This is a genomic window from Shewanella sp. 3_MG-2023, assembly GCF_030548765.1.
In the GTDB taxonomy this organism is placed as follows: Bacteria; Pseudomonadota; Gammaproteobacteria; order Enterobacterales; family Shewanellaceae; genus Shewanella.
In genome coordinates, this window is sequence record NZ_JAUOSH010000026.1 from 1 (window position 1) to 57671 (window position 57671).

The 57671-nt window shown below is 37.6% G+C and carries 53 protein-coding genes and 2 pseudogenes (1 of these 55 running past the window's edge); 12 read left to right on the forward strand and 43 right to left on the reverse strand.

What is annotated here, in order from left to right:
* Positions 1-92: 92 nt before the first annotated feature.
* Positions 93-341 (forward strand): hypothetical protein, encoded by a 249-nt coding sequence (locus tag Q4591_RS14600; protein ID WP_303461643.1) that lies wholly within the window; start codon positions 93-95, stop codon positions 339-341.
* A 106-nt stretch (positions 342-447) separates the two neighbouring features.
* On the opposite strand, the gene galU is transcribed toward Q4591_RS14600, so the two are convergent.
* The 37 genes and pseudogenes from galU to Q4591_RS14770 all read right to left on the reverse strand — a co-directional run bounded on the left by galU (position 448) and on the right by Q4591_RS14770 (position 41881).
* Positions 448-1326: a UTP--glucose-1-phosphate uridylyltransferase GalU gene (gene galU, locus Q4591_RS14605; RefSeq protein ID WP_303461645.1), complete on the reverse strand. Its 879-nt coding sequence runs from the start codon at positions 1324-1326 to the stop codon at positions 448-450.
* Between the two features lie 48 nt (positions 1327-1374).
* On the reverse strand, positions 1375-3306 hold the full coding sequence (locus tag Q4591_RS14610) for a nucleoside-diphosphate sugar epimerase/dehydratase (RefSeq protein WP_303461648.1): 1932 nt from the start codon (positions 3304-3306) through the stop codon (positions 1375-1377).
* Positions 3307-3642: 336 nt separating this feature from the next.
* Positions 3643-4809 carry a nucleotide sugar dehydrogenase gene (locus Q4591_RS14615; RefSeq protein WP_102475740.1) on the reverse strand — a complete coding sequence of 389 codons (1167 nt, stop codon included), beginning with the start codon at positions 4807-4809 and terminating at the stop codon, positions 3643-3645.
* A gap of 34 nt (positions 4810-4843) precedes the next feature.
* On the reverse strand, positions 4844-5398 hold the full coding sequence (locus Q4591_RS14620) for a sugar transferase (RefSeq protein WP_303461651.1): 555 nt from the start codon (positions 5396-5398) through the stop codon (positions 4844-4846).
* A gap of 10 nt (positions 5399-5408) precedes the next feature.
* The gene (locus tag Q4591_RS14625; RefSeq protein ID WP_303461653.1) at positions 5409-6362 is read right to left on the reverse strand and encodes an SDR family oxidoreductase; all 954 of its coding nucleotides are present in this window, start codon (positions 6360-6362) and stop codon (positions 5409-5411) included.
* Entirely contained in the window at positions 6355-7521 is a 1167-nt protein-coding gene (locus tag Q4591_RS14630) for a glycosyltransferase family 4 protein (protein ID WP_303461655.1), read from the reverse strand. The genes Q4591_RS14625 and Q4591_RS14630 overlap by 8 nt, the downstream gene beginning before the upstream one ends.
* Before the next feature lie 2 nt (positions 7522-7523).
* On the reverse strand, positions 7524-9155 hold the full coding sequence (locus tag Q4591_RS14635) for an alginate lyase family protein (protein ID WP_303461657.1): 1632 nt from the start codon (positions 9153-9155) through the stop codon (positions 7524-7526).
* 56 nt (positions 9156-9211) lie between these two features.
* On the reverse strand, positions 9212-10531 hold the full coding sequence (locus Q4591_RS14640; protein WP_303461660.1) for a hypothetical protein: 1320 nt from the start codon (positions 10529-10531) through the stop codon (positions 9212-9214).
* On the reverse strand, positions 10528-11562 hold the full coding sequence (locus Q4591_RS14645; protein WP_303461662.1) for a glycosyltransferase family 4 protein: 1035 nt from the start codon (positions 11560-11562) through the stop codon (positions 10528-10530). The genes Q4591_RS14640 and Q4591_RS14645 overlap by 4 nt, the downstream gene beginning before the upstream one ends.
* A gap of 447 nt (positions 11563-12009) precedes the next feature.
* Positions 12010-12201, reverse strand: coding sequence for a DDE-type integrase/transposase/recombinase (locus Q4591_RS20165; protein ID WP_368501225.1), 192 nt, complete (start codon positions 12199-12201; stop codon positions 12010-12012).
* 751 nt (positions 12202-12952) lie between these two features.
* Positions 12953-14299, reverse strand: a complete 1347-nt coding sequence (locus tag Q4591_RS14650) for a hypothetical protein (protein WP_303461664.1) — start codon at positions 14297-14299, stop codon at positions 12953-12955.
* A 462-nt stretch (positions 14300-14761) separates the two neighbouring features.
* Entirely contained in the window at positions 14762-14965 is a 204-nt protein-coding gene (locus Q4591_RS20170) for a transposase (protein ID WP_368501226.1), read from the reverse strand.
* Positions 14959-15117: a hypothetical protein gene (locus Q4591_RS14655; RefSeq protein WP_303461666.1), complete on the reverse strand. Its 159-nt coding sequence runs from the start codon at positions 15115-15117 to the stop codon at positions 14959-14961. Before Q4591_RS14655 ends, Q4591_RS20170 begins: the two co-directional genes overlap by 7 nt.
* Before the next feature lie 468 nt (positions 15118-15585).
* Positions 15586-16551 (reverse strand): glycosyltransferase family 2 protein, encoded by a 966-nt coding sequence (locus tag Q4591_RS14660; RefSeq protein WP_303461668.1) that lies wholly within the window; start codon positions 16549-16551, stop codon positions 15586-15588.
* A gap of 72 nt (positions 16552-16623) precedes the next feature.
* Positions 16624-17019 (reverse strand): transposase, encoded by a 396-nt coding sequence (locus tag Q4591_RS20175; protein WP_368501227.1) that lies wholly within the window; start codon positions 17017-17019, stop codon positions 16624-16626.
* A 159-nt stretch (positions 17020-17178) separates the two neighbouring features.
* Complete coding sequence (locus Q4591_RS14665) at positions 17179-17313, reverse strand: hypothetical protein (protein WP_303461670.1); 135 nt, start codon at positions 17311-17313, stop codon at positions 17179-17181.
* A gap of 231 nt (positions 17314-17544) precedes the next feature.
* Positions 17545-17862 carry a hypothetical protein gene (locus Q4591_RS14670; protein ID WP_303461672.1) on the reverse strand — a complete coding sequence of 106 codons (318 nt, stop codon included), beginning with the start codon at positions 17860-17862 and terminating at the stop codon, positions 17545-17547.
* Between the two features lie 138 nt (positions 17863-18000).
* Positions 18001-18821: pseudogene (locus Q4591_RS14675) on the reverse strand (ISAs1 family transposase); the annotation flags it as partial.
* 297 nt (positions 18822-19118) lie between these two features.
* A pseudogene (locus tag Q4591_RS14680) lies at positions 19119-19570 on the reverse strand (ISAs1 family transposase).
* 346 nt (positions 19571-19916) lie between these two features.
* Positions 19917-20210: an ISAs1 family transposase gene (locus tag Q4591_RS14685; RefSeq protein ID WP_303461673.1), complete on the reverse strand. Its 294-nt coding sequence runs from the start codon at positions 20208-20210 to the stop codon at positions 19917-19919.
* Between the two features lie 484 nt (positions 20211-20694).
* Complete coding sequence (locus tag Q4591_RS14690; protein WP_303461675.1) at positions 20695-21786, reverse strand: TDP-N-acetylfucosamine:lipid II N-acetylfucosaminyltransferase; 1092 nt, start codon at positions 21784-21786, stop codon at positions 20695-20697.
* Positions 21787-21901: 115 nt separating this feature from the next.
* A complete protein-coding gene (locus Q4591_RS14695; RefSeq protein ID WP_303461677.1) occupies positions 21902-23356 on the reverse strand; it encodes a lipopolysaccharide biosynthesis protein in 1455 nt (484 codons plus the stop codon).
* Positions 23357-23421: 65 nt separating this feature from the next.
* A complete protein-coding gene (locus Q4591_RS14700; RefSeq protein WP_303461679.1) occupies positions 23422-24276 on the reverse strand; it encodes a sulfotransferase in 855 nt (284 codons plus the stop codon).
* 112 nt (positions 24277-24388) lie between these two features.
* On the reverse strand, positions 24389-25468 hold the full coding sequence (locus tag Q4591_RS14705) for a DegT/DnrJ/EryC1/StrS family aminotransferase (RefSeq protein WP_303461680.1): 1080 nt from the start codon (positions 25466-25468) through the stop codon (positions 24389-24391).
* Positions 25469-26881, reverse strand: coding sequence for a sulfate adenylyltransferase subunit CysN (cysN, locus tag Q4591_RS14710; protein ID WP_303461724.1), 1413 nt, complete (start codon positions 26879-26881; stop codon positions 25469-25471). It lies immediately after the preceding gene.
* Between the two features lie 44 nt (positions 26882-26925).
* Entirely contained in the window at positions 26926-27888 is a 963-nt protein-coding gene (locus Q4591_RS14715) for a DHH family phosphoesterase (protein WP_303461682.1), read from the reverse strand.
* A gap of 37 nt (positions 27889-27925) precedes the next feature.
* Positions 27926-28555: an adenylyl-sulfate kinase gene (gene cysC, locus Q4591_RS14720; protein ID WP_303461684.1), complete on the reverse strand. Its 630-nt coding sequence runs from the start codon at positions 28553-28555 to the stop codon at positions 27926-27928.
* Positions 28556-28579: 24 nt separating this feature from the next.
* Complete coding sequence (locus Q4591_RS14725; RefSeq protein ID WP_303461686.1) at positions 28580-30295, reverse strand: SLC13 family permease; 1716 nt, start codon at positions 30293-30295, stop codon at positions 28580-28582.
* A gap of 51 nt (positions 30296-30346) precedes the next feature.
* Positions 30347-31261, reverse strand: coding sequence for a sulfate adenylyltransferase subunit CysD (cysD, locus tag Q4591_RS14730; RefSeq protein ID WP_303461688.1), 915 nt, complete (start codon positions 31259-31261; stop codon positions 30347-30349).
* Between the two features lie 71 nt (positions 31262-31332).
* Positions 31333-32235 (reverse strand): glucose-1-phosphate thymidylyltransferase RfbA, encoded by a 903-nt coding sequence (gene rfbA / locus Q4591_RS14735; RefSeq protein ID WP_303461691.1) that lies wholly within the window; start codon positions 32233-32235, stop codon positions 31333-31335.
* Positions 32236-32286: 51 nt separating this feature from the next.
* Positions 32287-33360, reverse strand: a complete 1074-nt coding sequence (rfbB, locus tag Q4591_RS14740; RefSeq protein ID WP_303461693.1) for a dTDP-glucose 4,6-dehydratase — start codon at positions 33358-33360, stop codon at positions 32287-32289.
* On the reverse strand, positions 33360-34625 hold the full coding sequence (gene wecC, locus Q4591_RS14745) for a UDP-N-acetyl-D-mannosamine dehydrogenase (RefSeq protein WP_303461696.1): 1266 nt from the start codon (positions 34623-34625) through the stop codon (positions 33360-33362). The genes rfbB and wecC overlap by 1 nt, the downstream gene beginning before the upstream one ends.
* 14 nt (positions 34626-34639) lie before the next feature.
* Positions 34640-35764, reverse strand: a complete 1125-nt coding sequence (wecB, locus tag Q4591_RS14750; protein ID WP_303461699.1) for a non-hydrolyzing UDP-N-acetylglucosamine 2-epimerase — start codon at positions 35762-35764, stop codon at positions 34640-34642.
* Positions 35765-35970: 206 nt separating this feature from the next.
* Positions 35971-36945 carry a Wzz/FepE/Etk N-terminal domain-containing protein gene (locus Q4591_RS14755; protein ID WP_303446057.1) on the reverse strand — a complete coding sequence of 325 codons (975 nt, stop codon included), beginning with the start codon at positions 36943-36945 and terminating at the stop codon, positions 35971-35973.
* A gap of 115 nt (positions 36946-37060) precedes the next feature.
* Entirely contained in the window at positions 37061-39820 is a 2760-nt protein-coding gene (locus tag Q4591_RS14760) for an SLBB domain-containing protein (protein WP_303461701.1), read from the reverse strand.
* 752 nt (positions 39821-40572) lie between these two features.
* Positions 40573-41064: a transcription/translation regulatory transformer protein RfaH gene (gene rfaH, locus Q4591_RS14765; RefSeq protein WP_102519267.1), complete on the reverse strand. Its 492-nt coding sequence runs from the start codon at positions 41062-41064 to the stop codon at positions 40573-40575.
* Between the two features lie 256 nt (positions 41065-41320).
* Positions 41321-41881: a DUF4136 domain-containing protein gene (locus Q4591_RS14770; protein WP_102475764.1), complete on the reverse strand. Its 561-nt coding sequence runs from the start codon at positions 41879-41881 to the stop codon at positions 41321-41323.
* Positions 41882-42218: 337 nt separating this feature from the next.
* Here Q4591_RS14770 and yciH point away from each other — a divergent pair, with 337 nt between their 5' ends.
* From yciH to ruvX, 3 genes are all read left to right on the forward strand, one after another.
* Positions 42219-42548, forward strand: a complete 330-nt coding sequence (yciH, locus tag Q4591_RS14775; RefSeq protein WP_102440615.1) for a stress response translation initiation inhibitor YciH — start codon at positions 42219-42221, stop codon at positions 42546-42548.
* Between the two features lie 147 nt (positions 42549-42695).
* Positions 42696-43256, forward strand: a complete 561-nt coding sequence (locus tag Q4591_RS14780; RefSeq protein ID WP_102440616.1) for a YqgE/AlgH family protein — start codon at positions 42696-42698, stop codon at positions 43254-43256.
* A gap of 128 nt (positions 43257-43384) precedes the next feature.
* Positions 43385-43807 (forward strand): Holliday junction resolvase RuvX, encoded by a 423-nt coding sequence (gene ruvX / locus Q4591_RS14785; RefSeq protein ID WP_102440617.1) that lies wholly within the window; start codon positions 43385-43387, stop codon positions 43805-43807.
* Positions 43808-43876: 69 nt separating this feature from the next.
* Here the strand turns inward: ruvX and hemH are convergent, their stop codons facing one another.
* The 5 genes from hemH to Q4591_RS14810 all read right to left on the reverse strand — a co-directional run bounded on the left by hemH (position 43877) and on the right by Q4591_RS14810 (position 49213).
* Positions 43877-44890: a ferrochelatase gene (hemH, locus tag Q4591_RS14790; protein WP_102475765.1), complete on the reverse strand. Its 1014-nt coding sequence runs from the start codon at positions 44888-44890 to the stop codon at positions 43877-43879.
* A 145-nt stretch (positions 44891-45035) separates the two neighbouring features.
* Positions 45036-45581: a glutathione peroxidase gene (locus Q4591_RS14795; protein ID WP_102475766.1), complete on the reverse strand. Its 546-nt coding sequence runs from the start codon at positions 45579-45581 to the stop codon at positions 45036-45038.
* Positions 45582-45740: 159 nt separating this feature from the next.
* A complete protein-coding gene (locus tag Q4591_RS14800) occupies positions 45741-46862 on the reverse strand; it encodes a hypothetical protein (protein ID WP_303461704.1) in 1122 nt (373 codons plus the stop codon).
* A 189-nt stretch (positions 46863-47051) separates the two neighbouring features.
* Positions 47052-48164 carry a PilT/PilU family type 4a pilus ATPase gene (locus Q4591_RS14805; RefSeq protein WP_102440621.1) on the reverse strand — a complete coding sequence of 371 codons (1113 nt, stop codon included), beginning with the start codon at positions 48162-48164 and terminating at the stop codon, positions 47052-47054.
* Between the two features lie 11 nt (positions 48165-48175).
* A complete protein-coding gene (locus Q4591_RS14810) occupies positions 48176-49213 on the reverse strand; it encodes a type IV pilus twitching motility protein PilT (protein ID WP_076542380.1) in 1038 nt (345 codons plus the stop codon).
* A gap of 35 nt (positions 49214-49248) precedes the next feature.
* Here Q4591_RS14810 and Q4591_RS14815 point away from each other — a divergent pair, with 35 nt between their 5' ends.
* The 8 genes from Q4591_RS14815 to Q4591_RS14850 all read left to right on the forward strand — a co-directional run bounded on the left by Q4591_RS14815 (position 49249) and on the right by Q4591_RS14850 (position 56836).
* Positions 49249-49944 (forward strand): YggS family pyridoxal phosphate-dependent enzyme, encoded by a 696-nt coding sequence (locus tag Q4591_RS14815; protein WP_102440640.1) that lies wholly within the window; start codon positions 49249-49251, stop codon positions 49942-49944.
* 138 nt (positions 49945-50082) lie between these two features.
* Positions 50083-50901: a pyrroline-5-carboxylate reductase gene (proC, locus tag Q4591_RS14820; protein WP_102440622.1), complete on the forward strand. Its 819-nt coding sequence runs from the start codon at positions 50083-50085 to the stop codon at positions 50899-50901.
* An 86-nt stretch (positions 50902-50987) separates the two neighbouring features.
* On the forward strand, positions 50988-51539 hold the full coding sequence (locus tag Q4591_RS14825; protein ID WP_303461706.1) for a YggT family protein: 552 nt from the start codon (positions 50988-50990) through the stop codon (positions 51537-51539).
* A gap of 42 nt (positions 51540-51581) precedes the next feature.
* Positions 51582-51881, forward strand: a complete 300-nt coding sequence (gene yggU, locus Q4591_RS14830; RefSeq protein ID WP_102440624.1) for a DUF167 family protein YggU — start codon at positions 51582-51584, stop codon at positions 51879-51881.
* A 213-nt stretch (positions 51882-52094) separates the two neighbouring features.
* A complete protein-coding gene (locus tag Q4591_RS14835; RefSeq protein ID WP_102440625.1) occupies positions 52095-52529 on the forward strand; it encodes a DUF4426 domain-containing protein in 435 nt (144 codons plus the stop codon).
* 308 nt (positions 52530-52837) lie between these two features.
* Positions 52838-53437: an RdgB/HAM1 family non-canonical purine NTP pyrophosphatase gene (rdgB, locus tag Q4591_RS14840; protein WP_303461708.1), complete on the forward strand. Its 600-nt coding sequence runs from the start codon at positions 52838-52840 to the stop codon at positions 53435-53437.
* Between the two features lie 5 nt (positions 53438-53442).
* Positions 53443-54594, forward strand: a complete 1152-nt coding sequence (gene hemW / locus Q4591_RS14845) for a radical SAM family heme chaperone HemW (RefSeq protein ID WP_102475648.1) — start codon at positions 53443-53445, stop codon at positions 54592-54594.
* A gap of 352 nt (positions 54595-54946) precedes the next feature.
* The gene (locus tag Q4591_RS14850; RefSeq protein ID WP_303461711.1) at positions 54947-56836 is read left to right on the forward strand and encodes a DUF885 family protein; all 1890 of its coding nucleotides are present in this window, start codon (positions 54947-54949) and stop codon (positions 56834-56836) included.
* Between the two features lie 661 nt (positions 56837-57497).
* Here the strand turns inward: Q4591_RS14850 and Q4591_RS14855 are convergent.
* Positions 57498-57671: the final stretch of a LysR family transcriptional regulator gene (locus Q4591_RS14855; RefSeq protein WP_102440629.1), read on the reverse strand. The gene runs 768 nt beyond the window's last position; only the last 174 of its 942 coding nucleotides appear in the window; its start codon lies off the right edge, out of view; it ends in the stop codon at positions 57498-57500.

The window sequence follows — 57671 nt, forward strand, 5'->3', positions numbered from 1 at the left end:
TTCATAGTGTCACCTGTTAACTTATGAGGTGATGATATCACCTCTAACTAGGTGGCCAAATTAACTATGCCACTACACTGGATACCCACTATGTGAGTAAAGCATTATGGTACCCAACATTGATTAAAGCTGGACTTAAACGCAGACGCGCTTACGAGACGCGTCACACTGCAGCGGTGCTTCATATAGCAGCCCTTGATAATCCCTTGTACATCTCACAAATGCTTGGTCACAGCGATACTCGCTTATTGTTTGACGTATATGCCCCTTATGTAGCTAATGCATCACGTACTGATGGAAATGCATTTGATACGCTGATGCGCAGTGAAGGCTTTTCTTAAAGGTGTAGACGTTTTAATAAAATCCCCATTTTATAATTTTGTCTCTAAAAGCAAAAAACCAACTCATTGTGAGTTGGTTTTTTGGATAATGCATAAGCCATCTAACCTAAAGCAAAGTTTTAATTACTTTTGCAAAGTCTGTACCGAGATTTTTATCACGTAGGCCGTACTCAACAAAGGCTTTCATATAACCCAGTTTATCACCACAATCGTGAAATTTACCGGTCATGTTGAATGCTTCAACCGTGTCTTGTTCAATCAACATATCAATCGCATCTGTTAACTGAATTTCGTCACCCGCGCCCGCTGGTGTTTTAGCTAATAGATTCCAGATTTTTTCAGATAACACATAACGACCAACAACAGATAAGTTTGATGGAGCAGTCCCAATGGCAGGTTTTTCTACCATAGCTTTGATTTTAGCTGAATCACCTGGGGCGATTTCTTCACCATTACAATCTGCTATACCATATTTATTAACATCACTATCAGGTACTGGCGCAACCATAATCTGGCTAGCAAAGCTTGTATGGTAACGCGCCATCATCGCAGCTAAGTTTTCAGTTGTTTGGTCTGCGGTGTATTCATCTAAAATAACATCAGGCAGTACCACTGCAAAAGGTTCATTACCGATACAAGGTTTAGCACACAACACTGCATGTCCTAAGCCTTTAGCCTCACCTTGACGAACACTGATAACAGAAACGTCTTTAGGACAAATTGATTGTACTTCTTCTAACAGCTGACGTTTAACACGCTTTTCAAGCGTTGATTCAAGCTCGTAAGATTTATCAAAGTGGTTTTCAATGGCATTTTTACTGGCATGGGTAACCAGTACAATTTCTTTAACGCCAGCAGCTACACACTCATTAACGATATACTGAATAAGCGGCTTGTCCACGATAGGTAGCATTTCTTTTGGAATCGCTTTAGTTGCAGGAAGCATACGTGTGCCAAGGCCTGCAACGGGAATAACAACTTTCATGAAAAACCTTATTTAATTAGGTGACTGAAAAACAATGATAAAAATATACTAGACTAAATTAACCACATTTTGAACAGCTGGTTTGTTTTTTTCTGTTTGCTGATAAAGCAAATCACAAATACCATCCGTTGGCGCAAAACCTGTAGGGGTTTTTAGCAAAATATCTCGAATAGTTTCGTGGTCAAAAGCGTGACAAGCGGCATCTAAGCGATCAAGAATTTTCGAATACTCTGCCCATGACAGATGAACCTCATTGGCTGTCATAATTCTTTCGTGTTCAGTACCCGTGACATCATCACCAATTAGTAACTCTTCATAGAGTTTTTCACCTGGGCGTAATCCACTATATTCAATCGCGATTTCACCTTCAGGGTTTAATTCATCACGGACATCAAAACCACTTAATCGGATCATTTTGCTGGCTAAATCGACAATTTTGACTGATTTACCCATATCCAATACAAACACATCACCGCCTTTACCCATTGCGCCAGCCTGAATAACTAATTGCGATGCTTCAGGAATGGTCATAAAGAAACGGGTGATTTCTGGGTGAGTCACAGTGACTGGCCCGCCATTGGCAATTTGCGTTCTAAAAAGCGGCACTACTGAGCCAGATGACCCCAAAACATTACCAAATCGAACCATACAAAAACGAGTTTGATGATCCTCTTTTGAAAAAGCTTGTAACACAAGCTCTGCCATACGCTTGGTTGTGCCCATAACGTTAGTTGGTCGTACCGCTTTATCTGTTGAAACTAAAACAAAGGTTTCAACTTTTGCAGCAATAGCCGCTCTTGCTGTGTATAGGGTGCCAAACACGTTATTTCGTACACCTTCAACAACATTGTGCTCAACCAGTGGCACATGCTTATAAGCTGCGGCGTGGTATACAGTCTGAACGCCAAAAGATTCCATAATCGCTTGAACACGATTTTCACGCTGAACCGACCCCATCATTGGCAAAATGCGCACATTAAGGCCAAGCTCTTTTGCTGTAGCAGATAGCTCTCTTTCAATGGCATAAAGCGAATATTCAGACAGTTCGAATAACACTAATTTTTTTGGTGATTTTTTTAAAATTTGACGACATAATTCTGAGCCGATAGAGCCGCCAGCACCAGTTACCATAACCACTTTATCGGTAATATTCGCGGTTAATAAATCTTGTCTAGGCGCGACCGAATCACGCCCTAATAAATCATCAATTTCAACTTCTTTAATATCACTATAAAGTTTATTACCACTTACCAGATCGGCCATTGCAGGAATGGTTAACACCTGAGTAGATAGCGACTCTAAACGATTAAGAATGTCTTTACGTTTGGCTCTGGTTGCACTGGGTATTGCAAGCAACACTTTGGTTGCTGCTTTTTGAGTGATGAGTTTACGTATGATTGAGGGTGAATGAACGTGAACACCTTGGATTACACTGCCATGTAGCGCTTCATCATCATCGACGAAAGCGTAAGGATAATATTCATGGCTTAGCACCAAAGAGTTCAGTAATTGACGACCACTGACCCCTGCACCATAAATAATCACTGGCTCACCGTGACGTTTAATACCTGAGCCAACTAAAGAACGAACAAGTGCACGCGTTCCCCCTACAAACACCAAAGCGAACATGGCATATATGATAGGAACAGTGCGAGGCAGATGCGCTTCAGTAAAATAAGAGACGAACACTAAAGTGACAGTTGACGCGACAATACCAAGTAAAATAGCCGTTATTGCTTGCAAGCTCATATAACGCAATACCGCGCGGTACAAACCAAGCTTGGCGAACGCTAAAATGCTGAAAGGAATACTTGTAGCAACCAAAGCCCAGTAATGCCCATTAAGCAACACACTGACATCATCAACTCTGACTAATAACGCAGCCCAAAAGGCAAAGCTTAGAAAAACAGTGTCAATTGCGATACTCACTAAACGTTTTTGACTACGCTCTAAACGAAACAACTTTTGCAAAAAATCCATTTTCCGCTCCATAAACTTAAAAATCATAGTGTATTACTTCTTTAAATACGAACGCCTCACCACTATACCATTTACAGGGTAATATGAGTAATGCGTACAACTAGCTTAGGATATTATATGTGAGAGCATGAAAGAACACGAAGAAAAAACTTAACTTGTGCACTACTCTGGAATTGTAGGAATAAATGTGAACAAAAAACCGATGAGACACATTTTTATCGACTTTTTTGATGATGAGACAGACAAAATTAGCGCTAGTTTAAGTAAATCAATACTCTAGCGCTAAAATCATAATAGATAGATAGATAGGTCTATTAATCTAGTTAGCAACGAATACTAATCAGAACCAAATAAATCTCGAGTATACACTTTATCCGCAACATCACGAATTTCATCAACCATTCTGTTTGATACAATCACATCACAACTCGCTTTAAACTCTTCAAGTGATTTAATGACTTTAGAGTGGAAAAACTCATCTTCGTGTAAAACAGGTTCATACACAACCACTTCAATGCCTTTTGCCTTTAAGCGCTTCATGATCCCCTGAACACTCGATGCTCTGAAATTGTCAGAACCCGACTTCATTATCAAACGATAAATACCTACGCGATTAGGCTTACGCTTAAAAATTGATTCTGCAACAAAGTCTTTACGTGTTTTATTAGATTCAACAATCGCACTAATGATGTTGTTTGGTACATCTGCATAGTTAGCTCGCAATTGTTTCGTATCTTTAGGCAAGCAATAACCACCATAACCAAATGAAGGATTATTATAATGGTTACCGATACGAGGATCCAAGCCAACCCCTTCGATTATCTGGCGAGCATTTAGACCGTGCGATTCAGCGTAAGAATCAAGCTCGTTGAAGTAAGCCACACGAAGAGCTAAATAAGTATTTGAAAATAATTTAACTGCTTCAGCTTCTGTTGAGTCAGTAAACAATACTTCTATGTTTTCTTTTACTGCACCTTCCACTAATAAGTTAGCAAAGACTGCAGCTCTCTCTGAACGCTCACCAACGATAATACGTGATGGGTGTAAGTTATCGTATAAAGCACGCCCTTCACGTAAAAACTCAGGTGAAAAAAATATGTTATTACACCCAAGTTCTTTCTTAATACGTGCTGTATAACCAACTGGTACAGTAGACTTAATTACCATAACAGCATTAGGGTTAATTGACATTACATCCTTAATTACTGCTTCTACCGATGATGTATTGAAATAATTAGTTTCAGCATCGTAATCAGTTGGAGTGGCAATAATCACATATTCGGCATCTTTATACGCAAGATGTTTATCAAGCGTAGCTTTAAAGTTAAGCGCTTTGTTTACTAAGAAATCTTCTATCTCTACATCAACAATCGGGGATACTTTGTTACTAAGCATCTCCACTTTTTCTGAAATGATATCCACCGCAACGACTTCATAATTTTGCGCCAAGAGCATTGCATTTGATAAACCTACATAACCCGTACCAGCAACTGCAATTTTCATACTATATTATCCAATTTAATCTTTTAAATATAAGTTATTTAGGTTTTACAGCATCACCACTACCGCTACCAGTTATTGTCATGATGATGTATTTAAAGTAGTTTTTAAGAGTTAAAGTGTCGATCATTTGCTTATCTGTTTCAGCTAAAACCTTAGGTGTAGACATATCAATATTTTGTACTTGAGCTAAACCTGTAACACCTGGCAACACATTGTATACACCTAATGCATCACGCTCTTTTATTAACTCTTCTTGGTTAAATAAGTTTGGACGCGGACCAACTAAACTCATTTCACCTTTAACCACATTAATTAGTTGCGGCAACTCATCAATCTTAGTCTTGCGCAGAAAGTTACCTAACTTTGTAATAGATGCATTACTAGCTAAGTGACTAGCCACAGATTTTGTTTCAACTGACATTGTGCGAAACTTAATTAGTTTAAACGGCTTTTGATTCTTGCCAATACGAATTTGGACAAAAATAGGCGAACCTGTATCAAATATGCCGAAAATGACGACGACTAATAATATTGGCCAAAGGAATAACAAGCCGAAAAAAGCAGCAAGGAAATCGATAATACGGATCATTTTATATACTCTATTTATTTTTACTTTCTAGTAAGGCTACGGCAGTTTCTTTGAAGCCATCCTCTAGTGATTGAGGAGGGACCCAATTTAAGGTTTCTTTAGTATGGGTAATATCAACCTGTAGAGATCCGACTAAACGATCCACAACATCTTTTTTACCAAAAATTTTACCCGCTAAATGATAACACCATAATGGTACAGGTAACATTCTGCTTGGTTTATCTAATGCTTTCCCTATATAACGTATCATATCAGCCGTCGATACATCATGATCGTCTGATACTAGAAACTCTTTATTTGCGGCTTTAGGGTGGTCAATACAAGTCACAATCAAATCAACCAAATTATTTACTGAAACTAAACTGCGTTTATTGTTAGAAATACAAGCAAAAGGAAGAGGTAAGCCCTTAGAAACTAAATTCATTAATGATGCGAAATTGGCTTTAACACCAGGCCCATAGACTAGAGGTGGTCGAATGATGACTACCTCCATACCAGTTTGTTCTGATATTTTACGTAGCCCAACTTCTGCTTCATACTTACTTAATCCGTAAGGGTCTATTGGGATAAACGCATCATTAGATTTAAACGGTAAACCCAACTCGGTTGACTCACCATTTACTTTAATCGAACTGATAAATATAAAGCGCTTCACACCCGCATCGGCAGCCTGTTTAGCTAAATGAAGAGTTCCAAAAGTATTTATTTTTCTAAATTCAGCTAAAGGGTCTTGGGCTTCATCACCCATAACATGTGCTCTAGCAGCACAATGAATGACTACATCGATACTAGCAACTGCCCGTTTAAAATTAGAGAGTTTATCTAACTCTGATTGATAAAATTCTAGAATGTTGTTGTTAGGTTCTTTACGCCCCAATAGTGAAACAATATGATTTATCTGTAAGTCATGTAATAAATATGAACCTACAAAGCCAGAGTACCCTGTGAGTAGTACTTTAAACATTACTTTTACTTCTTAAGTGAATAATAGAATCAGCCATCTTCTGCATTATATTTGTTCGCGTATAACTATCTACGAACTCTCCTCTATCTACTTGTTCTAGTTTAAGTTTACCAAGTGCAGACAATGCACCTTGTGTGTCCCCAGGGTGAAACACCTCTGCATTACTAACTTCATCAGTAATAAACTTCGCGGCATAGCCACTTACCCCCGCCAGTATAGGTTTTCCGGTGGAAGCATACTCGAATACTTTTGAAGGTAATACCTTTTTAAACGCTGGGTAATCATTCAAGTGTAAAAACAACACATCAGCATTCATATATTTATCTGATAACTCTTTTCTCTGCACTGGAGGTAGTAAGTTAACATTTTCAATACCATATAAGTGACTTTCCAAAATAGACTTTCGGCCACCATCACCTATTACATCAATAAAGAATTTACTATCTAAGCCCATAGCTAAACCAGGTAATATTGTGTGCAATCCCTGACCTTCACCAATATTACCAGCATAAAGAATGGTTTTTTGCTCAGAATCATTTACATCTATTGCTTCTAGCCCAAGAAACTCTTCATCTATACCATTGGTAAACCAACTGTATTGAGCTTGCTTAAATCGTTGAACAAAGTAACTTTCAAAACCTCTTGAAACTAAATTGATATGATTTGCAGTGTTAAATGTATAGCTTTCAATTAGCGATAAAATAGGTCTAGCAAACAAACTAATTTTCGGATTTAGTACATCTTTAATCGTATCAACAAAGATATCTCTAATGTCTAGATACAAAGGAACTTTTTTCTTTTTTGCTAAACGAGCACCTAAAAATGCAGTAAAGAGTCTAGAACTAGTGGCAAAGACTAGATCATATTCGTTATTTTTAGTTAATTTGACAGCTTCAAGATAAAATCGAGTGAATGCTTTTATTTGGTCCAACATTCCACTTTTATGTGAAGGTAATTCAATTCGATTTATAGCTACATTTTCAATCTGCTCAAAACGCTCTGCGCTAGCAGAAAAGGAAGCATAACGATTTGGCATAGTCGTTACTATTTCAATTTTAACATTAGCTTGCTGTTTTAGTTGTTCAATTAAAGAGGTTGTTCGGAATGAACCAGCGCAGAGATCTGGCTGATAATAAAAAGATAATACCAAAATACGCAAAATTAATCCTCAATTATACTAATGATGGTATTTAGTTGATTATCAACTAAATCCATTTTTAAATTCTTATTATCAATACACACACCGAACTCGGGATGATAAGTACCATCTAATATTTCAATTTTACTTGTGCTATGTATTGATAACTTAACGTTGCTTTCGGTTACCAGTCTCACAATGTAATCAGTAACAATTTCTACTGCAATAGTTGGATGAAGATGAAAAAAAGCACAAGCTTGATTAACTTGACCAATCAGTTCGTCTTTAATCTGAATTCGCTCCTGACTCGTAGCAAAACTACGAGAATGAGTCACTTTACCTTTTAAGCGATGGTAACCATCATGCGTAGCTTGCAAAAAAACACTATTATCATGTTGGCTAACTTTTAATAAATTAGAGTATGCACGGCGTGCCACCCTAAAGCCAGACCATACTTCTGAAGAGTCCTCTCCATCAACAACAACGGTATTGTGAGCCGCTGTTTGTCGCTGTCTAAGCCGCTCTTTACTTACACCATATAAAGAAGTACCGGAATTAACAAAGACACGTTCACAACCAACTGATAATTCGAAACTTAAAGTATCGGCGTGCGCATGGCCAGGTAAATAATCAGGGCCTACATTCGCATGATCAACAATTAATGTATAAATATATGAAGATACTCGGCTATAACCGCTATGCTCATTTGTAATCAAACTGGGTAAATCATCTGTAATCTTTAATCCAAGAGATATAGCATAATCAAATAGTTGCTGAGGTTTCGCTGCAATTCCAATCGCAGAGTCGTTAAAAAAACTGACTTCACCATCAGGGTGAATCATCGATTTCAGCCAAAATAATGCTTTAGTTGCTACTTTTTCCCAATAAGGTAAACGTTGCAGTAATTTTATATGTTGACTTGTATTAGCTAAATCTATTAACTCAAGCAGATCCCACAATAGTATTTCATGATACATAGGGGATAGTTCAAAGTGGGCACCATCAGGTAAAAACTGTTCAGGAATTTCCCTATCGAGTAGTTTAAGGCCCAAATCTAAATAACACTCGGCATGTTTATCTGCAATATAACAGCCAATAAAAGTAAGTGCCTTTGCGTTAGCAAAAAGGTGGTTACCTAAAATATGAAACTCAAGTTGCTGGGATAATACATCGGCTTGTTGCAACATACTGCCGAGATATTTTTGCTCGACTTCACCTTGCTTACTAAACCATTTAACCCAGTTTACTAACCTCAATGAAAGGGGATAAGGCTCCCAACCGTTACCAATACAAGCAGGGTTTTCTAAAACCCACTTATTAATAAAGTTGATATGTAATTTTTTACGAGAAAGGTAATCGCTTGAATTTAAATCATCAAAGTAATGAAGATTGTATAACCAGAGCTTTTCTTTAGCAGGATCATTCCAACTACCTATAGAGTCAACGCTTCCTGCTAGCGATAAAAACTCAACTCTATTTTTATCGAAAATACTTTGCTTAAATATTGCAGGCCCGTTCCAGTTCCAATTCTCACTTGAAAGCGGAATAGTAAGGAGATGTACTTTAGGCTTTTTAAAGCGATAAAGTAAACGAAAAAAAACTTGCTCAAAACGTAAATATTTAACTGTATTGTATAATTTTATAACCTTTAACACCAAAATTTACCTGATAACATTTAGAATAAGAACAAGCTCAGAAGCCTTCAAGAAAGTCAGTTTAATGTTGACAGAATAAACTGATGTTTTCCACGCTTAGTTAAAGGGATATTTTCAACAATAACGCATTCTATGCGTAGTTCACTACCTACCTTTTCCTGAAACAAATTCTGTACCTTAAATTTATCTTCGAAAGCAAAGTCATCATTCACCTGTAATAATAAATTACACTGCCCAATGATCGTTTGTTTAAATTGGTATTTTTTTACTTTGGAAAGAGCATCACAGTGAGTATTCAAAGCAGTCATCGATATCTTCATTCCGGTCTTTCCTAATAGATACTCTTTCCCCCATCGACCAGTTAACTCTGTTATCTCTGTAACAAAGCCATCTTTCTTAATAACATCTGCTTTATCCCCAGTTTTATAGCGGATCAGTCTGGTAGCTAAATTCATAAAACCAGTGCCGACTAACTCACCGTTTATCTCTTCTGTAGCACCATAAAATTGATTTGGAACGTAGCTATTGCCAATTAAGGGGGCGAAAATAACCCTTTCAGTCATTCCATAAAAACTCAAAATATCTGCATTAAAGGTATTTTTAATGCTTCTGACTTGTTCTGGGTATATTTTTTCTGATACTAGTAATATATGCCTTATTTCATCCAATTCTATATTTAGCTCATTTACAACTTCAGCAAACTCTTTGACTGATGATGGGTACCCATGAATCCATTGAGCAGAAAAGCTTTTTATTTTTCCTATATTATCTAGAACATTTTTTTTATTTAAACGAAATGGAGATAACAACAACTCTTTATACAATGGGTTATGCCCAAGAAACTCATCCGAAGGAATGCCAGAAACCCCCCTCAGACACAATCTTTTCGAGTTTTCATTTACATTATTCTGAGATAGATAGTGATTTACAAATGCCCATTCAGAAGAGTAAGAATCATTACTCAAATAAAGCTTAGTTTGTTTTCCAGTAGTTCCACCTGTTGTAACAGGGTACCTACGAGCATTAAAACGAGAATCTAAAAATAGCTCTAACTCATCCTGTATTTCATCTTTACATAAAACAGGAAATTCAAAAAACTGTTCAATATCTACAACTTTTGATATTTTTAATTTTTTAGCAACTTCCTCATAATATTTTGTATAGCGAATAGAGTCATTTATATAATTAATTAAACGCTTATTTCTCGCATGTTCAATTTCAACAGAAGAAAGTTTTAATTGCTCATCTAATTCTTGATACTGCCTCCTATATGTTTTCCCACAAAAAAAGGAATACGGGATGAAATATAATGGTGACTTAAGCTGTTTTGGTGCTTTATTGTAAAGTGATTTAATTGTAAAAAAATCAATTTTCATATATGTTTAATACCCATTTTATTCAAAAACTTAATTGTATTAGGTACATCTTGAAAGACTATAGATCTTTCAAGAGATTTCTCCTGAAAGCAGGCATGATCTCCTTTAACCTTATCAATAGCCATTATTAATTGATCAATTGACTTTGGCTCAACTAAGACCCCAAAACTTTCGACTAATTCTGGTATTTGCCTCCAGTTCGTTGAAATTACGGGTAACCCAACCATAAAGGCTTCGATTATTGCTCCAGGGTAACCTTCACCTTCATAATATGTAGGAAGGATAAAACAATGGAAATTGGAAATAAAATCATAAACAGCATCATTATCAATCATACCGACATAATTAACGTTTTTAGGGCATAACTTATCAAACCTCGTCAAAGAATCATCAGAGATAGGTCCGGCAATTGTGAGTTCCACATTATCCATGCTCTTCACCGCATCAATTAGGTCAAGAACTCCTTTTTCAGTGCTTACTTGAGAAAAAAACAATAGCTTAAACTTTTCTCCCGTACAATATGCTAATGATCGTCTATTTTGGATTGGCCTAACATTTGGGAACCAAAATGTGTTTGAATTAAATTTTTTAAACTTTTGAACCAAAGATAGTGTTTCAAAAAAGTTTGCAGAACTGTTTTTTAAAAGTGTATTAATAATAAAACGGCTGAGAAAATTCAAGGAGGCATGATATTCATCAAAATTACCTGCAAACTTACGAAGACTATATGATTTCCTAAAAATAAACCTCATAACTAATAATACAGGGGAGAAGTATAAATAATCTTTCGCTGTACCATTTAAGCTAATATGTTTATATGTTCCAATAGTGATTAATTTTCTCACAACATAAAAAAACATTGATAGTTTACTTGAATAATTTGCACTGTTTGAATCTGCTACACTGTATTTAACTTTATTATTATCTAAGTTAATGAGTAAATTTTCAAAAAGAACAACAATCCCGCCGATTTTGCCGTCTGAACTTTGCTTCGGACCAATCAACAATAGTTCATTATTATATTTAGACATAATTAGATTTTAAAATTCCTCATTTAATTATTTTGACCGGTACACCAGGGTGCAATTATAAACTATTTAACTCACAAACTAAATACAAACAGATTGAAATTTCCCAGTATTTGTACAGGGCAGAAGCTAATTACACTTTTTTACCAGTGCCAAAAATAATTCCCCCCCTGAAACCATCACTCCAACCGGACACTTTTCTAAAAGAGATTTCTAATTCTATCGGTGACTGTTCAACATTTTCCGAGTGCTGTCGTTCTACATTTTATTATTTCATATATTTAGCCACATCATCACGCATATGTTGCTGTGGTACTTAGCAACCAATCATGCTTTAAACTACCAAATAAGCGCTCCACAACGGCATTGTCCCAGCACGCTCCCATATCCCCCATACTTTCTCGACAGTCAAAGTTGGTTAATAAACGCCTATTAGCCCTTACTGGTATATTAAGAACCTCTTTCGCTATGAAACACTAAGCCATTTGGTGGTTTTCGCAAGTTGTAAGCCTTCAAAAATACTTTCTCCACTAAGCTTCTCGTCATGCGCTTAGAGGTATGCCTGCCGACGATTCTGCGAGAATACAAATCCATGATAACTGCAAGATATAGCCAACCATCACCTGTTTTAAGATAGCTCACATCACATGCTCAGGCTTGGTTTGGCCCAACAGGATTAATATTCATATTAAGCAAATTATCTGCCTCGCTATCACTGTGTTTACGCCTTGTGGTGACTTTATAAGCCAGACGTTGCGTGACCACCAGTTTCAATCGCGCCATTAGTTTAATAGTGCGATAACGAGTAATATTAAACCCCTTCTTTGCGTAGCTCTTTAGCTAACTCTCTACTACAAAAGCTGTTTCGACTGGCTTTGAATAATGCTTTAGCTCGACGAAATAACTCTAGAATGTCAGTAGTGATAAGTTCGCCAGTTTTTTTAAGCCAAACGTAATACGCTGACGAACTGACCTGCAACACTTTACATGCGATCGAAATAGGATATTTCGACTTAAGAGTATTGATAAATAAATACTTTGCTTCTCTTATTTCGCAAAAAAGGAACTGGCCTCAGTGTGCCCCTTGGGTATTTTTAAGATTTCACGCTCCATCAATAAGCGTTTATTCTCTTTGAGTAACAGCATGAGTTCGGTGCGTTCACCTATAGATAAGGTATCTCCTTGTGTCTGCTTTTTATGTTTAGAAACCCAGCTATAAAGGGTTTTGTCTGTGATACCCCGAACTCAACTCTGAAGTGCGACACTCGGTAATTAAGTGGCTAGTTGTTTAAAATCATATGGATATTGTTAATTTATTCGTTTAGTCATATTTACGTCAATAATGGCATAATTATTTTCCTTTATTGAAGTGTCCGGCTAATCAACCACAACACTATCCGCTGGGTGATTTATGAGGGGATCCTTCAGGGTTTAGTCTTGAATTGTAGCCAAAGTTATCACGAAATAATATCAAACTTGCAAACAAAACAACTGTAACTGTTAAAAAATATCTGGTAAATAAAAATGGCTCTTTAGCATGAGCTAAAATCAAACTTAACGTAAATATAATAATAAACTTTGCGAGTAAGGGGCATGTGGACCTTCTAAAGAAAACCTCCAATATCACATATATATAAAATAATAAGCTAATTATAACCCCTATCACCCCAATCCCAAATAAATCTCTTATAAAACCGATATCTGATGAAGAATTTTCTCGTTCATAGATAGAATTGCCAAATAAAAGCTGATTAGTATCTGAAGGGATTTTTATGTGATCAAATAATATAGTAATAGTACTTCTCCTTCCAGGAGTTACTATATTCTCAAACTCCCTTGATGTGCGTTCCAGAGCAACCTCAGCACTTGTCACCTCTAAAGAAGAAGAAGAAGAAGAAGAAGAAGAAGAGTTTTGAAAATAATACAATGATGCTATTAAAATAAAAAATGATACAAATAAAAATTTTATAAGAAAATCTCTTTTAATTGTTAGTATACTGAGTAAACGAAAATTCCAAAAACATAGCATCGGCAGAAAAATAAGACTAAAGAATAACCCGGTCCTCCCAGATACTAGTATTGCCAAAACATTAATTATTACAGCTCCAATAATAAAAAGTTGTTTAAAAAAACCTTTCTTTAAAACATTAGCAATTAAGGGAGTCATAAGTATTGGAATAAACTGAATTAAAGATGTTCCTGCTGCACCAGAGTTTGTCAACCCAGCCATTCTAAATGACATGTTAGCCTCTAGCATTTCAGGTTCAGTTATACTATAAACGACCTCCCTGAAATCAGCACTCACAAATTGAATTAACATTATCATCCCATGAATTGTCAAAATAGAAAATAAATACAAAACAATCTTTTCTATATATTCCTCTTTAAAATGCCAAACATACAAATAAACTAGTGAGACCCCTCCCAAAATATTAAGAAAAATCCTTATACTTCTCACCAAATACGTTGTATCGATAGCTCCATTTAAAACAATTATTAATAAATTATAAAAATAAAAACACATAAATAGTGACAATAGCATTGCTATTGGAGTTGCTATTTTCACTTCTTTCTTAATCATCAATAGTGCGAATAAAATAAAATTACATAGATTCGCTAAGGAAAGAGTGTCTCCTAAAGATCCGAACCTCATAATAACAGGACCAACAGTACTAAAAAATAGTAAAAAAAATAAAATGATAGATTTAATGCTCGAAGTAATATTCATAGATACAGCCATCTACATAACTTTAATAAAATAAAATGCACACACTAGAGGTAACCTTCGCTTTTGTACACATATTGTAAAAACATGCTTTCGTCCTCAAAACTATTATAGCCAGAATAACTTTTAAGGAGGCAGAAGCCCTGTCTCTTGATCAGATCTCATAGCTATTACCATCAGCCAACTTGTTCCTCGCCATTCAATAACCCACGACATGGGACTGTAGACTATTCCAGCCCTCCCCAATCGCCCCCCAACTTGCAACACCCGTATCGGTAAATCCAACCAATTTTATTATCGACTGAGAGGCCCATTTAAAACTCGGCGCACGGTATTTTTATGGCCACTCGGTTTATGTATTCGCATCAATAGTCTCCACTCATCTTATTCGAGTACCGTTTTGCAGCCTTGCTCTTCAATGCATTGGGCGGCTTCAATCAACCCTTTCTTACCTAAGTGATACGGAATAGTCATTAACTATCTTGATTGCAGTAGCCTCACGCCGATGAACGCGAGCAGCGATACTGCTCTTTCTAAATCCCTTGGCTCTGTCATGCGTAGATGCTCCGCCCTTGCTCCCATCTTGCACGCTTTATGAAAATTCTCAATTCGCCATCTAGCCGTATAAATATCAATGATATGCTGTGCTTCAGTTAAGCTGCCTATTACTGTAGTTAACAATAGACAGCGTAAAGGTTTATTTTGTGTTTTAGGCGGTTTTCTTGAGCGTATACGACAACGATGGGCTGAGCTTCTTCTTCAGTATTTAATGTCACTTCAGCGACTTTAACGCTCAATTGCACTTTTCTTGCTGCTCGTTTAATCGGCTTCACTTGAAGGTCTTTTGCCCCTTTCTATACAATCTCAATGGTGTCTGCGCCTAGTTCAGGTTGCGACTCTAGAGTCGTTGATCTTTCACGGTTCTTTTTGAAGCGAATTATTGACTATTTATACAAGGCAGAGGCTTTGCTGTGTAGTTATTCTACATAAAAAACCAATAACGCAGTAAAAATGGTCAACAAACGCTGTCCGAAGGATTCGGCTAAAAACGAATTACGTGTTGTGTTCGGCGAGGCTCACCTAAATTAGCATTATTAGAGTGATTTTTCGCCAATATCCACATTAAAAATTGACATAGCCAGTCCCGATATCAGATAAAATTACTAGATCAGATCATCAATCTTTAATAAAGTTTAACTTGACTCAGATTTGCGTAGAAGAGTCAGGACAGAAGCCTAAAAGCTTTTAACACAGTTCTATTTTTAATTACCTATATATTTTTATATCTCCTAATATAGGATTTAAGCACTTTTTGTACTCTTAAACTTTTTGTATGCTTTAATAAAAAATGATCTGTAATCGATTGTAAACTGTAAGGCATAACTAATGACTCTTCGAAGATGAGGGCGTGCCATAAGTTTAATAGCGAATATATAACAAATATTTCCTCCCAAAAAGTGTAAGAACTCATATTTATTAATATCGTCCTCAATACTTAAACTTCCTGCTATTCTTGCAGTAACCATCAAGGAAACAGCTTTCTGCTTTAATTTTTTTTCAGAAAAGTGTAATCGTCTCTGGTTCCAGAAGTTATACATTGATGTCATATGAAAACGACTATTACTCCCGCCTTCATCACAGTAAACTGATGTAGAAAAATTCAAATACTTTACTGATAAATCAGATAGAGCGAGATCAAAAATAAATTGATAATCTTGATGCCTTTTTAAAGACTCGTCAAATGAAATTTCATTACTAATTTTTTTTTGAAAGAAAAAAGAGTTGGTTTGAGGAGGCTTTCCAAAAAGTATATCAGCAGGAAATTGACTTTTATAATCAATTTCTTCTACTGTTATAATTTTTCTCCCCTTAGAAGCCCCCTCATAAACGATATTAGAATATACAAAGTCAGCATTTGCTTCAACGAGGCCATTAAAAGACAACTCTAAATGCTTTTCTAACCAATAATCATCAGAGTCCAGGAAAGCAATATAAATAGAATTAGATAGTTTTACTCCTAAATTTCTTGAGTATGCACCATTCATATTTTCAGTATTTCTTCGATAAATTACCTTTATCTCAGCCTCTTTTATTTCAAGCTGAAGTGCTTTTAATGTATCTTCTAACTTTTTACTATCTGCAGATGCATCATCGACAATTACAATTTCAGAAGGAAGTAATGATTGATGAAGGATACTTTCTATGCACCTTTTGATTTTTGCTGAATCATTAAAATATGGAATTACAACTGATATACTTTCTTTCATATTTAGTCTCAAAGTGTTCTCTAATTTTTTATATAAACAAATCGAATAAGCGAACTTATGCCTAATAACCTATCATAACCTGAACCTTAAGCATTTAAATGTTCCAATATCGACTCTAAGTTGTTGTCTTACCAAGATTTTGATTGTTGGGCTCGACCACAGTTTGTAATGATAAATGTTATTGCCCAACCCAGCTGTCTTCAATTGATTTATTGACTTTCCTGCCAACGATTTCATTACGGGCTCGAACCAACCTTGGGTAAATTTGGCTATTTTAAACATAGATAAACGCACTTTCTTCCGCCTCTGGGCGACAAGGCCGATATAACACTGGATTAATGAACTCAACAGGCTAGCCCAAATCAACCCGGTGACCAGATGTGGTTTACGCGTAACGAATTTTTTTAGGTTGTTGTGACTTTTCCACTCTTTGAATAGCAGCTCAATCTGCCAGCGAATTCGGTACAGTTCATCACATCTTTACTGCTAAACTCCTCACGCGGCAAATTAGTCAGCCACCACAGGTAACGCTTTTCTTTCTTGCGCCAAAACAACACCATGCGGCACTTATGTCGTTGCCACAGAACATCAAGTTAGAGTACCTATGTTCGGACACCACGCCGTTGTTTAAGCTTTTAGCTTGAGTCCTGTCAAGGCTTTAACTTCTTTACCCTTGGCGTTGAGCGCTCGGGTGATCATTGGATTAATTTGCTTGGTAGAACGCATCAGATAGAAGCCATTGTTACGTTCAATATCGGCCATATATTCCAGCCCAACATAGCCTGCATCCGCCAACAGAAGTTTTTAGGTCATTAGTTCCGCTTTGGGCAAGTAGTCGGGTTCTGAAGCCGTGTCGGCCGAAATCCCCATTTTTATTGGCTGCGCATCAGCTATAGACATTGTCATGTGACACTCACCAGCAGGTGAGTAGTCTTTAAATCGATTAGGGAATATCTCAGACAAATCCGGTTAGAGTGCAAAAGAAGAGCCGTCTTACAATAAGACTTGCTCAAAACGCTTAAACTTTTCTAGTAACACCAGGCAAAGCTCTTGCTTGAACAATGCCATGGCTCGGCAAGTTACAGACTGCATAAAATCGGCGAACTCGGCTTTTCGCAGTTGGTTGTGAAATGGCTTGTAAACCACACCTGCACTGGTATCCATATGGATACCGTGAAAGTTTCGATGTAGATCCGCAATGGCGTTGACCTTTCCATCACCCAGTGCAGAAACCAGACTAAAAACGAGCTCCAAAGGATGAATATCACGCAGTCGCTTACAAAAACCTTGTTGCTTGGCAGTTTTATTCAAACAGTTGTCTTAGGTGTTGGCTTGCGTCGATAATGGTCATAGCTTTTGGGTTTGTGATTAGTTTGTCTTTGGCGAATTAACCTGATCACACCAAGAGCATTTTTTATTTTTTTTATATACCTGCGCTAAAGATCTTGTCTATGAATAACCTATAGCTAACTGACTAAAGTTGGTGGTTTTCAGGTGTTGATTACACTTATTTGACCAGTGAAAAAAAATCTCTTCCCTGAAATAATAACTCCAACAGGTACGATTGAATTTCTGATTTTGACTTGTTTTAGCGGAATGCAGTTTCACTAGATTTAAAGCCCAACGCATTAAAATAGCAAGAATACTAGCACCATTCTCATCATAGATTTCCTGCTTATCTTCTTGAAATAATGTGTCTAAAAGCCAATGCTGATTATATTCCGTTTGCCAATGGGCACTAATCGTTGTGCCAAAGGCCTCTGATGTAAGTACTACACTGCTAACATAAAAGTGCGTGTCTATGCTGGTTTTGTTACCCATTTTTCGATGACGCTCTACTGCTATTAATGTATTTAGTTGAGGCCATTTATGTTTATCTCAACGGGTAAAATCAGTGGGCATTAAAACTATATTCGTTTTTCAACTCGGCCATGACCTTTATCTTCTTACGTAAAGCATTCAGCATCTGGGGTATTTTCAATTTAATCAGTAAATTGTGCCTGAACTACGTCGTATAATTTGGACTGATTACCTCTGACTGGTAATATACAATGCCCAACTTCTTTTACAATATAATCAAGTATTTGAACCTGGCAATGCAACGCATCAAATGTCAGTAACTCAGATTTTAAATCAAGACACTTCAACAATTCTTGTACGAGTTTGAATTCACACTTTTTGCTCGCACCTGATTTAGCGCTGAATACTAAATCAGAACCTTTATCATATGAGGTTACCATATGTAATGCAGCGTTTGAGGCTGATGCTTTATTTCCCATTAAAGCTCAGACATTTTTCAATTGCTTTCTGGTGCAAGTTGTAATCGCAAAGCAATATACATGAAGCGAGGTTATTGCTCAGGGTGACAGCATGAGCGCTTAAATTTCAACCAGTCAGTTTAAACCAGTAATTAAAACCTCTTCTAAATATTCTGGCTTCATCCAAGCTAGTTTTTGTTTCATAGGAATACTCCTTTTTGTTGGTTCAACTCGTAACATATTTAGCACGAGTTTGCATAGTAATGACCAATTCTCTGCTGCATGATTCTGATAAATTTCACAATGGTCTTAACCTATTGAAGCATCAAGCACCCAATGTAGACTATTTTCAATAGACCAATGGGAGCGCACTGCATCGGCAAACTTTTGCTCTGATAATTGCGCAGAACTAATATAGTAGCGATAACTTAATATACCTTGCCTATCACAACGTCTATAGCTCATCGCCATACCTATTGAGCGTAAACCTAGCCACTCGCTAAAGTCACCATCTAGCTCGCTGGCACACAGAATATGATAAGCTCTAGCTTCAATCCGACCATGTTTTTTCTCGATAGCAAGCAGCGCTAATGGCCGTTTACATACCGTTGAACATGCCGAAACGATCGCGTCATGCAGTGACTTTTGATCGATTTTACTGCAAGTAAATAATCGCCACCACCATCAATAATTTTTTTGGCAATTTTCGTCTGACAACCCATTGCGTCAATGGTAATCAAACAACCTCTGATATCTAACAACGTTAGAAGCTTGGGAGTCGCTGTTATCTCGTTAGACAGATATCAAGCGAATTAAGAAAGTAAACATCCTTGCTTGTTAAAATTATTCCTAACTACGTTGTGAGTATTGAAGTGAGAACAACTATCTCCTGCAACTCACGCCTTATTAGTAAAAATTTTTCCTGCGCAGTCATTGTTCACTTCTTTAACACGTTTGATATAGCTTCTGTCTTATTTTCCCTTACACAACTTCATTACCAACGGCGAATGCACTGACCATATGAATAGCGTCACTTTTATCTGCTTGATTATATGAACCTCTTAGCCGTTTTCCATCAATGGCAATGATGGCTCCATGTGTTAATTCCTAACAATCATTCATCCACGCAATAAAAGCTTTTTGAAATTCTTTCGGATTCATTGCAGAGAATACACGGGCGATTGTATGGTAAGAAGGAATACCATTTTCATAGTCAGAAAATTTACGTAACCACTCTATATTATCTTCACCAAAATCAGATATTTCGTCCCAACCTTCAGCACCTGCAATGGTTGCTGTAATTGCTAGAAACAAAATTTCAGGCAATTTATGCGTAACTTTCCACTCTTGGCGATGTTCTCTGATTATTGAAATATGATCTAACAAGGTTAATCCATTCATTAGTGGCTTCTCTCTAACTTAAAGAGAAGCATAAGACACAGCTAAATGTGATCTGCTAGTTGATCATTGTGATAAGAATGATCGTGCGATATCTGTCACTTTGTATTTATAATAACACTGTTCGTTTTTTAAGCTCTTCATGATTTAGCACTGGGACTGTACCTGGTTGGCGAAAGTCACGGATAACAAATAGTTGGCTTATCAAAGTTGTTTCAGGCATATACTTCTTCTTAATATAAAAGCAAGTATATGATCACCAAACAACCTGTTCTACAACATGATCCTTTACTAGCAGAAGCTCAATAGAATTAAGTATCAATTTCCCTTGAAAATAAAAACCACAAAAAATCAAATTAAAGATCTTGCTTCGTAATCTTGCACTTGTGCAATTGCATCAAGTTTGAATTTTTTTGAATAGGTTTGCGTATTTTCATTTCAATCTCCAGTTAAATAAATTATGCATTAACTGGGTTAGTCTAATCAATTAAACCACGTCACTAGCCATTAAAACCTGACATACTTTTTCTGTTTTATCTAAAATGGCTTTTGACGAGAAGTGTCTATTTACTACAGCTAAGTTTACATCAACCAATTCATCATCCAATGTTTCAAAGAAACTAATATCTTTAATATTCTTAGTATCATAAACAAATGCGCCTTCTGATAAGTAAAAATCATAAAAGGGGCTTTCACTATTTATATACACTTTCGCCCCCATAGATAACATTACAGCGATATTGCTTCCTGCTTGCTGTCGAGTGTGATTCATAATTACGACCTTACACTCCTTTAAAATATTAAAGTATTCATCTTTACTTACATAATCAACCAGTGGAACAATATCTAAATTTAGATGAGCAAGATCCCTCAATAATTCATTTTTATATCGCTCATTTCCATACGACAAAGGAATATAAATTTTACCACTAAAGTTTAATTCACTTAACTTAAGAAGTATTTCAAAATGATTGTTACATGGGTCAGCAGAGTTACCTAAAAGTAGACTATTAGCAGTGGAAGATAATTTTATATTTTTAGCTAAAATACTTGCAGACATTCCATAATTCCATGATAAGAATTCGAGGCTATGAAATATTTTATTGACTATACAGAACTCAGAAAACAAAACTGGTGCAAAGTATTTAATCTTAGACACAGCCTTTCTTTTATTATTTCTTCTAAAAAAGTTTAGTCCGATTATACTTTTAATTCTTGCCTTAATTCCTTTATTGCTTGTGAGCCATTTTTTTGAATAAGTATAATAAAGATCCTTCTGCATAAGGTCATAATAATCATATCCCATACCAATCCAAACATAATTTAGGCTAGGATTCTCTAATATGAACTTTACGTGTACAGTATTTAAAGAGTGGATAAATACATAATCACAATGGTTAACGTGCTCAATGTATTTTGTTCTCTCGTATAGAATAATCTGAGATACAGTTTTTAAAAACTTATAATCACATTTTTTTTCTAAGCAAACATAAAAATTTTCAATATAAGAAATTTTTCCAAATGTGTTAAATATATTTTCGGTGAATTTGTTATCAATGACTAAGTGAACAAATTTCATAAACCTACCTTTTCAAAGAATTTCCTGACTGCCAATAAAAGCTCAGATACACTTAAAATGCGGAGTGTCAAAAATTAGTGTTTGCAAAGAAATATAAATCAAGCAAGATAATATACTAAAGCCTAAATTTATTTTTTATAATCGGACGTACCATATTCAGTATTTCGCAGAATGAATGAGTTTTCATAATTAAGTTAGTTAATACAAATAAAAAGATGAGCATAACAGATTTCATTAAAAAGTCGAAAAGCAGTTCAAGTTCTAAGAAGTTACTGAACTGGTAAGTCAATAGTGTCGCGATAATCCCAATAACCATTTGCGTAATAATTGGTTTGAAAAACAAAAATGCGCGCATATTCAACTCATTTTTAACGAATAATATATTTAAACTAACCGTCATAAAATTAACTAACACTAACCCATACAGATATATTTCAATACCATTAAAATAGGCATTAATTAAATTGATAGTATGGAGTGATTTTTTTAATAGCTCCAACTTGAGGAAAGCTTTCGAATTTCCTCTGCTACTCAACACGTTCACTAACAAGGAACTGATAGGAATGCCAAACCCACTAAGTACAAGTAATTCCATATACTGTACAGAAGGTAGCCATTTCTCTGAAAATAAGAATATAATTAATTCGTGAGAAGTTAAGTAAAGGCCACCTAATAACAAAAACACTACAAAACACAATATATTAAGGGACTTTAAAATGATTCTTTGAAACTTTGGTAAATCATTTTGTACTTTGCTAAGTATCGGGTACATTACTGACATTAAACTGCCAGATGAATATTGAATCACTAAAGCGTTAAACTGCTTTGCTCTCTGGAAATAACCCAATGTGCTTGCTGGGAATACTTTACCAATTATAAGAAAGTCAATTCGTGTAAAAATTGCATCGAGCATACTAGCTAAAAACATCCTAAAGCCAAATCCCCAGAGCTGTTTTAGTGCTTTAAATGAAAATGATAACGAAGGAAGCCAAGTACTTACTTTCCAAAGTATTAAATTATAAAAAATGCCTTGAGACAAAACTTGAGCGACTAAACTCCAAACCCCTGCACCGTTAAAAGCTAATGCCACACCTACAATACCGCTAAGGAGTGATGATATAAAGCTCAATTTTGTTAGCAATGCATAGTTAAGTTCTTTCCTTAGTCTTATTGCTTGCACACTACTAAAAGCACTGATGACAAATAGAAAGCTGATCACTTGAGCTAATGGAACTAGTGCTTGATTATCATAAAAATCAGCGATGAAACCTGCAGAAAAAAATGTTATGCAAGTTAACATTAGTGCAATACTGACGTTAAAATAGAAAACTGAAGAGTAATGTATAGCTAATACTTTCCTGCGCTGTATTAACGCCCCCCCCAACCCAACATCTGTGAATACTTGTGCTATACCAATCACAACCATCAACATTGCGATAAGACCGAAATCACTTGGTTCAAGCAACCGAGCAAGGAATATAGTTACTATAAATCCCATTCCTTGGGTTGAAAGTTTACCTAAAAAATCCCAGATAAATGCTTTAACACCTTTGGACTTTAAATCATTCATAAGGTGTTACCTATGATTAGCGCAGTACTATCTTTAATGAAATTGATCACTAGAAACACTCTCGCTTACTCATACTTAAATTTCTTTAACATGTCTATTGCGATTTCATTGAAGTTTTCAATTTCTTTTGGTTCGAGTATTTTTTTATATTTTGCAACATTATCTTTATCAATTTTTTCTAAAGTCTTGGACTTCCATTGCAAGAACTCTTTTGGCTCATCATTTTTTTTATAAAAAGATAACATGTGCTGGTCAAAGCTTAAATTTAAATATTCACAAACTTTACTCAGAGTTTCCTCTGGAACAGAGAGTAGATCTTCATATCTGGTAATAAACAATTCACTACCAACTTCTCGCAATACTTTTTCGTTATTTAATACCCATTCACATGCAATATCTTCAATTGATTGAGATAGTGATGGTTTATATATACTTGATATATCATCTTTCTCTATTTGTAAATATGAGCAAGCGACATCACGACCATCTCTTATTAACAATATAAACTTTGCTTTCGGAAATATAGCCTTTAGCTCTAGAATATGGTCAATAAAGTAATTATTCTTATCACCTAAAACTGCAGGATCTTTACCATTGCTTTTAATTTTCGCATATGCCAAATAGACGCATTGGATTGCACATTCATATGATGTAGGTTTATTTTCTAACAATACTTCCAAAATATCTTTCTGTTCAAGATGCCATGTTTCAAATTTTTTTGAGTTAAACACGTCTTCAGAAAAGACTTCGTAAATTTCCTCTTGATCAAAATCTTGTGCCATATACTTATCTGATAGCCAGTGTGCAAATCCACATTCAGGAGGGACAACAATTTCAGGGTGACTGTTGAGCATCAGCCTAAACATTGAAGTACCTGACCTAGGGTTACCTAATACAAAAAACTGAGTTCTATTGTCCATTATACATCCAACTTATTATGTTTGATTTTTTGATATATCTCCGTTGCCAATAAAGTTACAAAGAGACTTTTTACTGTACACTTTAGCCAAATAGCAAATAATGTATTAAAATTTAGGATAAAGTTTTTTTAATTACCATCATAACTTTGGACACATCATCTAAACTCAAATGAGCATGCATAGGTAAGCATAAGATCCCTTCAGAGACGTGATGGCTATTTGGAGAACCATAGTTGAAGTTATCCACAAATATTTTATCTAATGAAGGTGAGAAATAATGACGACTTTGAATATCATTTTTATTTAAAGAATTCATAACTTTTTGCAATTGCAGGGGGTTTTCAAGTTTTATTGGCATATAAGCGCCATTCGCATTAGCTTGCGGGTGCCAAAGAGGCAACTCTACAATATCTTTCAAACCATTGCGGTAAACATCAAACAAGTTTGAACGATGCTCTAAAATATTATCCATTTCATCAAGGTTGACTAGACCTACAGCAGCTTGATATTCATTTAACTTAGCATTTAAACCGACATTAATAACACCTTGCGTAGACTGGATTCCAAAGTTAATTATTTGTTGAGCTTTTTCAAAATTATCTTTATCTTTAAATACGACTGCTCCGCCTTCAATAGTATGAAATACTTTTGTTGCATGGAAGCTCAATGTACTTGCATCGCCGAAATTTAGCACAGATTCATTGCCTATTTTTATTCCAAAAGCATGTGCAGCATCGTAAATAACTTTCACATTTTTTTCATCGCGAATATTATTTAAAGCAATAACATCACAAGGGTTACCATAAACATGAGTAGCAACAATCGTATCTGCTTTACACCCTTTCTTATATGCTGTTTTAACTGATTCAGGACTCAAGTTATAGCTGCTTCTATCTATATCAGCAAAGCAAACTTCATCTTTCTGCCATTTGAAAGCACTCACCGTTGCGATAAAACTAAAAGGAGTAGATAAAATAGACTCAGTTCCTAGGGTTTTCGCAGCCACCTGCAGAGCAGAGGTTCCATTGTTTACTAATAGTAAATTTTTTACACCTAAGTATTCCTCTAGTCTTACTGTTAACTCATTATGCATTGGACCAAAATTCGTATACCAGCCATTATTATTTATTTGTTCCAAGTATTTTTGCAATTTTTTCAAATTTGGTTTTAATGGGGAATTTAAAGCAATCATTTATTTAATTTCCTCACAATTCCACTCAGGAAAATGTTTACAAATATAAACATTTAGCTGTTTCTCAGCTTCAGTATAAACACGAGCATGTTCAGTCATAGTTTCTACCAGCTCGCTAACCATGCCTGCACCAACAGTAATATTACTATGTCGATCAATAATGATAAAAGCGCCCGTTTGTTGCAGATTTGCATATTGATCGATAACTACTTTTTCAGAAAGGCTAACCTCAACCTGCGCAATTTCATTTAAAGCTAATAAAGAAACTTCATTACTGTTTTGAGTCAATGTATTAACATCTATTTTACATTTAAGTTCAGAGACTTTGCCGTAGCAAGATTTAGATGAAAATTTAAAATTATATTCTTTGTTGGCACGCATTGGATTTTCATCCATCCAAACTACATTGGCCTTAAATTGATTTGTGCAAGCAGTTTGTGGGTTTTCATGCACCAGCATATCACCACGAGAAATATCAATTTCATCATTTAATGTCAGGGTGATTGCCATGCCAGGCTGAGCTTGGTCTAATTCGCCATCAAATGTATAGATACTTTTAATTGTTGATTGCTTACCTGATGGAAGTGCAGTTACCTTGTCCCCAACGCTCACTACGCCTGATGCTAATGTGCCACAGAAACCACGAAAATCTAAATTGGGTCGGTTTACATACTGAACAGGAAAACGCATCTCTTCGAGATTTTTGTCTTTATCAACTTTTACTGTTTCTAGTAAACGCATCAAGGTAGCACCTGGGTACCAATCCATTGCCTCACTTTGCGTTACTACGTTATCACCTTTAAGCGCAGAAATAGGTACAAAACGGATATCGTCAATATTAAAACCTTTAGCCATCTCACGGTAATCTGCTTTGATTTTCTGATAAATATCTTGGCTGTAGTCAACTAGATCCATTTTGTTTATAGCAACAATGACATGTTTTAAACCTAGCAAACTGCAAATAAAGCTATGACGACGAGTTTGTGTTTGTATTCCATGGCGAGCATCAACCATCACGATAGCTAAATCACATGTTGATGCCCCCGTTACCATGTTGCGTGTGTATTGTTCATGCCCTGGCGTGTCAGCAATAATGAATTTACGTTTATCCGTCGAGAAATAGCGGTATGCAACATCAATCGTGATACCCTGTTCTCGCTCAGATTGTAAACCATCAACCAATAAGGAAAGATCAAAGTCACCATCCGTTGTATTAAATTTTTGCGAATCTTTTTCTATCGCAGCCATTTGATCTTCATAAATTAATTTACTATCAAATAACAAACGACCAATTAATGTTGATTTACCGTCATCTACACTGCCACAGGTAATGAAGCGTAATAAATCTTTGTTTTCATGTACTTTTAGATATGCTTCGATATCTGTTGCAATTAGTTCTGATGCATGTGACATTTTTTGTTCCATTTTTATATGAATTAGTTAGTTTACTATTTACTCTATGAATAAAAACTTGTTAACACCCTAGAAAGTTTTTTGAATTCAGAAATAGGAAGTTTATTAATACCTGCAGCGGCTTTTCTTCCACCTCCAGTAGCAAATTGGCTACATATTTCATCAGCACCTGTTCTATTATTTAGTGGAGCTCTCACACTGACTAAATAATCTTGTTTGCTTGGATTAAGCGTTAATACCGCATGGGCTCTGTTAGGAAAATTATTTGCCAATTCATTCCCAAATACGCCACTAATACGTCTGGCCCATGCCTCGCAAGGTAATAAATAAAAAGCACTGATATCTGTTGTACTCAAAGCAGTGATCTCTTTAATTTTAAGATAATCCTGTTCATATCCAAATTTTAGAAAATAAAAAGGAGAAGCTAAGTCAGCTTTCAACATTAATGGATCAGAGTATTTTAATAATGATTCATATAATGACTTAGGATCAATATGTAAATCATCTAAACTCGCACCATACCCATTGTAATTAATTAAGGTACCAAGTTCTTTCAAGAAGGCTATTTCACTTTTACTTAATTCATTTTCCTGTGCAAGTTTGTATGCTGTTGATAGCAGATTATCACCAAATGCAGCAGTAATGGCCCAATTTACAAATTTACCATCAAGCTTTTCATTAATTAATAAACTCGTGCACGTTTTTGCACCCAAATCAATTAGAGTTTCTAACAACTTATCTGCAGGAACTTCGCCAGTTCGGTGGTGATCACAATAAAAGATAGATATACCTGATGCTAATAATTTTTTTAATGAGGTTAGATTTTTTTCCATTGAAATGTCTAACACTGTTACAGATGTCACATCATTTTTATATGCAATTTGGTTTAGTAAGGCTATATCACGCTTAACACCTGTAATTAATTGACTTTTTTTAGGTTCAGCTAGGCGTAACTGCAGTAAGGCAATGATTCCATCTGCGTCACCGTTAAATACATCGTAATGCATTATTTTTTACTCTTTAATTTATGCATTAAGCGAATACTTAAATACTCAGATAACCATTTTCACTCAAATAATTTATAACCTGATCAGCACACTCTTCGATTAAATAACGGTCAGTATGAAGGTGTATTTCCGGATTTGAAGGTGCTTCATAATCAGAATCTATTCCAGTGAAGTGTTTTATATCTCCAGCACGCGCTTTTTTATATAAACCTTTAGGATCGCGGGACTCGCAAACTTCGATAGGCGTATCTATGAACACTTCGATAAACTGTCCGTGAGAAACTAATTTTCTTACCTGTTCTCTGTCAGATACAAAAGGTGAAATAAAAGCAGTTAGAACTAGTAAGCCAGAATCAACAAACAACTTTGCTACTTCACCAATTCGACGAATGTTTTCAATACGATCTTGATCGGTGAATGATAAGTCTCTATTTAACCCGTGACGTACGTTATCACCATCGAGCAGATAGCTGTGTTTATTTAATGTTAGTAACTTTCTTTCAACTGCATTTGCAATCGTTGATTTTCCAGAGCCACTTAAACCTGTAAACCAAAGAATAGCTGGTTGTTGCATTTTTAAAGATATTCTTTCTTGGGTGCTCACTGCATGATCATGCCAAACTATATTTTCTGTTTTCTCTGAACCTTCAACATGAAATGCTTTCATTACAAACCTTTAACAATATATCGATTAAAATGGAAAAAACAATGGAATAGTTATAATCGCAACTAAACTATAAACTACCGTTATAGGCCAACCTACTTTGATGAAATCTTTCACTTTGTACCCGCCTGCATTCATCACCATCAGATTAGTTTGATAGCCAAATGGGCTGATGAAAGAGGCGCTAGCAGCATAAGCCACCGCCATTATAAAAGGCATCATATTCAATTGGTATGTCTGAGACAGCGCAATGGCAATAGGTAACATAATTGCGGCAGCCGCACTATTAGTCATTGTTTCTGTCAGTAATACCGTCGTTAAAAACAATCCGATAAACACGATATAAACTGAGTGCCCACTCAACAAATCAAACAACCAACTTGTTAATAGTGATGCTAAGCCAGAGTTTGTAAAGGCAAATGCGATAATCAAAGCAGATACAATCATGACCCACAGGTCAAATGGAAAGCGGCGACGAATAGTGGTACCATCAAAGATATTAGTCACTATGCAACACAAAATGTATAAACTCAGTGTATCTATCAGATTAAATGGGGTTAACACTGCCAATATAATAGATGAGATAAAACCAAATATGGCAAAATTATTCTGTCTTTTCGATAGAGGTTGATTAACTACCTTTCCCGATAAAAGAAAAAAATTCCTAGAAATATTTTGCCGCTTTTTAAAGTCATCCCCAACCGCTAACACTAATTTATCACCAGATAAAATTTTATGTTCGCCTAATTTGCCAGATAAAGATTCACCTTGTCGACTCACGGCGACAACAGCTGCATCAAATCGTGAACGAAACTCAATCTGCTTTAAGGTTTTACCAACAATAACTGATTCAGGGCTAACGATAACTTCCGTCAGATTGCTTGTAGTTAGTTCGTTGCTATCTGCAAAAACAGCTACTTTATCAAGTTGCTTAAGTTGTTTTATCTGTGTTACATCACCAGAAAAAATTAACTTATCACCCATTTCTATCAGATTATCTGGTGAAACAGGTGAGATTAAATGCGAACCACGAACAATCTCAGTTAAGAACAAGCCATCTAATGCGCGTAGTCCATTCTCTTTGACTGTTTTGCCTATTAATTTGCTTTTAAGAAGAACTTCTGCATCAATGAAATAAGCACTACTTTTACTTTTTCGAAGCTCGTACTCAGGCAAAGTAAAGCTCATCAACACTGTTACAATGGAACAAAAAAATAGAATATACAAACCAACCGGTAAAAAAGAAAAAAATGATAAATCAGGTAAGCCTTGTTCTATTAATAAACCATTAATAACTAAATTTGTCGATGTGCCAATAAGTGTTAATGTCCCACCTAAAATAGCAAAATATGAAAGCGGTATTAGTAGCTTTGAAGGTGCATGATCATTATTTCGTAATACAGCCCCCATCAGTGTAGCTACTACAGCAGTGTTGTTTAGTATCGATGAACTAAAAGCGGTAATTAACCCAACACGTACTAAAGAGCCTATCTGAGTTTTATGAAACAGATATTTTGACAGCCAATTTAATAATGATGTTCGCTCAAGTGCTAAAGAAGCAATTAATAACAATAATAATGTAATAACCGATCTATTAACTGCACTATTTAATATAACATTTTGGTCGACCACATCGAAGATATATAGGCAAACTACTGCACCAATAAAGACGAGAGCTGGTTTTATTTTAGTAAACAATAAACAAGCAATTAAAGAGATGAGAACAAAACTTGTTAATAGCATTTTTAGCTCTTATAAAATACAGAAAATAGTCAGAAAAATTTTATTGATAATTTAAAAATATCCTTCGCGTTTTTTCTTTTCCATTGAACCAGAGCTATCATGGTCAATAGCACGTCCTTGACGTTCTGATGTTGTTGTAAGCAACATTTCTTGGATAATTTCAGGCAGGGTTGTCGCTTCAGACTCTACGGCGCCAGTTAATGGGTAACAACCAAGAGTACGAAATCGTACCATTTTTTCTTCTACAACTTCGTCTTCTTTGATCTTCATTCGTTCATCATCAACCATGATCAACATGCCATCACGGTTAACAACGCGTCTAGGTTTAGATAAATATAAACTTGGAATTTCGATGTTTTCTAGGTAGATATATTGCCAAATATCTAGTTCAGTCCAGTTAGACAATGGAAATACACGAATGCTTTCACCTTGATTTACTTTACCGTTGTAAAGATTCCAAAGTTCAGGACGTTGATTTTTGGGATCCCAACGATGATGCTCATCACGAAATGAATATACGCGCTCTTTTGCTCTAGATTTCTCTTCGTCACGACGAGCCCCACCAAATGCGGCATCAAACCCATATTTGTCTAATGCCTGTTTTAAACCTTGTGTTTTCATGATATCGGTATGCTTTGAGCTACCATGCACAAAAGGATCAATCCCCATCTCTATCCCTTCAGGATTTTGGTGAACGATTAGTTTCATACCTATTTTTTCAGCCATGTAATCACGAAACTCAATCATCTCTTTAAACTTCCATGTAGTATCTACATGCATTAAAGGAAATGGAGGTTTACCTGGCGCAAATGCTTTTTTAGCCAAATGCAGCATAACGGATGAATCTTTACCAACAGAGTAAAGCATAACAGGGTTATCGAACTCAGCTGCTACTTCGCGCATAATATGAATTGACTCTGCTTCTAATTGCTTTAAATGAGTTAGTTTTATTGGAGAAATTGGCATTATATTTAATTACCTTAAATCGATGGTTTCAAATAATTTTATAAGTCTAGTTGGCTGTGAAGAAAACAGAATTAATTTACTAATTGCAATAAATATTGGCCATATTCATTTTTAAGCATCGGCTGTGCAAGAGATTTAATCTGTTCACTAGTCAGCCAACCGTTTCTCCATGCTATTTCTTCTAAACATGCTACTTTCAATCCCTGCACATGTTGGATAGTTTGCACGAAATTAGATGCTTCATGAAGACTTTCATGCGTCCCAGTATCTAGCCATGCAAAACCTCGGCCTAATAGTTCAATGTTCAAACTTCCTTCATCCAAATACATCTGGTTTAAGCTTGTTATTTCTAACTCACCACGGTGGGATGGGTTTACCTTTTTTGCTTTTTCAACAACCGTATTATCGTAAAAATAAAGACCTGTGATTGCATAATTAGATTTTGCTATAGCTGGCTTTTCTTCGATACTGACAACTTTCATCTGTTTATCGAATTCAACCACACCAAAACGTTCAGGATCTTTAACATGATAGCCAAATACCGTAGCACCTGCAGAACGGCTGTTTGCTGCTGCAAGAGTTTCGGGAAAACCTTGTCCGTAAAAGATATTATCACCTAGAACTAAACAGACATTATCGTCACCAATAAATTTCTCACCAATAATAAAAGCTTGCGCAAGGCCATCTGGAGTTGGTTGCAATGCATATTCAATATTAATACCAAAATCAGAACCGTCACCCAAAATACGTATAAAACCTTGTTGGTCCTCAGGCGTAGTAATTATTAATATATCTTTAATGCCAGCGAGCATAAGCGTTGATAATGGATAGTAGATCATTGGTTTATCATAAACAGCAAGTACCTGCTTAGATACACCACGAGTAAGAGGATATAACCTTGTACCACTTCCTCCAGCAAGAATAATACCCTTGGTATTTGTTGTACTAACTTTGCTCTTTGTAAATGATGTCATTATTAATGTTCCTTAAAACTTGTTTATAGATTAATAGATCAGTGCTTTTATTTATTCTATTCCCAAGCGCTCTCGCTGATAACTACCATCTTGCACATGCTGGCACCACAACTCATTTTCTAAATACCATTTCACTGTTTTCAGTAATCCAGTTTCAAAAGTCTCTTCAGGTTGCCACCGCAACTCATTGCTCATTTTAGATGCATCAATAGCATAACGTCTATCATGGCCAGCTCTGTCAGTTACATAAATAATTTGTTGTTTATATTTTGTCGTTTTTGGAACTAGATCATCTAAAATCGAACAAATAGTTTCTACTACTTCAATATTCTTCTTTTCATTGTGGCCACCAATATTATAGGTTTCTCCAATCTTACCTTCGGTGACTACTTTGTATAAAGCACGCGCATGATCTTCCACATAAAGCCAGTCACGAATTTGATCACCTTTACCATATATTGGTAAATCTTTACCTTCTAATGCATTAAGGATCACTAACGGAATTAACTTTTCAGGGAAATGATACGGACCGTAGTTATTTGAACAATTAGTTACAATGGTTGGTAAGCCATAGGTGCGCAACCATGCGCGTACCAAATGATCTGAACTTGCCTTAGAGGCAGAATAAGGACTACTTGGGGTATAAGGAGTAGTTTCAGTGAATAAAGTCAATTCTTCTTGAGTTTGCACATCATCTGGGTGAGGTAAATCACCATAGACTTCATCAGTTGATATATGATGAAAACGAAATGTATGCTTGGCCTCTGTCGATAATGCAGTCCAGTACTCGCGAGCTGCTTCTAGCAGAGTATAAGTACCAACGATATTGCTTTGAATAAAGTCTGATGGTCCGATGATAGAGCGATCTACATGAGACTCCGCCGCTAAGTGCATTACCACATCGGGTTTATATTGCAAGAAAACCCTGTCTAGTTCAGCACGGTCACAAATATCAACTTGCTCAAAAGCATATCTATCACTTTTGTCAACACTAACAAGTGACTCAAGGTTACCTGCATAAGTCAGCTTATCAACATTCACTACACTATCTTGGGTGTTGTTAATAATATGACGAACGACTGCTGAGCCAATAAAGCCTGCACCACCAGTGACGAGAATCTTCACTACCAAATCCCCTTAGTATCTACCAATAGACCATTTTGAGGCTTTAATACTCTGAACTGCTGATGATCAACCAACATTACATGAATATCCGCAATATCAAATGCCTTTTTAGAGGAAACGAGTTCAATACCGGAAAGCTGTGGTGGTAATAAGTCAATATTAGGCTCTACCACGACAAGTAAACCTGTATGCATTTCACTGATAAACGCTGTAATACCAAGAGCAGGGCTTTCTCGTAAATCATCAATATTTGGTTTAAAAGCTAATCCATAACAAGCAATAGTTACATCCTTAGTAGTTTTTGTCGGATTAGCTTGTAAGAAGTCAGCTATAGCAAGTTTAACTTTTTCAATGACCCAACCAGGTTTAGCGTCATTTACTTTTCGAGCGGTATGAATTAATTGTGCTTGTTCAGGTGTTTTAGAGACAATAAACCAAGGATCTACTGCAATACAATGCCCACCAACTCCCGGGCCAGGCTGCAATATATTAATTCGTGGGTGACGATTAGCTAAAGATATCAGTTCCCAAACATTAATATCCAATTTATCACAAATGACTGAAAGCTCATTTGCGAAAGCAATTTGAACATCACGACAGCTATTCTCTGTCAGCTTTGCCATTTCAGCAGTGCGAGCATTAGTAATCACACAATCACCTTGAACAAACGTTTTATATAGCTCTACTGAACGTTCTGAACATTTTTTTGACATGCCACCGATGACACGGTCATTTTCTACTAATTCACGAACAACATGACCTGGTAGAACACGTTCTGGACAATGCGCTACGTTTACATCTGCATCTTCACCAGCAGACTGAGGGAATGATAAATCAGGTCTTGCTTCCGCTAACCACTCCGCAACTTGCTCTGTTGCCCCGACAGGAGAAGTCGACTCTAAGATTACTAAGTCTCCTTTTTTAAGTACAGGCGCAATACCATTACAAGCAGACTCAATATAACTCAAATCAGGTTCAGGAATTGCACCTTCTTGACAAGGCTTAAAAGGAGTTGGAACAGCAATTAAAAATGCATCTGCAGGCTCTGGCTGAGTTACAGCCTTTAAAAAACCTTCAGTAACAGCAGCATGTACAATCATATCTAAATCAGGCTCAACAATGTGAATTTTACCTTGATTGATAGTATCTACGGCATGTTGGTTAACATCGACACCAATCACTTTCTTTTTGCGTGAGGCAAACATTGCCGCTGTCGGTAAGCCAATATAACCTAAACCGATCACTGAAATTGTTTCGAATGACATTTTACTACCTTAATTTATTTTGCTAATTCATTTAAAATTCTTTGACAAGCCTCACCATCACCATATGGGTTATGGGCAAAGCTCATTTCTTTGTATGCTGCTTCGCTAGTAAGAAGCTCATTTAAATTAGATTCAATCGCATCAATGTCTGTACCAACCAACTTAACCGTTCCAGCATCAACTGCTTCAGGGCGCTCGGTTGTATCGCGCATAACCAGCACAGGCTTGCCTAATGAAGGTGCTTCCTCTTGAATCCCACCAGAATCTGTCAAGATTATATGGGCTCGACTCATCAAATATATAAAAGGTAAATACTGCTGTGGCTCAATCAAATGAATATTTGAAACATCACCTAAGATACGATTTACAGGCTCACGTACATTAGGGTTTAAATGCATTGGGTATAGAATTTGGGATTCAGGGTGTGCTTTTGCAGTAATAGCTAGTGCTTCACAAATTCGTTCAAACCCACCGCCAAAACTTTCACGTCTATGTCCTGTGACTAAAATCAATTTTTTAGATTCATCTAAAATTGGAAATTGATTTTTTAGTGTCGCGTTTAAGTCTTCATCATTTTCAATTTTATCTTTAACCATCAATAACGCATCGATAACGGTATTGCCCGTTACGATGATATTCTTTGGTTCAAAATTTTCTTTAATAAGATTTTGCTTAGATGTTTCTGTAGGAGCGAAGTGATATTTAGTTAACACGCCAGTTAAACGACGATTCGCTTCTTCTGGCCAAGGGGAGTAGATATTCCCAGTACGAAGCCCTGCTTCAACATGTCCGACTTCAATTTGTTCATAATATGCAGCTAGGCTTGCTGCAAAAGTTGTGGCTGTATCACCATGTACGAGCACTACATCCGGTTTAAACTCCTGTAAAACGGTTTTTAATTCTTGTACAATTCTTGCTGTTACGTCATTTAATGTTTGACCTGCTTTCATTAAATTCAAGTCGTAATCTGGTTTTATTTCAAATAACTCTAATACTTGGTCAAGCATTTCCCTGTGCTGTGCTGTAACACAACACTTTGCTTCAAATCGTTCATCAGATGCTAAAGCGTGAACCAAAGGTGCCATTTTAATAGCTTCTGGTCTGGTACCAAAAACAGTAAGAACTTTCTTTTTTGTCATTACTTTTCGACCTAATATTGAACAATTCCTAGAACTAGAAATTGAATTACTACTCATTTACACCTCAACCATTAAACCCAAGCTGAGACACTTTTAAACCATTTTGAGACAGTCAAACCTTCACTATCCCTTGTAAAACCTAGGTTTCGTGCTTTTTCTTAAAACAGTCCCAATAGGCTCTTTTTTTTCTTTTTTCTTTTCTTTGTTTAATCTTCTTTTCTAACGAAATGCCTGATTAAAACAATCATTACCGCTAACATGCCGCCTAGCATTGTGCCTAATACACAAATCAAGGCTCGTTTAGGACCTGCTTTTTCTTCTGGGACTAATGCTGGGTCAATGGTTTTAAATACGTATTCTTCACGTACTTCAGCAAACATAATTGTTTTAGTTTGCTCTTCAATTAGCTGGTAAAGTATCGTGCGAATATCTGCAACATTAGTTTGGGCTATCTGAGTTTCTAGAAATGCGGTACTGCGCTGAGCTTCTGCCACATCGCGCTGTTTCATTTCTAAGTTGATATCTTCTACTAACCATTTAACCCACTGTTGGGCAACTGATGGTGATAAATGCTCTACCGACACTTTCACCATGCCGGTTTCTTTATCACTATTAATAGCGATAGCTTTATTAAATTCTTTGTAGGCTTCCTGCATTGAAGGTTCAGGCTTAAATGGGGCTTTAACCTCACGAATCCATTTGTTGTTTTTAGCATCAAACATTTCAGCATCATACACTAGTGTATCTGATGCCATGTCCCATTTTTCAGCCGCCATGAGGTCGGTAAGAATATTATGCTTTTGAATAAACTCACTGGTAAATTGACGTGATTTAACCACTTCTATCGCCATTTGAGTTTTGTCAACACCACCGCCACCACCAAGGTTGATGCCAGCCATACTTGCAAGACCGCCAAACTGTCCAGCAAGTGCGGCTAAACCACCGCCACCTTGTTCCCCGTCTGCCGGTGAAAGTAGCGCTTCTGATTTATAAGTATTTGGTTGACTAAGTGCAAACAAAACAGAACCAACAGCGAAGACAGCAGTTACTGCAATGATCAACCATTTGCCTTTCCAAATTACTGAAAATAGCTCTCGTAAATCGATTTCATCATCTGCAACAACTTGCGGAGTCGAAGTAAAATTAGCATCTGTGTAATTTTTTGGTATTTGGTTTTTCATGTTTGTTATTAATAGATTTACAGCGATGCTTACTTTGTATTAGCTTAGGCTGTAAATCTAGTTTTTATCCCTGTAATTAATTGGTTGACGCGGTTTAGGATTTTAAAACAAAATTTTACAAGCCTGAAATCGTTGCCAATGCAACCGCAGAGTTATAGACAATTTGTGTCACTTGAGTCCAAAGGGTTAAGTTATCTTTGTACTCAGTATCAAGCGGTACAATAACAGTATCTCCGGCACTTAAAGCGGCCTTGCTGCTAAACCAGAAGCTTTGTTTTGGCATCATTACCGAGCCGTCTGCTTTAATGATATAGGTTCTACCGTCATCAGCACGTTCTCTTGGGCCACCTGACATAGATAAGTATTGGTCTAAAGTCGTGCCTTCTTTAAATCTATGAGTTGACGGGTGCTGTACTTCGCCCATAACAGACACGATTTGTTTCGTGGTAGGCACATACAAAATATCTTTATCTTCAAGTTGTATATCTGCTTGCTCTATTCCCACTTGAATTGCATTTAGATCTACAACTAAACGGCCAACTGCTTGAATATTTTCTAAGTCCGTAAGCATTAGCTGTGCTTCAGAGTAATTAACTACCGTGCCGTCTTTCGACACACCACGGGTTGCAATATCACGACGTAATTGGTCAGCAAGCTTCTTAATTTCAAGTTGCTCTTGTTGCTTTACTGATTCTCTAACAAAAACCGCAGCAGTAGGGAAAGCGAAGTCAGTAAACCCACCTGCGCGTTGCATAACATCGGCAAGCGTTTCGCCTCTACGAATGTTATACAACCCAGGAAATTTCACTTCACCTCGGATTTCAATCGATTTACGCTCTTGCCATTCTGGAGTTGTTAGTACGACCAACATATCACGGCCTTCTAATAACAAATCATCAGATGGAAGGTGATTTATGGCATTATTAATATTGACGTGTATATGGTTGATGTCTGAAAGCGAATCAGAATTTTCAGTTCGGGTTAATTCAGCTCTATTTGTATAAGCACCTTCAACTAAACCACCTGCAGCAACAAGTAAATCACTGACTTTTGCATTAGTTGCTAATGGGTATATACCGCCATTTTTAACTTTGCCAGAAATGGCAACTACTTGAGCTTTTTCTAAAGGGCTACTTTGCTGTGATAACTTGCTAATAATAGGAAATAACAACTCTTCACGGCTCATTGAGCCACTTAATTTAATTAAGTCTCTGTCATCAAATAAATTAGATAACATTTTACTGACTTCATCACCGATAAGTTGTTCTTGCTCATTTAGTTCCTTATCAGAACCAGGAATAACTATTCCACCGATTGAAGCTTTATGCATCATTGAACCAGCAGCATCAATATTCATTGACTTAAAACCAGCTTTAAATAAGTCGTTGCCAATAAGTGAGTCACTGCTTAATGATTTTATTTTTTTTGCTCTATTTTGAACTAATTTATTTAATTCATAACGATTTATCGATGAATCATCATAATTAAACAAAATGACTTTATCTCTTGGACTTAAAGCAATATTTTCTGACTGAACCTGCTGCGAAATGGCTTTACCTGGTGAAAATTGTAGTACTTCAATTTTACCAAACTTGTTCACTTCACGAATGATTAATGCGTAGTTCAAATCGGCAGATATGGCTAAATCCCCCCAAATGGTAGGTAACAGATCGTTAACCTTCTGTCCCTGATACCACTGGTACTTACCAGGTCGTACAACCGCACCAACAAGGGTTACTGCATCTTCATATTGCATAGAAGCACTTTTTACACGAATAAAATCACCCGCTTTCGCTAGCTTGCTAGCTGCTTTTGCTGATGTTAAGTCAACATTGACGATGGTTTTTAAACCGTTGTGATTATATCGCTCAATGCTGCTTCGCTTGGGATATGCACCGGGGTTAACACCTGCAGCCATTTTGACCACATCATCAATAGTTTCATTGCTCTTAATTTCATAAATGGCCGGACGTCTAATTTCACCGGTAATACTTACTCGTCCACCGACTGATGGAATGAAAACTACATCACCAGAACGTAAATTAATATCTTTTGATGCATCACCTTTTAGCAGCAGATCATATAAATCAAAGCTACCAACTAACTGCCCCTGACGTTTTACTTGAATATTACGTAAACTACCTATTTCATTTACGCCACCAGCTGCAAACAGAGCTTGTGTAATGGTAGATAAACTAGAGACAGTATACGAACCAGGTTTATAGGCATCACCAGCGATAAAAATGCGAATAGAACGTAATTCACCTAGGGTAATATTTGATTCAATACCGATCATTTGTTTTTGAATTCGCTCGCCTAGATACTCGCGTAATTCAGAAAACGTTAGCCCCACAACCGATATAGGCCCCAATTCTGGGAATTGAATATTGCCATCACGACCGATTGTTAAACTGTATTCTCGGTTGTCTTTACCATAAAGCTGTACATTTAATGTATCTCCAGGACCAACCATATAATCACTGGGGACCGGAATATCTGAAATAGGCGAAAATGTCATTGGCTCGCCAGCAAACATGTCATAACCAAAAAATGTTAATTCATCTTTTTTACTATCTTCTTCAAAGTTCAGGTTATTTTTTTCGTTTTCTTTAGCACTTAATTGCTCTTTGCTACTGGTATAGCGTTCAGGCATTTCGGTTGCTTGTTGAAACTGGTTTGATTGACTTGTTTGACCAGAAAGTGCAGAAGGGTCTATGCCGTATTGTTTAGCAAGCCTTTGTTGCTCAGAGGCAGGTAAGGTTTTAAATTGCTCTATCATTTGTGGAGAGGGGGTTACAGCTTGAATAGGTGCGCTGATAACTAAAGTCGCACTCAGTGCCGCTATTGCGAATATTTTAATCTTCTGTAACACCATGTATCTCCAAGTAAATAATAGCAAATGAATTTTTGAGCTAAAAATTAATTATAAAAAAATAATCTTATATGTGTTATTTGTTTTGATGTTTGCATTTTTTGCTAATTAGACTGATTGCAATCATGCTTAATTCTAATTCGGGCACGCTACCGATCCGCGTGGCGGGCATTGCCCTGATTCAGTACATCCTGTACTTCACCCTTCAGGCCAGCTGAAGCTGTTAATCATTGTTCCCGACAATGATTTTCGGCTTATAGCTAAACGAATGAAACTGTTCATTCGATGCCCTTCAGACACGCTACCGATCCGCGTGGCGGGCATTGCCCTGATTCAGTACATCCTGTACTTCACCCTTCGGGCCAGCTGAAGCTGTTAATCATTGTTCCCAACAATGATTTTCGGCTTATAGCTAAACGAATGAAACTGTTCATTCGATGCCCTTCGGGCACGCTACCGCCCATAGATTACGGCTTCTAACGTGCCCTTCAATAAATGAAATTCTAATTTTGATTGAAACTAAAGGTCAGTGCTAAGCTATATACTGACTTCTTACTTATACGAACTTATACGAACTTATTTTTACTAAATGCAACTGTGGTTAAATAGCAACCTTTAGTAAAAACACGTTATGTTACCCTATATTTTTTGTACCTAAATAAGTCATTTTAAAAAACTGAATCTCCTGCACATAAAACCTGGCATTAAAACAAAACATCAACACTATTACGTAAAAAATTAACGCTTAGCGTTCATTAAATTTTCTTAATGCTACTACTATCTACACACATTCTTTTTTGTTGCCCCATGATATTAAACAATACAAAACAGCGTTTTTGGGCATTCTTTTCTTCAAAGATGGCTTCTAAGTCTACAAATGGCCCGTCAGTAAATTGGACTTTGTCTCCTGCGATTAAATCACTTTCAACATCAGGCTTGTGAACTGAAACTCTGTTTTTTATTGCTTGTATAATTCGATCATCAATGGGAGTCATGGTTTCGCTACAGCCAATGATACGACTGGCACCTCGAGTTGAATGTATGCGGCTGACACTGACTTCTAAGGGATCAAAATAGATAAACAAATAACATGGGAATAGCGGGACATCGACGAGTTTGGTCTTTCCGTTTGAGGTTTTCTCTTCTTGAATGATAGGTAAGTAACTTTCGACTTGTTGTAATGCTAAGTTTTGTTGCGCTCTAACTTCACCGCGCGGCTTACAATATAACAAATACCATGACTTCATTTTCTACTCACTTAATATCATTCAAGGTAACGTCCATTATCACCAAGCGCAGTATTTTATCAAAGCCAGTAAGCTAAGTGAAAGCTTTTTGATATTTAATATTTCAAATGCTGCAAATTGATACGAAAGTGTTCAATTGTATTACTTATGTGGCGTCGTAAGAGGGCTTTCAATGAACAATAATAAAAAACCGTATCAAGATTAGATACGGTTTAATCATAAAGAGTAACTTAACTAATACAACTAATAATAAAACCTATTTTGTTTCAGGCTGTGGCGGATAGTTCAACATCACTTGTGAAATCGCCGAGTTGATGATTTGTACTCGCTCTTCTGGGGTGTTTTTATTGCGGATAGTATCTGCAACACTGCCGCGCCATACTAAATTGCCGGTTTTGTTATCGATTAAATCAACAATTAAGGTGCCGACTTCGTATTCACGTACTGTGGTTTGGGTGTTCATCCCTGCTCCGCCCCAGCCACGACGACCATAATATGGGTAGTAACCAAAACTGGTATTGAAGGTGTCGACATTAATTTTTTTATCGACTTTAGTTAAGTAGTTAACCAGTAAGTCAGCTTCAGTAATGTCTGCTTTTGTTAAGCCTTTTTGCCCAAGTTCGTTGTTAACAGCATCGCGAACACGTTGGTCCATTAAGCCATCCAGATGATAACTTGCATCTTGGTTTTTCTTTTCGACCCAAGAGTAGGTTTTATATTGGTCAAATGAAACGGCTGGATCAAAATCGGTATTGGTTTTTAAGGTACTACATGCACTTAATGCTAAAACCGCTGCAGCAACAAATAACTTTTTCATAATAACTCCGAATAACAACCCAAACTGGCTGTTTCTGTATTAAATACATTTTAATGAGGCTAATAAATAGCTTACCTAGCTAAACTATAATCATCAACTGATAATATTAACAATAGTCGCTTTAGCCAGTTTTCTAAATGTTTAACAGCAAGCTTTATCCTTAACCACAGCGAAAATGATTCTTACCTAGTGGATGGGCTTAGTTAATGAGCTTAGTGCTCGCCAATAAGATAACAGCTAGATTATCCGCTAGAGGGGTCGTTTGCTGCTTTAGCCAACTCAGTTAGTTTGTTAAACTGTGTGTATTGATTATTTATTGTAAAGTACAAGTGAACCTATGCGTATTGATCCTAATGTTTCTTTAGTTTATAGCACCGATGGCGGTAAAATTGCTCAAGAAAAGCCAACAGAGCAAATTCCAGTAGGTGACGGCATTGTCCGCATCCATAAAGACAGTAAAGGCCGTAAAGGAAAAGGCGTTAGTATCATTAAAGGGCTTGGGCTTGATGCTAAAGCGTTAAAAGCCTTAGCGCAAAAACTTAAAAAACAATGTGGTTGTGGCGGTACGGTAAAAGAGTTCAATATTGAAGTGCAAACTGATGACCGTGAAAAAATCAAAACCTTGCTAGAGAAAATGAACTATACGGTCAAACTTGCTGGTGGTTAAGCCTACGCTAATGCTTACATTTAATATTAGTATTTGCCTAAGTCTAAGTATTAGCAATCGCCAATCAAGCTTAAATCACAACCTCGGGTTTAAGGGCATTTAAGTATGTATGTTAAATTGACACCTAGTTTTTCAAAAGGATAAATAATGGACAGTTTACAAGGTCATCTGTTAATTGCTATGCCCTCTTTAGATGAGTCTTTTTTTGAGCGTGCTGTCATTTATATTTGCGAGCATAACGATAAAGGCGCCATGGGCGTAATGATCAATCGGCCAACCAATATCGTTATTGATGAGCTGCTAGAGCAAATTGGCTTAGCTAAAAAAGTGCAATTAAGCCTACCCCTTGAAGAATCGGTAGTTTTAGGCGGCCCAGTTGATACCGACAGAGGCTTTGTATTGCATACGCCACAAACTGATTGGGTTAATAGTGAGCCCGTAAGTGAATTTTGCATGCTAACCACATCACGAGATGTGCTTAATGCCCTAGGTACTGAAGAGTCGCCAAAACAATTTATTGTCGCTCTAGGCTATGCTGGTTGGAGCAAAAACCAGTTAGAAGAAGAGTTAGCTGAAAACACCTGGTTAACTATTGAAGCCACACCCGAACTCGTTTTTAACCAAGACTATAATCAGCTTTGGACTCAAGCCACCAAACAATTAGGCTTTGATATTTGGCAAATATCATCACAAGTTGGTCACTCTTAAGCTTTTAAAACTCGCTAATACACCAATTAATGTTTATAAACGCCAAGTATTCATCTTCAATTGCTGTCAGTTAATCAATTGGCTTTGCAACTGTCGATACTCATTATTACGATTATCCAGAGAACAACATGCAATCTAAAACAGTATTAGGCTTTGATTTTGGCACCAAAAGTATCGGTGTTGCGGTTGGCCAGGAAATCACGTCAAGTGCGGCACCAATTTCGGCCATAAAAGCCAATGATGGCATCCCTAATTGGGATGAAATTGAAGCGGTACTAAAAGAGTGGCAACCTGATTTAGTCGTTGTTGGTTTACCGCTTAATATGGACGGTACCGAACAAGAGATGACTCAGCGGGCGCGAAAATTTGCCAATCGCATTAGTGGCCGCTTTGGGGTAAAAGTGGTCACTCAAGATGAGCGCCTCACCACCACAGACGCCAAAGCAAGACTATTTGAATTAGGCGGCTATAAAAAGCTCACCAAAGGCCAAGTTGATGCAGTATCTGCAGTCCTGATTATCGAAAGCTATTTCGAAAACCAGTATTCATAACTAGCTTTAAATTCTAGACACAAAAAAGGAGTCAACTGACTCCTTTTTTATTGTTCACCATTGCATTAATTAAAGATAAGGCTTCACCAGATTGGCCATCATATTGATATGGTCATCATTATCATTTAAACATTCAATGTAGCGGAATTTTTTACCACCGGCATGTTCAAATACTTCGCGGTTCTCACCTTTTATTTCTTCTAATGTTTCTAAGCAGTCTGCGCTAAATGCAGGGCAAACAACTGCGATATCGGTAATGCCTTGGCCTGGTAACGCTTCCATGGTGGCATCGGTATAAGGCTGTAACCACTTGGCTTTACCAAAACGTGATTGGAAGGTCATCACATATTCGTCTTCCGTCAAACCTAGTTTTTCGACCACTAAGCGAGTACTTTTAACGCAAAAACAATAGTAAGGATCGCCTAAATGCAGATTACGTTCTGGCATACCGTGATAAGACAACACTAGCTTTTCCGGTTTTCCATTTGCATCAAAATCCGCTTGAATTGATTTAGCTAATGCATCAATAAAGTTAGGATCGTCATGGTAGGTATTAATAAAATGCAGCGCTGGAATATAGCGCCATTTACATAGCTCTTTGGCAATAGCATCAAAGGCTGACGCAGTGGTAGGTGCGGCATATTGAGGATAAAGCGGTAAAACAATAATCTTATCAATTCCGTCTTTGTGCATTTGCTGTAACACACTTGGGGTTGATGGGTTACCGTAACGCATGGATAAATGCACTGATGCATCGACATCGTGCTGCTTAAACAAGGCATCAAGCTTGGCCTGTTGACGTAAGCTAATATCCATTAAAGGCGAACCATCTTTGGTCCACACTTCTTTGTAAAGTGCTGCAGATTTTGCTGGGCGCACTCTTAAAATAATCCCGTGTAAGATACACATCCACACTAATTTAGGGATTTCGACTACCCGAGGATCAGATAAAAATTCTGCGAGGTAGCGACGAACGGCTGAGGCGGTAGGTTCATCAGGGGTGCCTAAATTCATTAACAGCACACCGGTTTTGCCACGGGTTTTGTGGCCGACTTCTTTACTTAATCCAGAAAATTTGAACAAGATTGACTCCGAGAAAAGTGATTATTGATGATGCCCGATTAAATATTTATTACTTAAGGCATCATCCAATAACGGCTATTTGTCATGCTAATAATAGCCACGCAAATTTATCTGCAAGCTTATGCTTTATTAGCAATATTATTATTTATAGCACTGACTCTATCGCTTTTTTCAACTCTTCGCTATCTGGTTTTACTCGAGAGTTGAATTGCTGCACACTTTCACCGTCTGCGCTAACAAGGTATTTATAAAAATTCCATTTAGGCGCTGCTGATTTTTCACCTAAATAAGAAAATACCGAGTTAACATCGCTGCCTCTGACTGCAGAGGTCGACACCATGGTGAATGTCACGCCGTAATTTAAAAAACACACATCTGCGGTTTTGGCTTCATCATCTTCTTCTTGAAAGAAATCATCCGATGGAAAACCAATGACCACTAAATCATCTTTATATTGCTGATGCAGCGCTTCAAGTGCTTTAAATTGCGGTGTAAAACCGCAGTTACTGGCGGTATTAACAATTAATACTGGTTTACCTGCGGTTAACTCACATAAATCGACCGTATCTTCAGAATGTAATTTTCTGGCTTCTACATTAAGGTATTCAGGACAGCTATTAGCCATTGAATTCGTTGAAAAAGCACTAAAGCTTAAACCGATTAAGCCTGCTGATAATAAGAGTTTGTTCATTTTGATTCCTTTCCAACATATATCTAAAATAATCTATTTAAGGTAAATCATACTTGCGGCTTTTGCTTTAACGCCACTTTGACAAAAAGTTTTGACTACACAGGCCACAAGTACATATACGTTTTAATAAGCGTATCAGATCAAACTGATACACTGGGCTTAGAAATAAAAGCCAACATTAATATTGAGCCGAGAATGCCAAGCGGTATCACCATTATCAATGCCAATCCCATCGCCACCAGCAAACCACATATTCTTGCCAGCAATCCAGTCGACATATGAATAAAACTTACCGGCAGCAATCATACAACCGGTGACATTTTGAATAGAGTCATCTAAGCCTTCACCAGAAGCGACCACCTGACTGTAATCGTTGTAACAGTTTAATTGGCTAATCGGGCCCCAATCCACATCAATTTGACGCGATAAGTTCAACGTTACCACATCGGCTTTAGCGGCAATGTCAAACGGCGCGGCAAAAGCAGCTAAGGTGATGCGGTTGCTGTTGTCTAAATCATAGTCATAATGAATATACTGAGTTTGTAATTGCCATTGCTGCCAATCTAACTGCCAATGTACAGCTGCAGTAATACTTGTGGTATCTTCGCCTTCAGCTGCATTTTCAAAGCCATCTGGTACATATTCTAAATTACTATATTGAAATGACGCGCCAAGTTTACTCTTAAACTCATCACCTATGGTTTTTTCAATGCGTAAGTTTAATTGGCCGGCTTCTTGATAAGGAGAGTCTTTTGTTGTGCCAACATCAAATGAGTAACGATCGAAGCGACTGCCATCACCATACTCATCATTAACAAAGTATGCGGCATCATAACGCCAGCCATTGCCTTGGTATTGATAATGAATACCGGCATCATAATCATCTTCTAAGCCTAGATAATAAGTCGCCCCAAACCAAAATGAGTGAGAAGCCACTGGCATAACGCCAAATGGCACTTGCGTGACGCCCACTTGCACCTTTTGGTTTTCATCAAATTGATAACCCATATAAGCATGGTGTACCACATCCATATACTCATACCAGCGGTATTGGGCTGAGGCAAATAAGCCACTGTCTGACTTGTAATTTACATCAGCTCTAAACAGTTCAAACTCAAGCGTGCCATTACCATCAGCGTAATCTTGCCAACCATAATTTACCCTTACTGCCCCACCAATATCGAGCTCATCATTAATACTGACAGCCTGAGCCGAAGATGACATAAGTGTAAATGCCGCTATTAGCGATGTTGCTAATACGTTTTTTTTGAAACTAAACATGGGATCCCTAGGGGGGGTAATTGGTTGGATTGTTATTATAGCAAATTAGCAGACTGTAAATGGTAAGTATTTGTAACGTTAAAAAAGGCCTAGGCTTACGCCTTGGCCTTTTTATAAAATATTTAATAATATCAATGGAGATTAACACTAATGTGAACACATAGTTAAAAGCACAACCAACATTAGCCGTTAATTCATATCAAATGTCACCCCATCCATCATGCCTGACGAGTTAGCTTCATTACTTTGCAGTTTAATCATTAAGCGTAAATCATTGGGTGAATCAGCGTGATGTAATGCATCGGCATAGCTAATCTCTTTTTCAAGATATAAATCCAACAAGGCTTGGTCGAATGTTTGCATGCCCTGCTCTCTTGATTTAGCCATGGTTTCTTTGAGTAAATGCAGCTCATTGTTAGCAATTAAACTGGCTATACGTGGGGTATTAATTAACACTTCGATTGCTGCCCTACGGCCACTACCATCAGATTTTGCCACTAATTGCTGCGCCACAATACCGCGAAGGTTTAATGATAAATCAAACAATAGCTGGTTATGCTTGCTCTCAGGCACTAAATGCATAATACGGTCTAACGCTTGGTTAGCGTTGTTAGCATGCAAGGTCGCCATACATAAGTGACCTGTTTCAGCAAATGTTAAGGCAAATTCCATGGTTTCTTGAGTACGAATTTCACCAATCAAAATCACATCGGGCGCTTGACGCAGCGAACTTTTAAGCGCGGCATCAAATGAATCAGTATCAATACCGACTTCTCGCTGGGTGATAATACTTTTGCGATGGTCATGAACAAATTCTACTGGGTCTTCTATGGTCAAAATATGCCCGCGAGCATGGGCATTACGATAACCCACTAATGCTGCCAGCGAAGTTGATTTACCAGTACCAGTGCCACCCACCATGATGATCAAACCACGTTTACTCATCACCAAGTCTTTAAGGATCGGCGGTAGTTTTAAGTCATCAACTTCAGGAATTTTGGTTTCAATTCGGCGCATCACGCAGCCGGGTGATTCACGTTGCCAAAAAGCACTGACACGGAAACGGCCTAAATCTTTTGCAGCAAAAGCAAAGTTACATTCACGAGACTCGTGAAACTCCTTCTTTTGCACCTCTGTCATTAAGGATTCAACAAACTCTAATGACTGCTCAGGGTTAAAGCTATTATCCGATAGTGGTCTTAGCTCACCATCAATTTTGGCGCTGGGCGGAAAGCCTGCAGTAATAAATAAATCTGAAGCCTTTCTGTCAACCATTACCTTTAAAAAAGGATGCACATCCATTTTACTTTCCTTTAAAAGTTAGCTTGTTTGTTAGAGCTTTTTGACATGGCATCATCACGGCTAATAAGGCCGCGATTGACTAGGTTTTGTAGACACTGTTCAAGGGTTTGCATTCCATGAGACATACCCGTTTGAATAGCTGAATACATTTGTGCGACTTTATCTTCACGAATAAGGTTACGAATAGCTGGCGTGCCCATCATAATTTCGTGAGCTGCCACTCGGCCGCCGCCAACCTTTTTAATTAAGGTTTGCGATATAACCGCCTGCAAAGATTCAGACAACATAGTACGTACCATGTCCTTTTCGCCTGCAGGGAATACATCAACAATACGGTCAACGGTTTTAGCCGCTGAGGTGGTATGCAAGGTGCCAAAAACCAAGTGACCGGTTTCTGCTGCTGTCATTGCTAAGCGAATGGTTTCAAGGTCACGCATCTCACCCACAAGAATAACATCGGGATCTTCACGCAGTGCACTTCGAAGCGCCGCTTCAAAACTATGGGTATGTTTATGCACTTCACGTTGGTTGACCAAACATTGCTTATTTTGGTGCACAAATTCTATTGGGTCTTCAATGGTCAGAATATGGTCATGGCGTTCATTATTAATATAATCCACCATCGCCGCTAGTGTTGTAGACTTACCAGAACCTGTCGGCCCTGTTACTAAGACTAATCCACGAGGGAAGCTTGAAATCTTTTTGAAAATTTCAGGAGCGCCTAACTGCTCAAGTGATAATATATCGCTGGGAATGGTACGGAAAACGGCACCAGCCCCACGGGATTGGTTAAATGCGTTAACACGAAAACGGGCAAGGTTTGGCACTTCGAACGAGAAATCGATTTCTAAATGTTCTTCGAAGTCCTTACGCTGTTTATCATTCATGATGTCATAGACTAATCCATGAACAGCTTGATGGTCTAATGCGGGTAAGTTGATTTTTCTCACTTCACCATCAACGCGAATCATCGGAGAAACACCGGCAGAAAGGTGTAGATCTGATGCATTGTGCTTTACACTAAAGGCAAGTAACTCAGTTATTTCCATGACTAATGACATCCATTCAAACAAATCAAAACAATATGACAACAATAGCAGACCGAATATCAATCGCCCAGAGCCAAATTGCACAAGCGACGCAAAATTGTTCACGTAATAGTGAAGAAGTCACCTTACTTGCCGTCAGTAAAACTAAGCCCATATCGGCTATTATTGAGGCTTATCAAGCAGGCCAGCGCTGCTTTGGTGAAAATTATGTCCAAGAGGGCGAAGAAAAAGTCCTCGCACTAAAAGATGACTATTGTGATATTGAGTGGCATTTTATCGGCCCTTTGCAGTCCAACAAGTCGCGTATTGTTGCCGAGCATTTTGATTGGATGCACACTTTAAGTCGTGAAAAAATCGCTAAGCGCCTCAATGACCAAAGACCAGCAGGTAAAGCGCCGTTGCAAGTGTGTATTCAAGTTAATATCAGTGAAGAGGCATCAAAGTCAGGGGTGATAGCGACCGAGGTTAGCGCTTTAGCTAAGGTGATAGCATCGCTCCCTAATTTGACTTTACGAGGCTTAATGGCCATACCGACTGCCACCAGCGATATCGCTCTGCAACGCCAAGAATTTGCCAAACTGCAACAGCTTTTTGCGCAGCTAAAAAGCCAATACCCTGACATTGACACCCTATCAATGGGCATGAGTAATGATCTGGCGGTGGCGATTGAGCATGGCTCTACCATGGTCAGAATTGGCACCGCAATATTTGGCGCTCGAGATTACCCATAAACCCTAAAGGCCAAAAACGCCAAATCATTAATTAAAATTTATCCGCTACTGCTTGTATTAGTAAGCAATAGCCCAAACATTAGTAAATAAGCAATTAGCAAATAACAGCCGACATAAAAATTAAAAGTGATCCTTAATATGACTCAAGCAAAAGTATGTTTTATCGGTGCAGGCAATATGCCCCGCTCAATTATCAGTGGTTTAGTCAGTAATGGTTACCCAGCAGATCGTATTCACGCCACCAATCCCAGTGTTGGTAAATTAGATGCGTTAAAAGCCGATTTTAATATTGGTGTATCTCACGACAATATTGCTGCTGCAGATGATGCAGATGTGATTGTGCTCAGCGTAAAACCGCAGTTAATGCAAATGGTGTGTGAACAACTAAGTCAGTTAGATTTATCAAAAAAGTTATTAATCACTATCGCTGCAGGCATTCCTGCGGCGCGCTATGTCGATTATTTTAAGCAACCGATTAACCTTATTCGCACTATGCCTAATACACCAACGCAAATTGGCGTGGGTATGACAGGCTTATACGCCGATGAATCCATTTCAGCAGAGCATAAACAAATTTGCGAAACCTTAATGATAAGTGGTGGCAAAATAGTTTGGGTTGAAAAAGAAGACGAGCTTAACCAAGTGATTGCATTAGCTGGCAGTTCACCGGCTTATTTTTTCTTGTTTATTGAGTCTATGATTGACCATGGCATTAAATCTGGCATGGATGAAACCACAGCCAGAGCGCTTGCCCAGCAGGCGGCATTAGGCGCGGCGCAAATGGTGATTCAAAATCCACAACTTTCATTAGCAACCTTGCGTAATAATGTTACCTCAAAAGGCGGCACTACAGCTCAAGCGGTTGAAACCTTCGAACAAGGCGATTTACGCGGTTTAGTGGATAAAGCTATGACAAACTGCATAAAACGGGCACAAGAAATGGCAAAAACATTTTAAACAAACGATATTTAATGGAAAATAGCCCGTGAAGATAATTTTCAGTTCAATTTTAGATCAACTTCAGATCAACTAAGGCACACTCAATGAATGCACTACATTTCTTAATCGATACCGTTTTTGGTCTTTATCTTATGATAGTCCTGCTGCGCTTTTGGCTACAATTAGCCAGAGCTGATTTTTACAATCCATTTAGCCAGTTTGTGATTAAAGCCACTCAACCTATCATAGCCCCAATGCGCCGTGTATTGCCGTCTATGGGCAGTATTGATACCGCATCAATCGTACTGGCCTTATTGGTGGTATTTATAAAATATTCAATACTTACCGCTATGACACCTGCTGCGCTATTTGACCCATTAATGCTTGGTGTTCTTACTGTGGTTTCAGTATTAAAAGAAGCTGGAGTATTACTGTTTTGGGTACTCATTCTGCGCGCACTGCTTAGCTGGTTTAACCAAGGTCACAACCCGATTGTGAGGGTAATGGATCAACTTACCGAACCCTTTTTAGCCCCTGTTCGTCGTATCCTGCCTCCTATGGGTGGTTTAGACTTATCGGTGATGTTAGTGCTGATTGCAATGAACTTCCTTAATATTTTGTTAGCGCAATACATTCCATTTTGGGCTCAGGTTTAAATTTCATGTTTTACGTTTTAACCTCCGAGCGAGCTTAAGCTGATGCCTGTCGTTATTCAGCAACAGAGTAACCTGTTGCTGAACCTTTATATTCAGCCTAAGGCCAGCCGTGATAAAATTGTGGGCTTACATGGTGATGAAATAAAAATCGCCATCACAGCCCCGCCAATCGACGGTAAAGCCAATAGCCACCTGATAAAGTATTTAGCCAAAGCCTTTAAAGTGCCAAAGTCTGATGTGATGCTTCTAAAAGGGCTTCAAGGCCGTCATAAGCAAGTGAAGATACTTAGCCCGTTAAAGATCCCGCCTGAAATATCGCAGATAATAGCCCAATGCAACTAAGCATCGATTAGTGAAATCATCCATTATTGAAATCATCCATCAAAATGATCCAATTACGGGTGATCTGGCTAAAAATTCTCTATACTTAAGTCTACATTCCAATTAGTGAATCAACTCTTTCGTCGCGACGATTAACTAACCTAGGGCTAAACTAACCCGCTAGGTCAATTAAGCCAGTTGTTAGCAACACAGAGTCGATCAAGGATTTAGATTATGTTTCGCACCCTTTTATGTAGCTTTGTCATTTTAATGAGTACCCTAACGACCGTTCAAGCAGAACAAAAACAGACTGTCGGTAATTATGATATTCATTACATGGCATTAGGTAGTACCTTTATTACCCCTGCTATTGCCAAAACCTATGGTATTGAACGCAGTAATTACAACGGTATTGTCAATATTGCAGTGTTAGATACCAGTCAAGAAGGTAATCCCGCCGTTGCTGTTGAAATCGCTGGCGTAGCCAACAACTTACTTGATGCACGAATGGATTTAGAGTTTAAAGAAATCCGTGAAGGCGATGCTATTTATTATATCGCCCAAGTGCCATACCGAGACGATCAACAAATCAACTTTAACCTGACGATAAAGTACGGCAATAAGCTCAATACATCGTTAAAGTTCAAACAAAAATTTTATGTGGAATAAGGCTAAACAGCGGCTTATTTCAAATGATTTTGCACTTTTAACAAGCTAAACCTCAAGGTTTAGCTTTTTATTTAGTTGCGCAAACCATAGCTATTTTATCCTTTGCTGCTGTCTATCAACTCAGTGCTTAGGTATCATTAGGCCAATTTCATTGATGAAAATTTAAATAGCCAGTCAAGGCGAAAACTAAGCCTTTTTTAAGGCTAGATGCCACTTATTTGATGTGAGTTTTAGTTTACTGCAAAGCCTGCTCACCCCATAAGCACTATTTAAAACATCAGCCCCCTTATTTAATAAAAAGGTATTCCATGCAACAGATTGTTTTAGCAAGCGGTAACAAAGGTAAACTAACAGAGTTTGATCAGATGCTAGCCCAATTTGATATTGAGGTTTTACCGCAAAACCAATTTAACGTTCCAGAAGTGGCTGAAACAGGCACCACCTTTATTGAAAATGCCATTATTAAAGCCCGTCACGCTGCAGAAATCACTGGTAAAGCCGCAATCGCAGATGATTCTGGTTTAGAAGTTGATGCCCTTCAAGGCGCACCGGGGATTTATTCAGCCCGTTACGGCGGCGAAGGCGCCAGCGAGCAAGACAACTACCTTAAATTACTTGCTGCATTAGCAGACAAAACACAGCGCAAAGCACGCTTTCAGTGTGTATTGGTTTATATGCGCCATGCTAAAGACCCAACCCCAATAGTTTGCCAAGCGGCATGGGAAGGCACTATAGGATTGAGCCCTCAAGGTGAGCAAGGCCATGGCTACGACCCTATCTTTATTCCACAGGGGTTTGATATTTCGGCTGCCGAGCTTTCAAGTGAGCAAAAAAACCAGTTGAGCCACCGTGGGTTAGCACTTACTTTGCTTGTAGACGCTATGAAAGCCAAAGGGATTATTAAGTAACTATCATGCAATCAGCGAAATTATCTCTGCCACCACTGAGCTTATATATCCATATCCCTTGGTGCGTTCAAAAGTGCCCATATTGTGATTTTAACTCCCATGGTCAGCATGGAGTATTACCGCAACAAGCTTATGTTGATGCACTTTTAGCCGATCTCAATCACGACCTTCACTATGTACAAGGGCGAAAACTTCACAGCATTTTTATTGGTGGCGGCACGCCATCTTTATTTGAAGCCACCCAAATACAGCGCATTCTAGCCGGTGCTGAAGCCGCCATTGGTTTTGAAGATGATATTGAAATTACCATGGAAGCCAATCCGGGTACGTTAGAGCATGATGACTTTGCCGCATATCGCGCTGCAGGGGTGACGCGCTTGTCCATTGGGGTGCAAAGTTTCTCAAAAGATAAACTCAACCTTCTTGGCCGTATCCATGATGAGGATGAAGCCGTTACCGCTGCTAATACAGCCCGTAATGCAGGTTACAACAGCTTTAACTTAGATTTAATGCACGGCTTACCTAATCAGTCATTTGATGAAGCCATGGCCGATATCGATACTGCTGCTGGGTTAATGCCACCGCATTTATCTTGGTATCAACTGACCATAGAGCCAAATACCTTATTTCACTCTAAACCGCCACAATTGCCTGACGATGAAAACTTGTGGCATATCTATGAGCAAGGACAGAAGAAGCTAGCAGCACTTGGCTATGTGCAATATGAAATCTCTGCTTATGCCAAAGATGGATTTCAGTGCAAACATAATCTCAATTATTGGCAGTTTGGCGATTACTTGGGGATTGGCTGCGGCGCCCATGGCAAGATTACTCAACCTGAGCTCAATAAGATTATTCGCACCGTCAAAATTAAGCATCCGAAGGGTTATCTAGCAACGTCAGATTACACCAGTGAAACTACTGAAGTGCTAGCTGAAGATCGCGCACTTGAATATTTAATGAATCGACTCAGGTTAATGACGGCTATCCCTAAAACTGAATTTGAACTGCGCACCGGCTTACCTGTGTCAGAGCTTGATGAAGGTATTGCTAAATCAATTAAAAGAGGCTTATTAACCGAAACTGAGACCCATTGGCAATTAACCGCCAAAGGCCATATGTTTGTTAATGATATTTTGTCGCAGTTTTTAGATTAGCTACTTTATAGCTAGCTGATTTATTAAAGTTATTACTAGCCTATATAACTAGTCTACTTATTACTGGCATATTTATTACTAGCCTATTTATTACTAGCCTATATAAAAGCCTGATGGATTACCTTTATAAACAAGGTTAATGCATTAGGCTTTTTTTGATTTCCTTTGCCCATTAAGCTTGGCGCTTTAAGCAAAGTGCCTGCAAGTCACTAAATAAATCATTTCGCATTTACCCTGTAAATTCAGCAACATTTAAGACACAATTGCTAACATTTCACGTTATACATTTATGCTTGTGTCATTTAGGATATCAATCGATCTCCTGTTCTATTACTTTGCTAACGGAAACCCTATGCGACTAACAACAAAAACGACATTAATAGCCGTTGCTTTAACCAGCTTATTATCAAACGCCGCAATCGCCCACACTGCAGCGCACCAACCTTTAACCAATACAGTAGCCTCCACTAAAACAGCCACCACCGAGTCAGAAAAAGCCAATGAGCTGTTTGAAAGTATGTTCATGGAAAATGTAATGGCTAGCCCGATTTCCCAAACCTATTTACGCATCAAAACTGATTATGACAAATGGGGTGATTTTAGTGATAAATCTGCTGACGAAGACTTAGCCAGAGCTAAAAAGCATTTAAAACAACTTGAAACTATTAATGTTGCTAAGTTAGACAAGCAAACGGCACTTAGCTACAAATTAATGAAACAAGGCTTAGAGCAGCAAATCAGCGATGATAAATGGCGTTACCATAATTACCCTGTAAACCAGATGCGTGGTAGTCATTCGTTTATTGCTACCTTCCTTATCAATCAACATCAAGTTGAAAATGTCAGTGATGCACAGGCTTACATTAGCCGTTTAAACGGTGTAAAGCATGTAACTGAGCAAGTGATCGATGCATTAAAAATTCGCGCCGATAAAAATATTATCGCGCCAAAGTTTGTCTTCCCTTATGTGATTTCAGACAGCGAAAATATTATCAAGGGTGCACCTTTTACTGATACTGAAGTTAAAAGCACCCTATGGGGTGATATTAACCGTAAAATCGAGAAGCTCGATATTACCCAAGCTCAAAAAGATGAATTATTGGCGGCAGCTAAAACAGCCTTAATTAAAAGTGTAAAACCTGGGTATGACAATTTAATCAGCTATTTACATGAATTAGAAGCCAAAGCTGATAGCCGTGATGGGGTGTGGAAGTTACCTTTAGGCGAAGATTTTTATAATACTCGTCTAAATCGTATTACGACGACTGATATGAGCTCTGAAACAATTCATCAGTTAGGTTTAGCAGAAGTTGAACGTATTCATAATGAAATGCGTGCGATCATGAAAAAAGTAAATTATACCGGCAACTTAGCCGAGTTTATGGCTTTCATGCGTGATGATGAACAATTTTATTACCCCAACACCGATGAAGGTAAAACTCGTTACATTACCGAAGCTAAAGACCTAATTGATAATATGGAGTCACGCTTAGGTGAAGTGTTTAATATTAAACCTAAAGCCGGATTAATCGTTAAACCTGTTGAAGCCTTTCGCGAAAAGTCTGCTGGTAAAGCATTCTATGATCAACCCGCACCCGATGGTTCACGCCCTGGCACTTACTACGCCAACTTGTATGACATGAAAGCAATGCCCACTTACCAAATGGAAGCCTTGGCTTATCATGAGGGGATCCCTGGGCATCACATGCAAATTGCCATTGCCCAAGAGCTGGAAGGTATTCCTAAATTTAGAAAATTCGGTGGCTATACTGCCTATATTGAAGGCTGGGGTCTTTATACTGAATACTTCCCTAAAGAAATGGGCTTGTATGCTGATCCCTACTCTGACTTTGGCCGCTTAGCGATGGAGCTATGGCGTGCTTGTCGTCTGGTTGTAGACACAGGGATCCACACTCAACAATGGACTCGTGAGCAAGGTATCCAATACTACGTAGACAACACCCCAAATGCTAAGTCTGATGCCATTAAAATGGTAGAACGCCACGTGGTGATGCCTGGCCAAGCTACTGCCTATAAAGTCGGTATGATTAAAGTGTTAGAGCTACGTGAAAACGCCAAGCTTAAATTAGGTGACAAGTTTGATATTCGTCAGTTCCATACCCTAGTACTGCAAAATGGCCCTGTACCATTAGATGTATTAGAAGCTGAAGTGGACAATTGGATTAATCAAACCAATAAACCTGAGCTATTAAGCCAATCGGCAGACTCAAATCGCGGTTAATCAACCAATCGATTAAGTTATCTAAGGCCACTTTTTAGTGGCCTTCTTTTTGGCTCGTACTAAAGCCTAAGTAATGAAATCTAAGTAATGAGCGCCACTCTATAAATTACCAAGGCAATAACAAGTTCAATAACGAGTGCATTAACAAATGCTATACCCGACAAATATATTCAATTAGCAGCTTAAAAGAGAACAAAAGTACAAAGGCGAGAGAGTAAACAAATTAAGCGCGGATATTATGGGGCAGAAAAAATAACCCCAGCACAATGTCTGGGGTAAACCAATTAAAACTAGGATGATGGTTTCAAAGCCGGCATTGTTCTGATTTTAAAACCTCTGCCAGCAGTGATTCAAAACTTGCGAAGTTGCTGATTTGCACAAAAAGCTGAAAAGGGGTCATTTCTCAACAAGATGCGTGACTCAAATCATTCCGAATCAACTGAAATCTATTGTATTGATTTAAGAACAGAGTTCAAGCAGCTTTTTATACTCCATTAATAACTCAGCACAGAAACAACCTGAGCGTTTTTCAAGCACAAGACAATCAAGTTATTGTTTTTATTGTGCAAATAAAAAAGTCGCAACTTAAGTTGCGACTTTGTTTTAAAATTCGAACAATGTTTCCAGTTTTAGTTACTGACTTAGAAACCCCATTGAATGGCTATTTACGTAATTTGTATAAATGATCAAACTTACCATCCCAATAAGGTGTAGTACCAATATGACCTTTAATAAATTCAATAAATGCACTTACTTTAGGGGCAAGGTGCTTACGTCTTGGGTAAACAGCCTGTAGTGGTAAGTTGTTGGTCAATTGCCAATCAGGTAATAACGG

Coding starts and splice junctions, on each gene's coding strand:
- galU (WP_303461645.1), bottom strand. CDS start 1,326: ATGAAAGTTGTTATTCCCGTTGCAGGCCTTGGCACACGTATGCTTCCT.
- Q4591_RS14610 (WP_303461648.1), bottom strand. CDS start 3,306: ATGGATTTTTTGCAAAAGTTGTTTCGTTTAGAGCGTAGTCAAAAACGT.
- Q4591_RS14615 (WP_102475740.1), bottom strand. CDS start 4,809: ATGAAAATTGCAGTTGCTGGTACGGGTTATGTAGGTTTATCAAATGCA.
- Q4591_RS14620 (WP_303461651.1), bottom strand. CDS start 5,398: ATGATCCGTATTATCGATTTCCTTGCTGCTTTTTTCGGCTTGTTATTC.
- Q4591_RS14625 (WP_303461653.1), bottom strand. CDS start 6,362: ATGTTTAAAGTACTACTCACAGGGTACTCTGGCTTTGTAGGTTCATAT.
- Q4591_RS14640 (WP_303461660.1), bottom strand. CDS start 10,531: ATGAAAATTGATTTTTTTACAATTAAATCACTTTACAATAAAGCACCA.
- Q4591_RS14645 (WP_303461662.1), bottom strand. CDS start 11,562: ATGTCTAAATATAATAATGAACTATTGTTGATTGGTCCGAAGCAAAGT.
- Q4591_RS14650 (WP_303461664.1), bottom strand. CDS start 14,299: ATGGCTGTATCTATGAATATTACTTCGAGCATTAAATCTATCATTTTA.
- Q4591_RS14660 (WP_303461668.1), bottom strand. CDS start 16,551: ATGAAAGAAAGTATATCAGTTGTAATTCCATATTTTAATGATTCAGCA.
- Q4591_RS14665 (WP_303461670.1), bottom strand. CDS start 17,313: ATGGCCGATATTGAACGTAACAATGGCTTCTATCTGATGCGTTCTACC.
- Q4591_RS14685 (WP_303461673.1), bottom strand. CDS start 20,210: ATGAATGGATTAACCTTGTTAGATCATATTTCAATAATCAGAGAACAT.
- Q4591_RS14690 (WP_303461675.1), bottom strand. CDS start 21,786: ATGAAATTTGTTCACTTAGTCATTGATAACAAATTCACCGAAAATATA.
- Q4591_RS14695 (WP_303461677.1), bottom strand. CDS start 23,356: ATGAATGATTTAAAGTCCAAAGGTGTTAAAGCATTTATCTGGGATTTT.
- Q4591_RS14700 (WP_303461679.1), bottom strand. CDS start 24,276: ATGGACAATAGAACTCAGTTTTTTGTATTAGGTAACCCTAGGTCAGGT.
- Q4591_RS14705 (WP_303461680.1), bottom strand. CDS start 25,468: ATGATTGCTTTAAATTCCCCATTAAAACCAAATTTGAAAAAATTGCAA.
- cysN (WP_303461724.1), bottom strand. CDS start 26,881: ATGTCACATGCATCAGAACTAATTGCAACAGATATCGAAGCATATCTA.
- Q4591_RS14715 (WP_303461682.1), bottom strand. CDS start 27,888: ATGCATTACGATGTATTTAACGGTGACGCAGATGGAATCATTGCCTTA.
- cysC (WP_303461684.1), bottom strand. CDS start 28,555: ATGAAAGCATTTCATGTTGAAGGTTCAGAGAAAACAGAAAATATAGTT.
- Q4591_RS14725 (WP_303461686.1), bottom strand. CDS start 30,295: ATGCTATTAACAAGTTTTGTTCTCATCTCTTTAATTGCTTGTTTATTG.
- cysD (WP_303461688.1), bottom strand. CDS start 31,261: ATGCCAATTTCTCCAATAAAACTAACTCATTTAAAGCAATTAGAAGCA.
- rfbA (WP_303461691.1), bottom strand. CDS start 32,235: ATGACATCATTTACAAAGAGCAAAGTTAGTACAACAAATACCAAGGGT.
- wecC (WP_303461696.1), bottom strand. CDS start 34,625: ATGTCATTCGAAACAATTTCAGTGATCGGTTTAGGTTATATTGGCTTA.
- wecB (WP_303461699.1), bottom strand. CDS start 35,764: ATGACAAAAAAGAAAGTTCTTACTGTTTTTGGTACCAGACCAGAAGCT.
- Q4591_RS14755 (WP_303446057.1), bottom strand. CDS start 36,945: ATGAAAAACCAAATACCAAAAAATTACACAGATGCTAATTTTACTTCG.
- Q4591_RS14760 (WP_303461701.1), bottom strand. CDS start 39,820: ATGGTGTTACAGAAGATTAAAATATTCGCAATAGCGGCACTGAGTGCG.
- rfaH (WP_102519267.1), bottom strand. CDS start 41,064: ATGAAGTCATGGTATTTGTTATATTGTAAGCCGCGCGGTGAAGTTAGA.
- Q4591_RS14770 (WP_102475764.1), bottom strand. CDS start 41,881: ATGAAAAAGTTATTTGTTGCTGCAGCGGTTTTAGCATTAAGTGCATGT.
- yciH (WP_102440615.1), top strand. CDS start 42,219: ATGCGTATTGATCCTAATGTTTCTTTAGTTTATAGCACCGATGGCGGT.
- Q4591_RS14780 (WP_102440616.1), top strand. CDS start 42,696: ATGGACAGTTTACAAGGTCATCTGTTAATTGCTATGCCCTCTTTAGAT.
- ruvX (WP_102440617.1), top strand. CDS start 43,385: ATGCAATCTAAAACAGTATTAGGCTTTGATTTTGGCACCAAAAGTATC.
- Q4591_RS14795 (WP_102475766.1), bottom strand. CDS start 45,581: ATGAACAAACTCTTATTATCAGCAGGCTTAATCGGTTTAAGCTTTAGT.
- Q4591_RS14800 (WP_303461704.1), bottom strand. CDS start 46,862: ATGTTTAGTTTCAAAAAAAACGTATTAGCAACATCGCTAATAGCGGCA.
- Q4591_RS14805 (WP_102440621.1), bottom strand. CDS start 48,164: ATGGATGTGCATCCTTTTTTAAAGGTAATGGTTGACAGAAAGGCTTCA.
- Q4591_RS14810 (WP_076542380.1), bottom strand. CDS start 49,213: ATGGAAATAACTGAGTTACTTGCCTTTAGTGTAAAGCACAATGCATCA.
- Q4591_RS14815 (WP_102440640.1), top strand. CDS start 49,249: ATGACAACAATAGCAGACCGAATATCAATCGCCCAGAGCCAAATTGCA.
- proC (WP_102440622.1), top strand. CDS start 50,083: ATGACTCAAGCAAAAGTATGTTTTATCGGTGCAGGCAATATGCCCCGC.
- Q4591_RS14825 (WP_303461706.1), top strand. CDS start 50,988: ATGAATGCACTACATTTCTTAATCGATACCGTTTTTGGTCTTTATCTT.
- yggU (WP_102440624.1), top strand. CDS start 51,582: ATGCCTGTCGTTATTCAGCAACAGAGTAACCTGTTGCTGAACCTTTAT.
- Q4591_RS14835 (WP_102440625.1), top strand. CDS start 52,095: ATGTTTCGCACCCTTTTATGTAGCTTTGTCATTTTAATGAGTACCCTA.
- rdgB (WP_303461708.1), top strand. CDS start 52,838: ATGCAACAGATTGTTTTAGCAAGCGGTAACAAAGGTAAACTAACAGAG.
- hemW (WP_102475648.1), top strand. CDS start 53,443: ATGCAATCAGCGAAATTATCTCTGCCACCACTGAGCTTATATATCCAT.
- Q4591_RS14850 (WP_303461711.1), top strand. CDS start 54,947: ATGCGACTAACAACAAAAACGACATTAATAGCCGTTGCTTTAACCAGC.